General features: G+C 56.5%; 52 protein-coding genes (1 of these 52 cut by a window edge). 28 read left to right on the forward strand and 24 right to left on the reverse strand.

Translation table 11 applies throughout. The features are described 5' to 3' along the window. The coding region (locus ACLPGZ_RS16195) for an N-carbamoylsarcosine amidohydrolase (RefSeq protein WP_429641668.1) at positions 1–564 on the forward strand (564 nt) is incomplete at its 5' end. Between the two features lie 119 nt (positions 565–683). Here the strand turns inward: ACLPGZ_RS16195 and ACLPGZ_RS16200 are convergent. Beyond that, the gene (locus tag ACLPGZ_RS16200) at positions 684–3,986 is read right to left on the reverse strand and encodes an autotransporter outer membrane beta-barrel domain-containing protein (RefSeq protein ID WP_429641670.1); all 3,303 of its coding nucleotides are present in this window, start codon (positions 3,984–3,986) and stop codon (positions 684–686) included. A gap of 1,055 nt (positions 3,987–5,041) precedes the next feature. On the opposite strand from ACLPGZ_RS16200, the gene ACLPGZ_RS16205 reads away from it, so the two are divergent. After that, positions 5,042–5,644, forward strand: coding sequence for a nucleotidyltransferase family protein (locus ACLPGZ_RS16205; RefSeq protein WP_429641672.1), 603 nt, complete (start codon positions 5,042–5,044; stop codon positions 5,642–5,644). 8 nt (positions 5,645–5,652) lie between these two features. Here the strand turns inward: ACLPGZ_RS16205 and ACLPGZ_RS16210 are convergent, their stop codons facing one another. After that, positions 5,653–6,393, reverse strand: a complete 741-nt coding sequence (locus tag ACLPGZ_RS16210; protein ID WP_115634361.1) for a flagellar brake protein — start codon at positions 6,391–6,393, stop codon at positions 5,653–5,655. A gap of 112 nt (positions 6,394–6,505) precedes the next feature. Continuing rightward, positions 6,506–7,426 carry a delta(1)-pyrroline-2-carboxylate reductase family protein gene (locus ACLPGZ_RS16215; RefSeq protein WP_115634360.1) on the reverse strand — a complete coding sequence of 307 codons (921 nt, stop codon included), beginning with the start codon at positions 7,424–7,426 and terminating at the stop codon, positions 6,506–6,508. A 215-nt stretch (positions 7,427–7,641) separates the two neighbouring features. Here ACLPGZ_RS16215 and ACLPGZ_RS16220 point away from each other — a divergent pair, with 215 nt between their 5' ends. Next, positions 7,642–8,058: a YidB family protein gene (locus ACLPGZ_RS16220; RefSeq protein ID WP_022983226.1), complete on the forward strand. Its 417-nt coding sequence runs from the start codon at positions 7,642–7,644 to the stop codon at positions 8,056–8,058. Between the two features lie 148 nt (positions 8,059–8,206). Here the strand turns inward: ACLPGZ_RS16220 and ACLPGZ_RS16225 are convergent, their stop codons facing one another. Then, a complete protein-coding gene (locus tag ACLPGZ_RS16225) occupies positions 8,207–9,487 on the reverse strand; it encodes a bifunctional O-acetylhomoserine aminocarboxypropyltransferase/cysteine synthase (protein ID WP_035273377.1) in 1,281 nt (426 codons plus the stop codon). 273 nt (positions 9,488–9,760) lie between these two features. Here ACLPGZ_RS16225 and ACLPGZ_RS16230 point away from each other — a divergent pair, with 273 nt between their 5' ends. Next, on the forward strand, positions 9,761–12,469 hold the full coding sequence (locus tag ACLPGZ_RS16230) for an AsmA family protein (RefSeq protein WP_429641674.1): 2,709 nt from the start codon (positions 9,761–9,763) through the stop codon (positions 12,467–12,469). Next, positions 12,466–12,858 (forward strand): MOSC N-terminal beta barrel domain-containing protein, encoded by a 393-nt coding sequence (locus ACLPGZ_RS16235; protein WP_115634358.1) that lies wholly within the window; start codon positions 12,466–12,468, stop codon positions 12,856–12,858. The genes ACLPGZ_RS16230 and ACLPGZ_RS16235 overlap by 4 nt, the downstream gene beginning before the upstream one ends. 63 nt (positions 12,859–12,921) lie before the next feature. Here the strand turns inward: ACLPGZ_RS16235 and ACLPGZ_RS16240 are convergent, their stop codons facing one another. The 3 genes from ACLPGZ_RS16240 to rsmD form a co-directional block, all read right to left on the reverse strand. Then, positions 12,922–13,179, reverse strand: coding sequence for a YfhL family 4Fe-4S dicluster ferredoxin (locus ACLPGZ_RS16240; protein WP_009454772.1), 258 nt, complete (start codon positions 13,177–13,179; stop codon positions 12,922–12,924). Positions 13,180–13,264: 85 nt separating this feature from the next. Beyond that, on the reverse strand, positions 13,265–13,771 hold the full coding sequence (gene coaD / locus ACLPGZ_RS16245) for a pantetheine-phosphate adenylyltransferase (RefSeq protein WP_009454773.1): 507 nt from the start codon (positions 13,769–13,771) through the stop codon (positions 13,265–13,267). A 20-nt stretch (positions 13,772–13,791) separates the two neighbouring features. Beyond that, the gene (rsmD, locus tag ACLPGZ_RS16250) at positions 13,792–14,421 is read right to left on the reverse strand and encodes a 16S rRNA (guanine(966)-N(2))-methyltransferase RsmD (protein WP_226349433.1); all 630 of its coding nucleotides are present in this window, start codon (positions 14,419–14,421) and stop codon (positions 13,792–13,794) included. A 463-nt stretch (positions 14,422–14,884) separates the two neighbouring features. On the opposite strand from rsmD, the gene ftsY reads away from it, so the two are divergent. After that, complete coding sequence (gene ftsY / locus ACLPGZ_RS16255; protein ID WP_371478820.1) at positions 14,885–15,967, forward strand: signal recognition particle-docking protein FtsY; 1,083 nt, start codon at positions 14,885–14,887, stop codon at positions 15,965–15,967. A 141-nt stretch (positions 15,968–16,108) separates the two neighbouring features. Here ftsY and ACLPGZ_RS16260 read toward each other — a convergent pair whose 3' ends face one another. After that, positions 16,109–17,638 carry a CYTH and CHAD domain-containing protein gene (locus ACLPGZ_RS16260; protein ID WP_022983223.1) on the reverse strand — a complete coding sequence of 510 codons (1,530 nt, stop codon included), beginning with the start codon at positions 17,636–17,638 and terminating at the stop codon, positions 16,109–16,111. Between the two features lie 119 nt (positions 17,639–17,757). Then, the gene (locus ACLPGZ_RS16265; protein ID WP_022983222.1) at positions 17,758–18,585 is read right to left on the reverse strand and encodes an IclR family transcriptional regulator; all 828 of its coding nucleotides are present in this window, start codon (positions 18,583–18,585) and stop codon (positions 17,758–17,760) included. A gap of 115 nt (positions 18,586–18,700) precedes the next feature. On the opposite strand from ACLPGZ_RS16265, the gene ribBA reads away from it, so the two are divergent. Genes ribBA through ACLPGZ_RS16295 form a run of 6 tightly spaced genes read left to right on the forward strand, consistent with a single transcriptional unit; the run spans position 18,701 to position 22,879 of the window. Continuing rightward, positions 18,701–19,867 carry a bifunctional 3,4-dihydroxy-2-butanone-4-phosphate synthase/GTP cyclohydrolase II gene (gene ribBA, locus ACLPGZ_RS16270; protein ID WP_239054601.1) on the forward strand — a complete coding sequence of 389 codons (1,167 nt, stop codon included), beginning with the start codon at positions 18,701–18,703 and terminating at the stop codon, positions 19,865–19,867. 14 nt (positions 19,868–19,881) lie between these two features. Continuing rightward, on the forward strand, positions 19,882–20,400 hold the full coding sequence (ribH, locus tag ACLPGZ_RS16275) for a 6,7-dimethyl-8-ribityllumazine synthase (protein ID WP_009454781.1): 519 nt from the start codon (positions 19,882–19,884) through the stop codon (positions 20,398–20,400). Continuing rightward, a complete protein-coding gene (gene nusB / locus ACLPGZ_RS16280; RefSeq protein WP_042488795.1) occupies positions 20,354–20,869 on the forward strand; it encodes a transcription antitermination factor NusB in 516 nt (171 codons plus the stop codon). The genes ribH and nusB overlap by 47 nt, the downstream gene beginning before the upstream one ends. 13 nt (positions 20,870–20,882) lie before the next feature. Further along, entirely contained in the window at positions 20,883–21,845 is a 963-nt protein-coding gene (thiL, locus tag ACLPGZ_RS16285) for a thiamine-phosphate kinase (protein WP_239054600.1), read from the forward strand. A gap of 9 nt (positions 21,846–21,854) precedes the next feature. After that, complete coding sequence (locus ACLPGZ_RS16290; protein WP_009454786.1) at positions 21,855–22,376, forward strand: phosphatidylglycerophosphatase A family protein; 522 nt, start codon at positions 21,855–21,857, stop codon at positions 22,374–22,376. Continuing rightward, positions 22,373–22,879 (forward strand): CinA family protein, encoded by a 507-nt coding sequence (locus ACLPGZ_RS16295; RefSeq protein ID WP_026485462.1) that lies wholly within the window; start codon positions 22,373–22,375, stop codon positions 22,877–22,879. The genes ACLPGZ_RS16290 and ACLPGZ_RS16295 overlap by 4 nt, the downstream gene beginning before the upstream one ends. Before the next feature lie 4 nt (positions 22,880–22,883). Here ACLPGZ_RS16295 and ACLPGZ_RS16300 read toward each other — a convergent pair whose 3' ends face one another. Next, positions 22,884–23,684 carry an IclR family transcriptional regulator domain-containing protein gene (locus tag ACLPGZ_RS16300; RefSeq protein ID WP_081055440.1) on the reverse strand — a complete coding sequence of 267 codons (801 nt, stop codon included), beginning with the start codon at positions 23,682–23,684 and terminating at the stop codon, positions 22,884–22,886. A 149-nt stretch (positions 23,685–23,833) separates the two neighbouring features. On the opposite strand from ACLPGZ_RS16300, the gene ACLPGZ_RS16305 reads away from it, so the two are divergent. Both ACLPGZ_RS16305 and ACLPGZ_RS16310 read left to right on the forward strand, forming a co-directional pair. Next, entirely contained in the window at positions 23,834–24,820 is a 987-nt protein-coding gene (locus tag ACLPGZ_RS16305) for a Bug family tripartite tricarboxylate transporter substrate binding protein (protein WP_009454792.1), read from the forward strand. Positions 24,821–24,830: 10 nt separating this feature from the next. After that, complete coding sequence (locus ACLPGZ_RS16310; protein ID WP_060186606.1) at positions 24,831–26,099, forward strand: CaiB/BaiF CoA transferase family protein; 1,269 nt, start codon at positions 24,831–24,833, stop codon at positions 26,097–26,099. Positions 26,100–26,517: 418 nt separating this feature from the next. On the opposite strand, the gene pyrF is transcribed toward ACLPGZ_RS16310, so the two are convergent. The 4 genes from pyrF to ACLPGZ_RS16330 form a co-directional block, all read right to left on the reverse strand. Continuing rightward, positions 26,518–27,345 carry an orotidine-5'-phosphate decarboxylase gene (gene pyrF / locus ACLPGZ_RS16315; protein WP_026485466.1) on the reverse strand — a complete coding sequence of 276 codons (828 nt, stop codon included), beginning with the start codon at positions 27,343–27,345 and terminating at the stop codon, positions 26,518–26,520. A gap of 5 nt (positions 27,346–27,350) precedes the next feature. After that, positions 27,351–27,734, reverse strand: coding sequence for a diacylglycerol kinase (locus ACLPGZ_RS16320; RefSeq protein WP_009454798.1), 384 nt, complete (start codon positions 27,732–27,734; stop codon positions 27,351–27,353). Positions 27,735–27,888: 154 nt separating this feature from the next. Next, positions 27,889–29,535 (reverse strand): chaperonin GroEL, encoded by a 1,647-nt coding sequence (groL, locus tag ACLPGZ_RS16325; protein WP_026485468.1) that lies wholly within the window; start codon positions 29,533–29,535, stop codon positions 27,889–27,891. 34 nt (positions 29,536–29,569) lie between these two features. Beyond that, entirely contained in the window at positions 29,570–29,857 is a 288-nt protein-coding gene (locus ACLPGZ_RS16330; protein ID WP_009454802.1) for a co-chaperone GroES, read from the reverse strand. Between the two features lie 320 nt (positions 29,858–30,177). Here ACLPGZ_RS16330 and ACLPGZ_RS16335 point away from each other — a divergent pair, with 320 nt between their 5' ends. Next, positions 30,178–31,011, forward strand: a complete 834-nt coding sequence (locus ACLPGZ_RS16335) for an aminoglycoside phosphotransferase family protein (RefSeq protein WP_035273360.1) — start codon at positions 30,178–30,180, stop codon at positions 31,009–31,011. Here the strand turns inward: ACLPGZ_RS16335 and ACLPGZ_RS16340 are convergent. The 5 genes from ACLPGZ_RS16340 to ACLPGZ_RS16360 form a co-directional block, all read right to left on the reverse strand. Then, a complete protein-coding gene (locus ACLPGZ_RS16340; protein ID WP_137431231.1) occupies positions 31,003–31,560 on the reverse strand; it encodes a DUF1697 domain-containing protein in 558 nt (185 codons plus the stop codon). The genes ACLPGZ_RS16335 and ACLPGZ_RS16340 overlap by 9 nt on opposite strands. 339 nt (positions 31,561–31,899) lie before the next feature. Continuing rightward, a complete protein-coding gene (gene iaaH, locus ACLPGZ_RS16345) occupies positions 31,900–33,318 on the reverse strand; it encodes an indoleacetamide hydrolase (protein ID WP_239054598.1) in 1,419 nt (472 codons plus the stop codon). Between the two features lie 122 nt (positions 33,319–33,440). Then, positions 33,441–34,586, reverse strand: coding sequence for a GGDEF domain-containing protein (locus ACLPGZ_RS16350; protein WP_137431229.1), 1,146 nt, complete (start codon positions 34,584–34,586; stop codon positions 33,441–33,443). 132 nt (positions 34,587–34,718) lie between these two features. Beyond that, the gene (locus ACLPGZ_RS16355) at positions 34,719–34,919 is read right to left on the reverse strand and encodes a hypothetical protein (protein WP_009454811.1); all 201 of its coding nucleotides are present in this window, start codon (positions 34,917–34,919) and stop codon (positions 34,719–34,721) included. Between the two features lie 516 nt (positions 34,920–35,435). After that, positions 35,436–36,137 (reverse strand): pirin family protein, encoded by a 702-nt coding sequence (locus ACLPGZ_RS16360; RefSeq protein WP_086061432.1) that lies wholly within the window; start codon positions 36,135–36,137, stop codon positions 35,436–35,438. Positions 36,138–36,234: 97 nt separating this feature from the next. Here ACLPGZ_RS16360 and ACLPGZ_RS16365 point away from each other — a divergent pair, with 97 nt between their 5' ends. The 4 genes from ACLPGZ_RS16365 to ACLPGZ_RS16380 all read left to right on the forward strand — a co-directional run bounded on the left by ACLPGZ_RS16365 (position 36,235) and on the right by ACLPGZ_RS16380 (position 40,116). Then, on the forward strand, positions 36,235–37,152 hold the full coding sequence (locus ACLPGZ_RS16365; RefSeq protein ID WP_115634352.1) for a LysR family transcriptional regulator: 918 nt from the start codon (positions 36,235–36,237) through the stop codon (positions 37,150–37,152). Between the two features lie 61 nt (positions 37,153–37,213). Then, positions 37,214–37,681 (forward strand): nuclear transport factor 2 family protein, encoded by a 468-nt coding sequence (locus tag ACLPGZ_RS16370; protein ID WP_060186612.1) that lies wholly within the window; start codon positions 37,214–37,216, stop codon positions 37,679–37,681. A gap of 261 nt (positions 37,682–37,942) precedes the next feature. Next, a complete protein-coding gene (locus ACLPGZ_RS16375) occupies positions 37,943–38,929 on the forward strand; it encodes a phosphate acetyltransferase (protein ID WP_239054596.1) in 987 nt (328 codons plus the stop codon). Further along, positions 38,929–40,116, forward strand: coding sequence for an acetate/propionate family kinase (locus tag ACLPGZ_RS16380; protein ID WP_239054595.1), 1,188 nt, complete (start codon positions 38,929–38,931; stop codon positions 40,114–40,116). The genes ACLPGZ_RS16375 and ACLPGZ_RS16380 overlap by 1 nt, the downstream gene beginning before the upstream one ends. 15 nt (positions 40,117–40,131) lie before the next feature. On the opposite strand, the gene ACLPGZ_RS16385 is transcribed toward ACLPGZ_RS16380, so the two are convergent. The 4 genes from ACLPGZ_RS16385 to ACLPGZ_RS16400 all read right to left on the reverse strand — a co-directional run bounded on the left by ACLPGZ_RS16385 (position 40,132) and on the right by ACLPGZ_RS16400 (position 44,169). Beyond that, entirely contained in the window at positions 40,132–41,433 is a 1,302-nt protein-coding gene (locus tag ACLPGZ_RS16385) for a sulfate adenylyltransferase subunit 1 (protein WP_239054594.1), read from the reverse strand. Then, positions 41,433–42,344: a sulfate adenylyltransferase subunit CysD gene (gene cysD / locus ACLPGZ_RS16390; protein ID WP_009454833.1), complete on the reverse strand. Its 912-nt coding sequence runs from the start codon at positions 42,342–42,344 to the stop codon at positions 41,433–41,435. The genes ACLPGZ_RS16385 and cysD overlap by 1 nt, the downstream gene beginning before the upstream one ends. 9 nt (positions 42,345–42,353) lie before the next feature. After that, the gene (locus tag ACLPGZ_RS16395; RefSeq protein ID WP_035273336.1) at positions 42,354–43,091 is read right to left on the reverse strand and encodes a phosphoadenylyl-sulfate reductase; all 738 of its coding nucleotides are present in this window, start codon (positions 43,089–43,091) and stop codon (positions 42,354–42,356) included. Positions 43,092–43,278: 187 nt separating this feature from the next. Next, positions 43,279–44,169, reverse strand: a complete 891-nt coding sequence (locus tag ACLPGZ_RS16400) for a DMT family transporter (RefSeq protein ID WP_026485485.1) — start codon at positions 44,167–44,169, stop codon at positions 43,279–43,281. Positions 44,170–44,321: 152 nt separating this feature from the next. On the opposite strand from ACLPGZ_RS16400, the gene ACLPGZ_RS16405 reads away from it, so the two are divergent. The 3 genes from ACLPGZ_RS16405 (at position 44,322) to ahpF (ending at position 48,222) form a co-directional block, all read left to right on the forward strand. Further along, positions 44,322–45,758 carry an aminotransferase-like domain-containing protein gene (locus ACLPGZ_RS16405; protein ID WP_083054464.1) on the forward strand — a complete coding sequence of 479 codons (1,437 nt, stop codon included), beginning with the start codon at positions 44,322–44,324 and terminating at the stop codon, positions 45,756–45,758. A gap of 191 nt (positions 45,759–45,949) precedes the next feature. Beyond that, positions 45,950–46,513 carry an alkyl hydroperoxide reductase subunit C gene (ahpC, locus tag ACLPGZ_RS16410; protein ID WP_009454841.1) on the forward strand — a complete coding sequence of 188 codons (564 nt, stop codon included), beginning with the start codon at positions 45,950–45,952 and terminating at the stop codon, positions 46,511–46,513. Positions 46,514–46,629: 116 nt separating this feature from the next. Beyond that, positions 46,630–48,222: an alkyl hydroperoxide reductase subunit F gene (gene ahpF, locus ACLPGZ_RS16415; protein ID WP_026485487.1), complete on the forward strand. Its 1,593-nt coding sequence runs from the start codon at positions 46,630–46,632 to the stop codon at positions 48,220–48,222. A gap of 1,258 nt (positions 48,223–49,480) precedes the next feature. On the opposite strand, the gene ACLPGZ_RS16420 is transcribed toward ahpF, so the two are convergent. After that, positions 49,481–50,389, reverse strand: coding sequence for a LysR family transcriptional regulator (locus ACLPGZ_RS16420; RefSeq protein ID WP_088452294.1), 909 nt, complete (start codon positions 50,387–50,389; stop codon positions 49,481–49,483). A gap of 263 nt (positions 50,390–50,652) precedes the next feature. Here ACLPGZ_RS16420 and ACLPGZ_RS16425 point away from each other — a divergent pair, with 263 nt between their 5' ends. From ACLPGZ_RS16425 to ACLPGZ_RS16450, 6 genes are all read left to right on the forward strand, one after another. Beyond that, positions 50,653–52,176, forward strand: coding sequence for an acetyl-CoA hydrolase/transferase family protein (locus ACLPGZ_RS16425; protein WP_026485489.1), 1,524 nt, complete (start codon positions 50,653–50,655; stop codon positions 52,174–52,176). 146 nt (positions 52,177–52,322) lie between these two features. After that, a complete protein-coding gene (leuE, locus tag ACLPGZ_RS16430) occupies positions 52,323–52,958 on the forward strand; it encodes a leucine efflux protein LeuE (RefSeq protein WP_026485490.1) in 636 nt (211 codons plus the stop codon). 63 nt (positions 52,959–53,021) lie between these two features. Then, positions 53,022–54,008: a diaminopimelate dehydrogenase gene (locus ACLPGZ_RS16435; RefSeq protein WP_009454851.1), complete on the forward strand. Its 987-nt coding sequence runs from the start codon at positions 53,022–53,024 to the stop codon at positions 54,006–54,008. Between the two features lie 134 nt (positions 54,009–54,142). After that, a complete protein-coding gene (locus tag ACLPGZ_RS16440; protein WP_009454854.1) occupies positions 54,143–54,334 on the forward strand; it encodes a YqaE/Pmp3 family membrane protein in 192 nt (63 codons plus the stop codon). An 86-nt stretch (positions 54,335–54,420) separates the two neighbouring features. Beyond that, complete coding sequence (locus ACLPGZ_RS16445) at positions 54,421–56,007, forward strand: ABC transporter ATP-binding protein (RefSeq protein ID WP_080748106.1); 1,587 nt, start codon at positions 54,421–54,423, stop codon at positions 56,005–56,007. Beyond that, positions 55,994–56,812, forward strand: the 5' portion of a protein-coding gene (locus tag ACLPGZ_RS16450; RefSeq protein WP_026485492.1) for an ABC transporter permease. It continues 243 nt past the right edge of the window; only the first 819 of its 1,062 coding nucleotides appear in the window; its start codon is at positions 55,994–55,996; its stop codon lies beyond the right edge, outside the window. The genes ACLPGZ_RS16445 and ACLPGZ_RS16450 overlap by 14 nt, the downstream gene beginning before the upstream one ends.

The raw sequence follows: 56,812 nt of genomic DNA on the forward strand, positions 1-56,812 counted from the left end.
AAAGCTCCTTACGGCTTGTTGATTATTGATCTGGTGAATGGCTTTGCGGATCCTGCCGTGTTTGGTGGCGGCAATATTCCTGAAGCCATCGAGAACACCCAGAAGTTGCTGGCAACGGCGCGTGAACAGGGTTGGCCGGTGGCGCATACGCGTATCGTGTATGCCGATGATGGCGCTGATAACAACATTTTTAGCATCAAAGTCCCCGGCATGCTGGGTCTGACCGAAGACGCCCACAACAGCCACATCGTGCCGGAACTGGCTCCTGCACCCGGTGAGTTTATCGTTCGCAAGAACGTGCCGTCGGCGTTTTTCGGTACGCCTTTGGCCGCTTGGTTGACCCAACGTGGTGTGCAAACACTGCTGGTTGCTGGCGCCGTGACCAGCGGTTGCGTGCGTTCCAGCGTGGTCGATGCGATGCAACTGGGTTTCCGTCCCTTGGTGGTATCGGATTGCGTGGGCGACCGTGCGATTGGCCCTCACGAGGCTAACCTGTTCGATATGCGTCAGAAGTACGCTACCGTGGCAACGCGTGAAGAAGCGATGAAGTTGATCGGACTTTGATCGAGTATCGGTAGTCTGCCGCTTGGGGGCAGGCTGTCGGACCTGTGCCCCTGGGAGTCGAACGACTCTCGGGGGCTTTTTTATAGTTGCTGTTCAGGTCCGTGTGAGGCCATCTGTTTTTAAAACGCCCAGCGCAGATTCATCTGTCCTTGCAGCGATGAATACCCGCCGCCGAACTGTGAACTGATGCTGGTGCCAATCGACAGACGCTCACTGTGTTGCCAGGTCAGGCCAGTTCGCAGGCTCATCGTGTCGCGGGGCAGTACGCTATTGCGGGTATTGAACGTCGTATCTGTGGATGCAATGGCGAAACGGGCAGCTTGAGTCAGGTCGCGATCCAGCCATTCGTGATTCCAGCCAATGTCAACGTTCACGGCCAAGTTGCTGCCATCAGCCAGGGCGCGCTTCCATTCCGCCGTCAGCCCCAGGCTGGAGCGCAAGGCGTCTACGCGCTTGCTGTCCAGATGAAGTCGAGTGGCCGCATTGCCAGATTCGTCGACCGATGGGCGGGACACCAGGGCATAGTTCATGCTGGCAAAGGGGCCGACAGACAAGGATGGGTTCAACTGCCACAGGTAGCCTGTGCCGGCGTCAATCGACAGATTGCGTCCTGTCCAGTCGGACGAGTGCGTGGCCTGGTAGTCTCCGATGGCAATTTGTCTGCGCATATCGGCTTGTTCCAGACCCAGGCGCAGCCCGCTGAATGCAAAAAGACCGTCCCGAGCACCGGGCCGGTATTGTAGATGGGCAGCCAGACCAAACGCGGTGGCTTTGCTCTTGCCGGGGTAAGGGGCATCTGGTTTGACCGACAGGTCTGAAATATCCAGCTGCGCTCCCACGGCGAAGTCGGGGGCTGACTCCAGGGCGCGTCCGGCTCCAACGATCAGGCCATAGCTGTGGGCATCGTAGCCAAGCATGGACCCGCGCGTGTTTTGATCGCCACTGGCACCGAATACCAAGGCGTAGCCCTGCCAGTCAGTACCGGGCCGCAGCATACTTTGGCTCAGGCCTTGGCGGGCGGTTTGCATGATCGAGCGCTCATGCATCAGGGAACCGGCCATTGCAGCGCTGTAGCCTGCCGGTGAGATCTGGTCCAGGGCGGCGGATATTTGTGAACCGTCGGTAGCGGAGAAGTCGAGCGTCTGGAACAGGCCTTGTGCGGATGCTGGCCCGGCGGCGGCTAGTTTGAACAAGGCTTGGCCGGCTTCTTGCTGGTTCTCGTCGCGGCCATACTGGCTATAGGCATTGTTGGCTCGCGTGGCCGACAAGTGATAGCGCTCATTACCCAAAGGAGCAACGTCAAATTGCAAGGTGGGCGATACGGAGGCGATTTGAGTGGTGCCGAAGCTGCCGCTGTAGCTGGTTGCTTCAACAAACGAGCCTGTGTCGACGGACCAGGCGTTTTGATACCAGTCGGCGGCGGGCGTCAGTTGCAGCGTGCCGGCCAGGTCAGCATGGCCACTGACGGCAAGGGTGTCGTGGCCGCCTTTGCCATCAAACTCGGCTAACAGGCGGCCCGTTGCTGTTTGTTGAAAGTCGCCATTTACATTGATACGCCCGATGGAGTTGCCAGGCGCCAGGGTGCCAGCATTAATCAGAGCATTGCCGCTGGCCAGATCAAAGCTGGCATTCCCGCCCAAGGTTGCCGCTTCCTTGATGGTGGCGCTGTGAACCTGCAAGGTGCCGTTCAGTTGCGTTGTGCCGCCGTCAAATGACAGGGTCAGATTGTCTTTGCCGGTGATGTTGCCGGCGTAGCTCAAGTGGAATGTGGCATCGGGCTGATCAATGCTGCGGCCCATCTTGTTGGCAGCCTGACCAAAGGACAGCGTAGTCAGACGCAGCTTGTTGTTGTCGTCGCGTTCTGCGTAATGCGACACTATATCGCCTTCAATTTGTGCGCCTTGCATCAGGTTGATGCGCCCAACGTAGGCATTGTCAGAGATCAGGATGGCCGCTTCTTGACCTGCAACTCGCCCGCTGATGTCGGCTTGTTGAACCAGGGGGCCGTTCAGTTCGGGGAGCAGGGCTTCATTGCTGCCCTCGCTGCTACGGATGTAGGATCCACGTCGCTCGGTCTCGTTGCCTAGCGAGTTGGTGCCAAAATCGAAACGCAGGCCTACACCCTGAGGGCCAGTAGCCTGGATATCGCCACGATGAACCAATGTGTGTCCGCGTCCGTAGGCAAATTGAATGCCTCGCCCGTTCAAACCATCTGCGTAGATTCTGACGCCTGGGTCGATGACAAGGGTGTTGTTCTCGCCATCGACCCGTATGCCTGCACCGCCTGATCCTGCTGCCAGCAGGTCAGCGGCTTGTCGGACCTGATTATTGCTGCCATAGATATGCAGGCCCAAGCCTAAAGTGGATTGGTTGTACTGACCTGGAAGGTAGTGGGTGCCCTGGGCATTGCGGGCAAAGAAGCCTTGTGTATTCACCAGTTTCAGGCCATCGCCGTAGATCGAGCGCCCGAAGAAGTTGCCCCGGTCAATAGTGTAGCCCAGGTCTTGCAGAACGGCCAGTTCAGCTTCCATGAAGCCCGAATAGTTACGGAAATTATGGTGGCTCATGACGCTGTTTCGAAGTTCGATGTGGCTCATGAAGTTGTCATCTACGTCGCCGTTTTCCCCCAGTATCTTGACGGGCACGCCCTGCAGGCCTCCAGCCAGGACTTGCTCGATATTGGCGCCGACCAGGAAACCCTTGTCCTGCCGCAGATCGAAGGCATCAGGGTCGTAAGAGGTGTTGCAGCCATTGCATAGAACTTTCTGTCCTGCCTGTGCTGGATTACCGTTGTCGTCCCTTAGCAGTTGCGTCCAGCTACTCAGCTGGCTTGCGAAATACGGTCGTATGTCCTGTTTATTGCCTCTGTTTTCTACGCTGCTCAAAATACCCAGCCCATGAGCAACCTCGTGAATGGTCGTCAGGAGTACGCTGTCTTTACCGGTCTGGGGTGTTTGTGTAAACGCCGGACTTGTTGCGTAGTCGTCTGTGCCCAGGCCAAACAAACCATGTCCACCTAACGGTAGCGAGCCGGCGGCAGGCGACAGGCCGAAGATATTTTGCTGCATTTGCGTGAACGGACTTTGGCCGTCATTGGCTTCGGGTGAGCCACCGTAGGCGTTGCCCGACACATTACTCGTACCGATATTGACGATGGTTGGGGGATTGTTACCTTGGGTCTGGAGTATTTCAGCCCAATAGCCCAAGCCGTCAACGATCTCGTTTTTGTAAGCTTCATGACCTTGCCAGCTCCAGGAGGACGTAGTGCCCTCGTCGTCGAATGGACCATCGTCAATTTCAAAAAAACGCGCGATAAAGACGGGGCGTCCCGAGGCGTTTTCTATGATTCTGTCTTCCAGGGCTTGAGCAGACAGTGGGGCAATGACAAGCGCCAGGGCGGCACACAGTTTTGTTGGTTTCATTGTTAAGCAGGTGTTGAAAGCGCGAGATATTGTTTGCACTGGCTGGCCCCTGAGGTAGAGGAAACAGTTTGATTAGAGTGGGGCGTTCATTGTTGCTGCATCGGGGCAGGGCTGATGAAGGGTGGTACCTTGGCCTGTGTCGGAAAAATATAGCAGATGTGTCAAATTGATATCGTTGGTTTTAAACCCTTGGTCTTGGTTTTTAAACGGCGTGTATCTGCTTTTTTGAGCTTTGAGTTTTGGGTTAAAGGGTTGCGGGTTGCCGGGGAGTCGTTTTTTTTGGGGTGGCTTTCTTCTGGACGTGCCGTTTGGGCTTTGCGTGAGGCCTGTGGATGGTTTTCTTGTGTGGCCCGGGTACGGCTTGTCTTGGCGGGTCCCTTGCCCACGCTGCGCGTGGGTGCCCTTGTCAGAGTGCTGGGGCGGGCGGGTCGTGAACTCGGAGCGCGGTTTGTCCCCCGGACAAACCGCAAGCGTGCTCCTCAAACAGCACGCCCCTTGCATCCCGCCCCAGCACTCTGCCGGCGGCAAGAGCCCTGACTCGCCCGCCAAGCCGTACCCGGGCCTCACAAGAAAACACGCGACACTGCTTAAAGCCCAAACGGCACTGGCAGAGGAGGGTGAAAGGAAAGAAGCCCTATTTTTCAAGGAATTAACAAGGACTTGGTAGAGAAAAAGCCTTTGTGAGTCGTTCAGTCGGCCTGCTGGGGTGTCAGGGCGGATCAGAGTACTTGCCGCGGGCAGGAGATAGCGTAGGGGTGCAAGCATCCTGCTGTTTGAGCGGGACGTTTGTGGTTCGTCCGGGGGACGAACCACCCCGCGAGTTCAGGATGCGCCCGTAGCTATCTCCTGACTAGGGTACCGGTGCGTAGCACCGGCAAGTGCTCAGCCCGGACACCCCAGCAGGCCGACTGAATGGCGTTTTCACAGAGACTTCTTTTATCCACTAATCAATGTTCTTTCACCCAGCTTGTTCCTCCACGCTTCTTTCTATTAGTCTAGTGAGCGAAGTAATAAGCATTTTCGACGAGGCACCACATCGTTCAAAAGGAGCCAGGATGGCAGGGCAGCAGCATGTATCTGGAGTGACGGGCATTATTCTGGCGGCGGGCCTGGGTAGGCGGTTCGATCCGTCGGGCCAGCAGTTGAAGCTATTGGCCAAGACTGAAGATGGCAGAACGATGGTGCGCCGCGTCTGTGAGACGGCTTTGTCCGTGCTTGATGAAGTGCTGCTTGTTTGTGATGTCCATGAGCAGATTTTGCGTCGGGAGCTGAGTGGCTTGCCGGTCAGATTTGTTCAGGCACCTGAGGCCATCCGCGGTATGGGTGTCAGCCTGAAAGCCGGGATCCACGCTTGCAGTCCCCGTTATGGTTATGTCGTTCTGCTGGCGGATATGCCTTGGTTGCGGCCAAGCACCGTAGCGGCGGTGGCTCAGGCGGTGCAGGATGGGGCCGGGATTGTGCGTCCCGTTTTGAATGGCCAGCCCGGCAATCCTGTGGGCTTTGGTCTGGAATGGCGTCAGCCGCTTTTGAGGCTTCCTGACGAGCAGGGCGCGCGTGGCTTGTTGCAGGCCAACAAGGATCAGACCTTGTTTGTGCCTTTGGTGGACGAGGGGATTTTGCGCGATGTGGACACCCCCAGCGATTTGAGGATGCCCTAAGCATCGAATTAGCCGTGACCGCGCTGTTTGGCGATCTGCTGGCGTTCCAGGCGGCTGATGTAATGCTGAATTGCCATCTGCGTGGAGGCAGACAGGTCAATGAAGGTACAGCCCAAACGTTGAATCTGTTTGCCATTAGGCAGTTGCTGCGTTTCCGTACGCGCTACTTGTAGCGCCACAACAAAAGAACCGGCTTGCGGCAGTTCCAGCAGGGATTCGGTTTTATGCGTGCCGATCACCTCTGCCAGGGTTTGCGATTCGTCCACCAAAGACAAGCCGCCACCACTGATGTCGTGCAGCAGAAAGCTTTTGGACTCGTTATTCAAGCGCAAGATCACCATGGCCGGTTCGCTGACGGGTACGTTGACGCGGAAGAACTCACGTCGCTGCAAGCGGCGAATGGATTCGGGGATCGGGATCGCCAAGGCTGGCTGACCTTCGTAGGACACGACCTCTGGGGTGGGGCCCTGAAACGTCACCTTGATCTTGTCCAGCGAGGTCTCGAAATGGGTGTGTTCGGACTGCAGCAGATTGCGGGTTTTTTCTTCTTTGTTGGCGGTATCAATCACCACCACGTTATTGTCCAGATCAATATCCAGAATGGTGGTGACAATCCGGTCATTGCCCTGATTGGCTTCCATGTGCAGTAACAGGCCCCCTTTTTCGATAGCCCGTAAAACACGCAGAATTTCAAACTTGGACTGGATCTGATACGGATCGTCTTCGGTGGGAGGGCTCGTAGAAGTCATGGGTAGGGCGGCAAAAAGAGATCGGTAAGTGACTGTAAGGGATTGTACGCGCCAGAGTAACACTCTGGGCGCGCTTTGGCGTGTGAAGTCAGCTAGTTAACAGCCTAAGTATTTAGGCTTGGTTTAAATGATGCAGGGCACAACGTGCTGCTGCCAAATCCCACGCAGCCGAGCCTACTGATTTGAAGAACAAGGGCTTGTCTTTGGGGGCTGGGGTACGCAGCGCCTGGTGAATGCTGTGGACTTGCTCCCAGTCCACGTCGGCCTGGATCAGGTCGCCTGCTTCCTGGCGGGCGCCGGCGACATCATCGGCATATAGACGGCTGGCCAGCAAGGTGTGGGCCTCGAACTCGGCCATATCTGGTTGAAAGGCTCCCAAGCCAATCAGCAAGCGATCAAGGCGTGCGGGTTCGTGATACACGGGTGTCAGACTGGAGGTCAGGGCGATCAGTACATCCGTTTTTTCCGGAACAGCCGTGGCGGCCTGGACCCGGTCCCCGAATCTGGCTTGCAAGGATGTGGCCACAGCCTGTGCACGGTCTGGGTTACGGCCTGTCAGGGTGACGCGTGCTTTGGGGTACAGCGTCATGATGGCATCGCAATGCGCGACAGCCTGTTGTCCGTACCCCAGCAAAGTGATGTGCTCCGGCCCTTGGGGCCACAGGGCTTGAATACCCAGCATGGATACTGCTGCAGTACGGCGTTCGGATAGGGTGGGTGCATCCAGAATCAGTAGTGGCAAACCGTTCTGGGCATCGTAGACGCTGACCAGGCCCTGGATACTGCCCAGTTCCTGCTGCTGGTTGTCCAGCATCACATTAGCCAGTTTATGAACACCTATATCGTGTGAGACCGCTGGCATGGACAGCATTTGCCCCGTTTTGGGATAGTCCAGAACCTGACGGGTTGGGGCGACGATAGTACCAGCAGCATACTGGGCCATGGCCTTGCCTAGCTGGGCGACCAGTTCAGGATAGGGCAGAGCACGAGCAGTCTCTTCAGAGGACAGGACGGTATAGGAAGCTTGCGTCATTCCAGGGTCTCCATGGAGTCGGTCTGTGGGGGATGCCGGACTATTGAGAAACCAGTGTAGCGTAGGCCCAGCCCAGGGCAATAGGGCCTTTCCGCCAGTGATCTATTGACCCACCTTGACAATTAATCCGCCCCGCCTGGTGGCCTGTCGCGGCATAATGAGGCCTGATATCAACACCTGCCCACGCGCGGGGCCGTGCATTGGGGAGAAAAATAATGAGTTTGCTTAATTCTGTTGTGTCGGCCTTGTCGGCTACGGATTCCAAATCCAAAGAGCAGGGCGCTTTGTTGCCCGCCCTGATTCAAGTCATCAGCAGCTATCCAGGCGGTTTGAGCGGCCTGATCGAGCGTTTTCGCTCGGGCGGGTTTGGTGATGTGGTGTCGTCCTGGATTTCGCAGGGCAGCAATCAGGAAATCGGCCAGCAGGATTTGCTGGGCGTGATGGGGCAACCGGCCATCAAGCAATTGGTGGATCTGTCGGGTTTGAATCAGCAAAGCGTGCTGGATAATCTGAAGATCATGCTGCCGTCCCTGATCAATCAAGCCAGCCCCAATGGTCAGTTTGACCCATCTCACATTACCGACGCCAGCAGCCTGCTGGGTGGTTTGACGCAGTTGTTTCGCAAGTCCTGATTCTCTTGCGTCCGTGACACGGTCTGTCTGACGGCCGTATTGCCAAGAATGAAAAAAGCCTGGAGTCGGTGCAATACCGATTCCAGGCTTTTTTGCTTGATGCAGAAAAACCTGTACAGCAATTCCGGCCTGTACAGGTTTTTGGGTCTTAGCCGCGTGCCGCTGCTTCCAGAGCTTGTTCCAGATCGGCCAGAATGTCGTCGATATGTTCCAGGCCAACGGACAGACGCACCATGTCTTCGCTCACGCCTACGGCGGCCAGTTCTTCGGCATTGAGCTGACGGTGAGTTGTGCTGGCAGGGTGGCAAGCCAGGGATTTGGCATCACCAATATTGACCAGACGCAGCACCAGGTTCAGCGCGTCGATAAAGCGAGTACCGGCTTCAATGCCGCCTTTGATACCAAAGGACAAAATCGCCGCAGGCTTGCCACCCATATAGCGCTTGGCCAGTTCATGATCCGGATGGTCAGGCAAACCGGCGTACTTCACCCAGGAAACTTGTGGGTGCTTGTTCAGATACTGGGCTACTTTCAGGGCGTTTTCTGTATGACGCTCCATGCGCAGAGGCAGGGTTTCGATGCCTTGCAGGATCTGGAAAGCGCTCAAGGGGGCCAGGGCAGCGCCGGTATTGCGCAGCGGAGCCACGCGGCAGCGGCCGATGAAGGCGGCTGGGCCAAAGGCTTCGGTATAGACCACGCCGTGGTAGGACGGGTCAGGCGTATTCAGGATGGCAAAGCGATCTTTGTGCTCGGCCCAGGGGAACTTACCGGAGTCCACGACCATGCCCGCAATGGTGGTGCCGTGACCGCCCATGTATTTGGTCAGCGAGTGCACGACAATGTCGGCACCGTGCTCGATAGGACGGCACAGGGCAGGCGAGGCCACGGTATTGTCTACAATCAGGGGTACGCCATGACGGTGAGCGGCATCGGCCAGTGCACGGATATCGATGATGTTGCCAGCCGGGTTGCCGATGGTTTCGCAGAATACGGCACGAGTGCGGTCGTCGATCAGGGCTTCCAGTGCTTCGATATCATTGGGTTGGGCAAATTTGACGGTAATGCCCTGGCGCGGGAAGGAGTGCGCGAACAGGTTGTAGGTGCCGCCGTACAGTTTACTGACGGACACAATGTTGTCGCCGGCCTCTGCAATCGTTTGGATAGCATACGTGATGGCTGCCATGCCAGAGGCTACTGCCAAGCCCGCAATCCCGCCTTCCAATGCTGCAACACGCTCTTCAAGCACGGCATTGGTGGGGTTCATGATGCGGGTGTAAATATTGCCGGGCACCTTCAGGTCAAACAGATCCGCGCCGTGTTGCGTGTTGTCGAAAGCGTAGGAAGTGGTCTGGTAAATCGGAACAGCAACGGCTTTTGTGGTCGGATCTGGCTGGTAGCCAGCATGAATGGCAAGAGTCTCTAGTTTCATGGTTAATTCTGGAATTGATGATCAAGTGGCTTATATAAGACAAAGCAAGCATAACCCTTGTATGTAGAGAAAAGCATCTAAGGGCGCAGACATTAATACTATGCCTTTATTTCTTTTGGTAATAATGACGAATTACTGACAACAGGCTCTGCTTTTTAAAGTGCGGGTGGATATTTCTTATTTTCGTTACTTCGCAATGGCCCGACATGGGTTAGCATTTCGTATCCGGGCAGATGGCGTGTTGCATCCTGCCCCGAGGTCCTAGAGGCTTACATGAAAGTATGGTTTAAGCGGGGCTTATTCAGCCTCGTCGTTTTAGCTATTGTCACGGTGGTAGGCGGGGCGATTTTCCTGCTGACATTCAATCCCAATTCGTACAAGCAGAAGCTGGCTGACATCGTCCAGCAAAAGTATCAGCGTACGCTCAAGATTGACGGTGATATCGAACTTTCTTTATTTCCCCGCATTGGCCTGTCCGTGCAGGGGCTGTCCCTGTCTGACCGTAATTCGGAAGATCCTTTCGCTTCTTTGGAAAGCGCCCGGTTTGCGGTGGCCTTGTGGCCTTTGATCAATAACCGCCTGGTAGTGGACCACGTTGCTGTTACCGGCTTCAAAGCCTGGATTGTGCGCGATGAAGAGGGCAAGCTGAATTTTGACGACTTGCTGCAAGCCCCGCCGGCTGGCCCTCACCTTCCCCTTGCCCGCTCGGGCGTATCCTTGTTGCCCGCAGCACAAGCTGCCGAGGCGCCTCAGACAGCCGAGCCTGCACCCGAATCCTTGCCTGTTCCTGAATTGATTGCCAAGCGCTCGGGCAGCGAAACGGATTTCCAGATTGATATTGCAGGTCTGAGCCTGAAGGGTGGTGAGATTCATTACTTCAGCAAACGCAGCAATGTAATTGGCCGTTTGTTGCAGCTGGAAGTGAACACGGGCCGCATGACCTTTGGTCAGCCTTTTGATGTAGCTTTCAAGAGCCGCTTGTCGGGGGACTATCCCGTGGCGGATGGTGTGCTGGAAGGGCAAGGGCAACTGAGTCTGGACCCTGCTTCCAAATCCTACGGTGCGCAAAAGCTGAACTTGAGTTTTATCGGTGATCTGGACCAGCTGCAGGCACAAAGCCTGACACTTAAGGGCAATGTGGCCTACAAGTCGGCCCAACGCCAGTTCAGCGCCACCAATCTGGATACCCAATTGCAAGGTCAGTGGTTGGGCGCTTACCCGGTCAGCGATCTGAATGCCACGCTAAATACGCCCAAGATGGAAATCGACAGCGTCAGCGACCTGGTGTCTTTCGAGAAGCTGGCTCTGCGTGTTCGTGGCAAAAATGAAGATCAGAATCTGGATCTGGCCCTGGATGTGCCTCGTATCCAGGTATCGCCTGCCCAGGCTGAAGGCTCGCCTGTCGTTGCCAGCCTGAAAGTCAGCGGCCCCAAGGTCCTGGGTTTGGGTTTGACGTTGCAAGGCTTGTCCGGTAACAGCCAGGAATTGATATTTGAGCAGGCCAAGCTGGACGGCGCCATCAAACAAGGCAGCCGTGTGGCGCAATTGAAGGCCAGTTCCCCCATGCAGTGGCAACCATCGAATGAGTGGCTGCGTCTGCCCGAGATTCAAGCCAATATCCGCGTGGAAGACGAGGCCGACGCAGGTAGCCGCTTCGAGATGCCGCTGACGGGCCAGGCAGACCTGAACAAAGGCAAACAAGAATACAGTGCGCAGCTAAGCAGTAGCACCGAGCAGGCTCAAGGCAGTCTGGATGTGAGCTTGCAAGATAAGGGTAAAGGGCCGTTGCTGAACGCGGTACTCAAAGCGGACAAGCTGGACCTGGACGAACTGCGTTCGATTTTCTGGGTGACAGCCCCCGAAGTGGTGACCCCACCGGAGCCGGAGCCAGAGGCTGAAGTGCCGGAAGCCGCTGCCGAGCAGGAGCCGGGCGCAGAGGAAGCTGAACAAGTCGAGCAGCCCAAGGCAGAGCAGGCAGAGGCGGCTCCCGCAGCCGAAGAAGTGGTTGAAGAAGCTTCCTCTTACGCTTGGCTGGATACGCTCAGCTTTGATCTGCGTTTTGAAATCGAAAAGCTGCGCAGCCTGGGTGTGGTGATGGATCAGGTGAAAGCTCAGGTCAAGAACCAGGGCCAGTTGATCAATTTGTCGCAGTTCAATGCGCAGGCGTATGAAGGTCAGCTTCAGGCCAAGGCCAAGGTTGAGCCCGGCAAGCGCTTCGAATTGGGCCTGAAGCTGCAGCAAATGCAGGTCGGTTCGCTCTTGCTGGATGCGTTCGGCAATGACTACCTGGCCGGCAAGGGCAATGTGGATCTGAACCTGAAGGCTCAAGGTGCCACAAGCCAGGAGCGTCTGAATGCTCTGGAAGGCGGCCTGACGGTCGATTTGCATGACGGTAGCTGGCGCAGCGTTGATCTGGACCAGAGCGTGCGCGATATCAACGAAGCCGTGCGCAATGCCTTTGGCGGTCAGATTCCTTTGCTGCTGCCCCAGTCCGATCCTTTGCGCCGCACGGTGTTGAACCGTTTGCAGGGCAGTCTGGATATCAAGAAAGGGCAAGCGACTTTCCGTAATTTACGGGCCACCACCCCGATTCTGACGGTGACAGCGGCTAAAGGCGCCACGCTGGACCTGGTAAATCAGCAAGCAGATGTGACTTTGCAGGCTCGCCTGAACCACAACAATCTGGCCGTGGAAGAGCGCAAGTCCTTCCAGGACCTGCGCAATGTGCTGATTCCTATCCATATCTCCGGCCCCTGGACAGGGCTGTCCTACCAGATTCAGTGGAAAGACATTGCCAGCAACTCCATCAAGAAGGCACTGCAAGACGGTTTGCTGGATTTGTTGAGCCAGCAAGCTTCAGAAGCTAAAGCAGAGTCCACCCCCGATGTGAAGTCCGAGGTGAAGCAGATCATCAAGGAAGAGTTGGGGGCCAAGGTTCCACAAACCGTGGGCGAAACCATGAAGCAGTGGTTCAAGCCATGAGCACCAGTTCAGCGTTAAGTTCGCCTGACCAGACGGTTTGCCTGTTGCAAGGCGGCCCGTCCCTTAGTGACGGCAAGGCACTGGCCTGCAAGGGGCGATGGGTGCTGGGGAACGATCAGGGGCAGGTTCTGGCCGCCGATGCGCTGCCTGCTTTGGCCGAGCTCAGTATGGAACTGCGTTTTGGCCAGCTGGTGTTGCGCGCTCCCGGTATGTTGCGCCTGGATATTGAAGTGGATGTTATTGAAGACGATCCGGATTCCTTTTCCCTGTGGCAGGAAAATGGGCAATCCGTGCAATTGGTAGACGAAGGGGATTTGCCTGCCCAGTGGTTCAGCCGCTATACAGGCCAGTCGCTGCGTCTGTTAAAGCGTTTGCCCCAGGCTGAGTAAGCTGTCTGCGCGGTGATCCCTATAGAACAAGCCCTGCTCATGGCAGGGCTTTTTTTATTCTATTTATGTCGTAGGTTCGGACTGTAGCCGGTGATAGCGGGCAAGCAGCGTTTCCTGGCTTTCCTGGTGCTGGGGGTGAACCTCGATACATTCGACCGGGCACACTACCACACACTGCGGCTCATCAAAGTGGCCGACGCATTCTGTACACAGGTTGGGATTGATCTCGTAGATCTCCTCGCCCATGTAAATAGCCAGGTTAGGGCACTGCGGCTCACAAACGTCGCAGTTAATGCATTCTTCAGTAATGTGCAGTGCCATAGCGCAGTGTCCTGATAAGCGTGGTCCTTGGATTTGACCAGTCGGTCACCCTACAGTGTAGTACGGACTGCTGCGCAGGGCGAGTTCAGGTGGCTGAAACCGTTTGCTGATTGCGTTCCTTGGCTTTGGTTTGTAGCCAACGCTCCACGGACGGGAACACAAATTTGCCTACATCACCGCCCAAAATGGCAATTTCGCGCACGATGGTGCCGGAGATGAACTGGTACTGATCCGAAGGAGTCATGAACATGGTCTCGACTTCGGGCAGCAGGTGACGGTTCATGCCCGCCATTTGAAATTCGTACTCAAAATCGGACACGGCGCGCAGGCCACGTACGATAACGCGACCATTTTGTTCGCGTACAAAGTCCTTGAGCAGGCCGGAAAAGCTTTTCACTTCCACGTTTGGATAGTGGCTGAGCACTTCGGAGGCGATCTCAACACGCTCTTCAACGGTGAAGAAAGGGCGCTTGTTCTGGCTGGAGGCCACACCGACCACAACGTGATCGAAAAGGTTGGCGGCTCGCCGGACCAAGTCTTCATGGCCTCGTGTCAGGGGGTCGAAGGTGCCGGGGTAAACAGCTGTGATCATGGTGCATCCGCGTAAGTGGTTCAAGTTGGCAGGTCGGAGTCCGGGGGGAGCGGTGCAGGCGTCCCGGAAAATTCGGCATTATTGACTGTTTTTTGCATCGCAGCAAATCGCAACAAATGATAATGTACCTGCCCTGCCTTATCCTGTCGTAGTATCCCGTATTGATCTGGGGCTTGTATAGGGGTTTCGGACTCAATGTAAACCAGTGCGTCCGGTGCCAGCACATTGGGCAGCAAGGGCCAGATACGTTCCATCCAGTCCTGCGCAAAGGGCGGGTCTATGAAGACCAGATCGTAGCGCATCTGGCTGCGCTCCAGAATATGGAGGGCGTCGCCCGCATGGATACGGACGTGGTCTGCCTTGAGTTTGGTACGCAGGCTGCGCAAATTGCTGACAGCGGGTCCGTGGCGTTCCACCATTTGTACAAAGGCGACACCGCGCGAGGCCGCTTCAAAGCCCAGGGCTCCGCTACCGGCAAACAGATCCAGCACGTTCTTGTTGCTGAATTGACCGCCCCAGAAGTGGTTAAGCCAGTTAAACAGCGTTTCGCGCACACGATCCGGGGTGGGCCGCAGACCGGGTGCATCGACGACTGAAATCGGTGTGCGGCGGTAATCACCACCTACAATACGGACAGCATGTTTTCTCATTAGCGCTTTGATCGGATAATGTGGTCATTCAACAGAATTTTCTAGTGTAAATCGTATGTTCAGTTTTTTTAAAAGAAAGAAGGCCAAGCCAGAGCCACAAGTCACTCAAACGGAGCTGACCGAGCCGCTTTCTCCTGCCCCGTCTCAGCCCCAGGCTGACGCGGCAGATGCATCCCCCGCTGTATCGCAGGAGCAAAGCACGCCGGTTCAAACGCCGGTGGCCTCGCCTGCTGTGGCTTTGGATAGCCAGGCAGCCAGCCAGGCTGAACATCGCGCTGCTTCCGAGTCTACGCCCACGCAGCCAGAGGTGCCACAACCCGCCCCGGCCAGTGTCCCGACCCCAGAGCCTGCCCGCGTCCACGAGCCGCAAGTGCAGCCTGTACCTGAACCCGTTCGTATTCCCGAGCCGGAGGTGCAGCCTGTGCCGGAGCCAAGCCGTGCTCCGGAGCCCGAGGTCGAGCCAGTGCCTGAACCCGAGGTGCAGCCGATTCCCGAGCCGGTACCGCAACCGGAACCCGAGATACAGCCGACTCCTGAACCGGAGCCAGAGATTGTTCCAGTTCCTGCGCCACAGCCTGACCCAGCACCTGCCCCGACGCCAGAGCCAGAAGCCGCCGCACCTGTGGTGAAAACTTCCTGGATGGCACGCTTGAAACAGGGCTTGTCGCGTACCGGTCAGAGCTTGAGCAGCCTGTTCGTCGGTGCCAAGGTTGATGAAACGCTGTTCGAGGAACTGGAAGACGCCTTGCTGATGGCAGACGCGGGTGTTGAGGCTACCGAGAAACTGATTACCGCCTTGCGTGCTCGTGTTCGCAAGGAAAAAATCAGCGATGCAGCCCAAGTCAAACAAGCCCTGTGCGACATCCTGACCGATCATTTGAAGCCCCTGGAGAAATCCTTTCCTCTGGAATCGAGCAAACCACTGGTAGTCATGATTGCCGGGGTGAATGGTGCAGGTAAAACCACGTCTATCGGTAAGTTGGCCCACACCTTCCAGGAGCAGGGCGCAAAAGTCTTGTTGGCCGCCGGTGATACCTTCCGTGCCGCCGCTCGTGAACAACTGATTGAGTGGGGCACCCGCAATAACGTCAGTGTTATTGCTCAAGACGGTGGTGACCCCGCTGCGGTGGCGTTTGATGCCGTGCATGCAGGGCGTGCCCGCGATATGGGCGTGGTCATGGTGGATACCGCCGGCCGCTTGCCAACCCAGCTTCACCTGATGGAAGAGCTCAAGAAGATCAAGCGCGTCATCGGCAAGGCCGATGGTCAGGCTCCTCATGAAATTCTCTTGGTTGTGGACGGCAATACCGGCCAGAACGCCATTTCGCAGATCCGTGCCTTTGATGCAGCCTTGGGTCTGACTGGCCTGGTGGTTACCAAGCTGGACGGTACGGCCAAAGGCGGTACGCTGGCTGCCGTTGCTGCCTGTGCGCAAGGCGTACGTCCTATTCCGGTTTACTGGATTGGCGTGGGCGAGGGCATGCAGGATCTGCAGGCCTTTGTGGCCCGTGAGTTTGCGTCGGCCTTGTTGGGCATGAACGCTTAAATCCAAGTTTGGCTGTCAAAAAAGCGGCGATGCCTGTAAAGACATCGCCGCTTTTTTATCCCTGGGCCGACCAGGAGAAGAGCGCTACGTAGTGGCAAGCAAAGGCTCAGTGCACAGTGGGCTTTTCAGTGCTTTTGGCGTTCAGCGTCGCAGAAGCTCTGTTTGCGGCTGATGCTGATCCAAGGCATTGAGCGCATGCTGTGCATGGGCGGCACGACCTTGACGGGCATGCGTCAGCCAGTCCCGCGCAAACTGCGCTTGTTCGGGGTTGGCCGCATGTTGGGCATACCAATCCAGCGCCACGTCCACGTCGGTGACTGCACCAATCAAGGCCTGACATTCGCGCAGCACTTTGTGCAGCCCTTGCTTGTCGGCTGCGCTGGGCAAAAACTCCAGGCAGTAGCGCAGGCTCTTGATACGGTTGCGCAAACGATGCTGCTTGTCCTGGCTGATCTGCGCAAAGCGTTGGCTGCGTAGTTGAATTGTCTGGAACCAGCGGCTGATACGGGCTTCGATCAAATGTTCGGGCTGAGGCACACCATTCAGTTCCAGCGTAGGGCCGCAAATCAGGCTTTGCAGATTACTTAACAGCAGGGACTGAAACTCGGCTGCACTGGCCAATTGGACCGGGTCGTGCTCCAGATGGGCGGGAGTAGGTTCAGGTGCGGGGCCGGGCATTCCCGCCTGCAGCAGCAAGGGGGTGATTTCCAGGTGTACCAGGTCATGGTCGCGTGCCTGACCAAACAGACCAAAATAATGTGTCAGGCGCGTATTGGCATACCCTTCGCTAGCCGATAGCCACATTTTGAACAGCTTGCGGCAGGAGCGCAGACGGCGTAGACCCACGCGCATCAAGGCCAGATAGTCGGCCTGACGGGAGGAGTCCGGTCGTATGCCATCCACGCCCGCCAGCAAGGCGGCATTGCGAATGACCTGCTCCAGGCTCATGGTGGCACTCAGGCTATAAAACTGTTCCAGATCTTCGGTGTCAACAAAATGCGGTTTGGGCAGGTCGTAGGCTTTGCGGGTCAGGGCCGCAGCTACCTGTTCGGGCGTCAGATCCAGACTTTCCGATTTGGCCCGGCGGCGGTCCGCCAGACTGGCCAGGGCATCACCACGCTCGGACTTGCTGCGCATCTCCAGAATCAGGCCATGTTTGTACAGCCAGCGCTGGCCAACCTCAAACATGGTCAGGCTCTCGCCCTTGATCAGCTCAATTTCCAGCTCGTTGACCAGCAGCTTCAAACCATTGGATTCGATATGACCCACATCGTAGGCCAGCTCCAGTTCAGACTGGCCTTGCTTGATCAGGGCCAGCTCGCGCTGGATGCGGGTTTGATAACGCGCTTGAATCTGATCCGCGTAACGAGCCAGCGCAGCGTGGGCGGGTGTGTCCTGATACAGACTCAGGTCCAGTTCCGGGCCGGGACGGGGGTGATTGATTTCAATGCGGGACAGGGTATCAGGACCGGGCAGTTTGACGGTCTGAACCCATTGCTCGCCTTCCTTGCGCAGACGCAAGGCGATACTCGAGCGCGCCAAATCGCGTTCGGGCGTATCAAAGTAAATGGCATTTAAGGTAATGCTACCCGTGCGTACGGCGTCAAAGGCGGTCAATAAACCGGGACGGGCACTCTCGGGTACAAAAAATTTCAGTTCTTGTTCTAGCACAGCATCGCACTCGAGAAATCACCCACAACAGGTGGGCGGATAAAACGATTATTTTGCATGTAAACCAGCCAAACTTGAAGTGTCGACACCCGTATAAGTGTGTGTAGTCATGTCAAGTTTTATAAAGGGGGAGTACCTAGTGGCTCGCGCCAGCCCAACTGGTGTGAAATGCTGTTGGCGCACTGTCGCAACTGAGCCAGGATGGGGCTGTTGATACTGGCATCAAACAGCGTACTGGGGCCCAGACTTGTCAGGGCCAGCACAATCTGGCCGGAGTGATCAAATACGGGGACGGACAGGGCATCAATACCGGGCAAGGGGTTGCCCAGTGCCTGTGCCACACCTTGTTCACGGATTTTCTCCAGCATGGCAGCCAGTTCTTTGGGGCTGGGGCGCAGCGGACTGATACTGGTGACAACCGCGCTGTCACCTGCCTCGCGCTCAATGTAGTGGCGCGCCACTTCAGGGGGCAGCCAGGCGGCAAAGACGTGGCCGGTGGCCGTGTGCAGCATGGACATGACCGTGCCGCAGCGCATGTTCACATGGACCGGGTAGCTGGCCTCGCTGATATGAACCATGGTGGGTCCGTGTGAGCCCAGCACCGCCAAGCCCAGGGTGTGCCCGATGCGCGAGGCCCAGGCTTGAACCAGGGGCAGGGCAATCTTCACCGGGTTCTGGCTTTGCAAGCTGACCAAACCCATCTGCAAGGCAAACGGCCCCAGCTCGTACAGGCCGGTAGCCGGAGCCTGCTGCACCAGTCCTACGTTGGTAAAACTGACCAGATACGGGTGGGCTTTGGCCGAACTCATCCCAGCTTGCGTGGCCAGATCTCGCAACATCATGGGTTGTCCGCTATCTACCAGCACTTTCAACAGGCCAAAACCCGTTTCAATGGATTGGATACGGCGACGCTTTTCGTCCATAGCAGGCAAAATGGGTTCGGTCATAGGGGTTTGGAGCGGTTTGGCACGGTCTTCAAGTGTACCGACTAATGAAGCTGCCCGCCGGGCCTTGGGTGTCGTAAAATGGCCTTAATTATTATCTGTCTGAGCAAAGAGCACGATGAATCAAGAAATTCAGTCCGACGCTGGTCAACTGGGCGCCAGTCCAATCGCTCCCGTTCCAGAGATTGTTGAAGAGCTGCGCGCCGGTCGCATGGTTATTCTGGTTGACGAAGAGGACCGCGAAAACGAAGGCGATCTGGTCATGGCCGCCGAATTCGTAAATGCCGAAGCGATCAACTTCATGGTGACGCATGGCCGCGGTCTGGTTTGCCTGACGCTGACCGAAGAGCGCTGCCGCCAGCTGGACCTGCCTTTGATGGCCACCCGCAACGGTACCCGCTTTGGCACCAACTTCACGGTGTCGATTGAAGCGGCTGAAGGCGTGGAGACCGGCATTTCCGCTGCTGACCGCGCCCGTACTGTGCAAGCGGCCGTGGCCCGTGATGCACGTCCGATTGATCTGGTGCAGCCTGGTCACATTTTTCCCTTGAAGGCGGCCAAAGGTGGTGTGCTGGTGCGTGCCGGTCACACCGAAGCGGGCTGCGATTTGACGGCGATGGCAGGCTTGACCCCGGCTGCTGTCATTTGTGAAGTGCTCAATCCTGACGGCACCATGGCGCGTTTGCCCGATTTGTTGGTGTTCGCCCGCGAACACGGCATCAAGGTTGGCACCATTGCGGACCTGATCCAGTACCGCAGCGAACACGAGTCCATGATCGAGCGTTTGCACAAGAAGTCCGTCAAGACTCCTTATGGCGAATTTGAATGCCACGCTTACCGCGATCTGTCTTCCGGTGGCTTGCATCTGGCACTGGTGCACGGTGAAATCAGCCCGGAAGTGGAAACCCTGGTGCGTGTACATGAACCGACTACCGTGCTGGATGTTCTGATCGAGGGGGATGTGGGCCACAGTTGGACCCTGCCCACTGCGTTGCGTACCGTGGCCAAATCCGACAGCGGTGTTGTCTTGCTGATGAACTGCCAGAGCTCCGAAGAAGAGAGTTTCGAGCAGATTCAGGCTTGGGCTGCAGACAGCCCGGCCCAGGCGCCACGCGGTCGCCCTAGCCGCAACGATCTGCGCACCTACGGAATTGGTGCACAAATTTTGCGTGACCTCAATGTTGGTAAAGCCCTTTTGATGTCGCGACCACGTAAAATGCCAAGCATGGCCGGGTTTGCATTGACCGTGACGGGTTACCATAGCGAACCAGACTCTCAATCCTAAGCGGAGCTTCCAACATGAATCCTTACATTGTTACCCCTGACCTGAATGGGGAAGGTCTGCACATTGGTATTGTGCGTGCGCGTTTTAATGAATCCATCGGTCTGACCGAGTTGGAAGCCTGCTTGAAAGAGCTGGAAGCTTTGGGTGTAGACGAGCGCGACGTGACCGTTCTGTCCGTCCCCGGTGCGCTGGAACTGGGCATTACCCTGGGCCAGATGGCTGAAACCGGCGAATTTGATGCCCTGATCGCTCTGGGTGCTGTTATCCGCGGTGACACCTACCACTTTGAAGTGGTCAGCAATGAAAGCGCTTCGGCCATTACTCAAGTCTCCCTGGCAACCGGTATTCCTGTTGCCAACGGTGTACTGACCACCAACACAGATGAACAAGCCGAGATTCGTGCTGCTGAAAAAGGTCGCGATTGCGCCCGTACAGCGGTCGAGCTGGGCAATCTTATCGCCGTCCTCGAACCCGAGCTGGACGACGATGAGGACGAAGATTACGAGGACGAAGATCTTGACGACGACAAATAAAGTCCCGGCCAGCAAGGCCAACGGACGATCCGCGCGCCGCCGCTCGCGCGAATTTGCCCTGCAGGGCATCTACTCCTGGCTGTTGCGAGGTGCTGATGGCCTGCAGGAAGCCACCTCCATCGACGCTCATATCCGGGGCGACGAGGAGTTTGGCGAAGCCGACGCAGCCTGGTTCAAAACCTTGCTGTTCGGCGTCATGCGCGAAGCCCCTGTGCTGCGCGAACGCTTTTTGCCGTATGTGGATCGTCCTTTGGAAGAGCTCTCTCCCATCGAACACGGCATCTTGCTGATTGGCAGCTACGAACTGGTGCATCACGTTGAAGTGCCTTACCGCGTAGCCATTAACGAAGCCGTTGAACTGGCCAAGTCCTTTGGCGGTACCGACGGTTTCAAATTCGTGAACGGCGTGCTGGACAAACTGGCCGCCGACGTACGCGCACCTGAAGTTGCCAAGCAGGCCCGCCGCTAAAACGGGGCGTGCCGTGCTGAACGAGTTCGGTCTTATCCAGCAGTATTTCAATCGTCCCGCTCCCGAAGGCTATTTGGGAGTGGGCGACGACTGCGCCCTTTTTACTCCAACACCCGGCTGGCAACTGGCCAGCAGCGTGGATCTATTGATCGAAGGGCAACATTTCTTTCCCGATGTGGACCCCTTTCTCTTGGGGCACAAGGCGCTGGCCGTGAACCTGTCGGACCTGGGCGCCATGGGGGCCAAGCCACGAGCCTGCCTTCTGGCTTTGTCCATGCCCGAAGTCCGGCCCGAGTGGCTGGCCGCATTCTCCAAAGGTTTGTTTGAACTGGCCGATCAGGCGCAATGCCCCTTGATCGGTGGCGATACCACGCGCAGCAAGCAAGGGGTGGTCATCAGCATTACGGTGCTGGGTGAAGTCCCGGTGGGGCAGGCCTTGCAACGCAGTGCGGCTCAAGCTGGTGACGACATCTGGTTGACGGGGACGTTGGGGGCGGCTGACATTGCCTTGCGCCTCTTGCAAGGTCGACTGGCTGCGGACCCGGAACGTCTGGCTGCCAGCCGCCCAGCCTTGGAACAACCCTGGCCGCCTTACCGCCTGGGCCATGCCCTGGCAGGTTTGGCTCATGCTGCCATTGATGTGTCTGATGGCCTGGTTCAAGACCTGGGCCATATCGCCAAAGCCAGCCAATGTGCCGCCCATCTGGATTGGGACGCCTTGCCGCTGGATCCTTCCTTAAATGGGTTGCCTGCCGAGCTGCAACGCGAAGCGGTTCTGGTTGGTGGTGACGTTTTTCAATTGTGTTTTACGGGGGCTCCCCAACAACGGGAGTCCATCATGGCGCTGGCCCAGCGCGAAGGCGTGCAGCTTAGCCGTATTGGCTCCATGCACGCTGGTAGCGGGGTGTACGTGCGTGATCAACAGGGTCTGCATCCTGCCCCTGCCCAGGGCGGTTTCGATCATTTTGGTGGCTGAGTCTGTGTCATGAGCACATTTCCTGATCCTTCCTTGAATCCCATTCAACGTCCTACCCTGGATTGGGTGGTGAAAAAGCCTTGGCGCCTGATTGCCTTTGGCGGCGGTACCGGCGTATTGCGTCCGGGGCCGGGTACCTGGGGCACGGTGCTGGCCTGGGTCTTGTGGGTCTTGGGTCTGCATGTGCTGACCGACACGCAAATGGCCATTTTCTTGCCGCTCACCTTTTTCATTGGCTGCTGGGCTTGCCACCGCACGGGCTACGACCTGGGCGTGTCCGATCACAGCGGCATGAATTGGGATGAGATGGTCGCCTTCTGGCTGGTGCTGTGGCTGATTCCGCAGACCTGGCTGGCACAGGGCATCGCATTCGTTTTATTTCGTTTCTTTGATATTCTCAAACCACCGCCAATCCGCTATTTTGATCGTCGTCTGCATAATGGTTTTGGCGTTATGTGGGACGATCTCCTGGCGGCAGGCTATACCTTGTTGCTGATGGCTGTCTTGGTACGTTTTGGAGTTTTCTCATGAGCGATTACGAGCACGGCAATGCCGCCCTGGCCCTGGGGCGAGCCCTTAAAGATCGCGGCTGGATGGTGGCCTGCGCCGAGTCATGTACGGGTGGCCTGCTGGCTGCTGCCCTGACGGACCTGCCCGGCTCCAGCGCCTGGTTCGAGCGCGGTCTGGTCACTTACAGCAATAAGGCCAAGGTTCAGGAACTGGGCGTGAACCAGGACACCCTGGATCGTTTTGGCGCGGTCAGCGAGGAAACCGCCATGGAAATGGCGGCGGGTGCGCTGGAAGCCACTGCAGATGCGGAACTGGCTATTTCCACGACCGGCATTGCCGGTCCGGATGGAGCCACGGCGGGCAAGCCGGTTGGCCTGGTGTGCTTCGGTTTTGCACAGCGCCGGGGTGATGGCATTGTGACCCGCGCCTCTGCTCGTATCTTTGATGGAGACCGGGCCCAAATCCGTCAGCAGGCCGTGGAATACGCCTTGGCCAGTGCGCTGACCATGCTCAATCCCGCCTGATTGCTCAGGCCGGCAACATCAAACCCAGCTGCCTGGCGCTCGAACGTAGTTCGGGCAGGCAGCGCTGGATCAGTTTCTCTTCCGTATCCTGCCAGTCCTTGATGCTGATGCTCATCCCGGCCACAACGCGTCCGCTGGCACTGCGCACGGGTACGCCAATTGCCGTTAGACCCAGCTCCAGTTCTTCCTTGATCAAGGAATAATCCTTTTCCTGTACCTGCTTCAATTCGCGCAGCAAGGCCTCGCGAGTATGGGCGGTGTATTGCGTCATGATCTTGAAGGGAGCCAGCTCCAGGTAGGCATCCAGCCTGCTTTGCGGCAACTGCGACAGCATCATTCGCCCGATAGAGGTGCAGTGAGCAGGCAGGCGGCTACCCAAGCCTAAAGACACAGTCAGTACACGCTGTCGTTGGGCGCGTGCCAGATACAGAATTTCGTCTCCATCCAGCAAGGCCAGTGCACAGGTTTCACCGACGCGGTCACTCAGGTCGTCCAGTATGGGCTGGGCCAGACTGACGATGGAGGTCGAAGAAAAGTAGGCATGGCCCAGCTGCAAAATCGCCGGACGCAGTTTCCAGAACGGACCTTCCTGCTCTGCATAGCCCAGGGCTTGCAACGTGTAGAGGCAGCGCTGCACCACCGCCCGTGCCAGACCCGTTTTCAGGGCAATTTCTGCGGCCCGCAATGGCCGCCTTCTGTCTGAAAAAGCCGTAATCACCTGCAAACCACGGGCTAGCGATTGCATGTAGTCCGGATCGCCTTTGTAGCTGCTGGCGGTAGGGCTTGTCTCTTTATTCGTCGTCATTGCTCAGTAAGTGGCAAGGTCTAGTTTTGTTCGATTAGCGAACTCGATGGGATTAACAAGAATTATCGATGATAAATTGTAAAAAAAACAAGACTTAGCAATTTAATAATCAAGTTCGATTATCGGACAAAATAAGTTTGGAGTGATTCATGAAAAAAATTCTAGCCCGTAAAGTGGCTCCTCTGCTGGCCGGAATGGGTTTGTTGTTTTGTTCCTTGGGCGCGCAAGCCGCGTATCCGGACAAGCCTATCCGTCTGGTTGTGCCCTTTACGCCGGGCGGTGTGACTGACGTGATTGCCCGAGGTGTCGCGCAGCAACTGTCCAAGGATCTGGGCCAGATCATCATTGTGGAAAACAAGCCCGGCGCCAGCGGCATTATCGCTACGGACTTCGTCGCGAAATCTGCCCCCGATGGCTATACCGTCTTGCTGGCCGCGGTTGGTCAGGCCGTGGTGAACAACCACCTTTACAAGAAACTGCCTTACGATCCGGCGCAGGATCTGGCTGCTGTTTCTCTGGTGGCGGAAGGGCAGAACGTGCTGGTGGTGAACGCCAAGCAAAGCCCGTTCAATACGGGCGAAGAGTTGATCAGCCATGCTCGCGCCAAGCCCGATGATCTGACTTACGCTTCCTTTGGTAATGGTTCGTCCTCGCACCTGTCGGCCGCCGCCTTTACCACGATGGCCAATATCGACGTCATCCACGCTCCTTACCGTGGCAGCGCACCTGCCATGACTGATCTGCTGGGTGGCCACATCTCCTTCATGTTCGACAGCATGGGCACCGCAATTACGCACATCAACGCCAATACTGTGCGTCCCCTGGCTGTGTCCGGTCCGGAGCGTTCCTCCTTGTTGCCAGAGGTTCCAACCTTTGCAGAGTTGGGCCTGAACCAGGGCTATAACGTGACAGCCTGGTTTGGTTTCCACGTCAGCAGCGGCACGCCTACTGAAATTATTGATCGCCTGAGCCAGGCCATGAAAACCGTCAGCGAGAACAGCGAGTTTGTTGAAACCTTCCGTCGTCAGGGCGTGGACATCATTTCCTCCACCCCTGCCGAGTACGCCGAGTTCCTGCGTCAGGAAGACGAGAAATTGGGCAGCCTGATCAAGCAAGCCAATATCACGCTGGACTAATTGTTTTTGAATGGAGCACTGTAACGTGAGCGATCAGCACGCCTCGCAGGCGACGCGTCCTGCCCCTTTGGATGGTATCCGGGTTCTGGATCTGACACGCATTCTGGCTGGCCCATGGTGCACACAGAACCTGGCCGACCTGGGGGCCAATGTCTACAAGATAGAGCGACCCGAAACCGGCGATGATACCCGCGCCTGGGGCCCGCCCTTTTTGCAGACACCTGAAAAGGAAGATACGGCGGAAGCGGCCTATTACTTGTCGGCCAACCGTAATAAGCAGTCGATCAGCCTGGATATTGCCAGCCAGGAAGGGGCGGATGTGGTGCGTGCCATGGCACGGGAATGCGACATTCTGGTGGAGAACTTCAAGGTGGGGGGGCTGGCTAAATACGGCCTGGACTACGCCAGCTTGAAAGAGATCAACCCTCGCCTGATTTATTGCTCGATTACCGGCTTTGGCCAGACAGGCCCTTATGCCGAGCGTCCGGGTTATGACTTCATGATCCAGGCCATGGGCGGCATGATGAGCTTGACGGGCGAGCGTGATGACAAGCCCGGCGGTGGTCCCCAGAAAGCGGGGGTTGCCGTCGCGGACTTGATGACGGGCATGTATGCCACCAGCAGCATTCTGGCCGCCTTGTTTGAACGCTCACGCAGTGGTTTGGGGCAGCATATCGACATTGCCTTGCTGGACTGTCAGGTAGCCATGCTGGCGAACCAGAACATGAATTATCTGGTCAGTGGGCAGGCACCGAAGCGAGCCGGTAATGCCCATCAGAATCTGGTGCCCTATCAGGTGTTCCCGACGGCCGATGGCCACATCATTGTGGCTATCGGCAATAACCGTCAGTTCGCGGCTTATTGCGAAGCAATTGGACACCCGGAAATTGTTGAGGATTCGCGTTTCAACATTAACAGTCAGCGGGTCAAGCACAGGGATGAGCTGGAGCAGATCCTGAGTGCCGCGATGCAACAGCATCCTAGCGCTTACTGGCTGGAAGCACTGGATAAGATCGGTGTGCCAGCTGGACCTATCAATGATCTGCACGGCGTGTTCTCGCACCCGCAGGTTCAGGCCCGGAATATGCGTATCGAGCTGGACCACAGCCAGGCCGGCAAGGTCAGCATGACGGCCAGCCCCATGCGCTTCTCTGACAGTCCGGTGTCCTACCGTATGGCTCCGCCACAATTGGGCGAGCATACCGAGCAGGCGCTGGAGAGTTTGCTGGGAGCGGATAACCCGGAGCTGAAGCAGTGGCGCAACCGGAACCAGGCTTGACTAGGGTTAAAAGCCAAAGCCAAACCAGAATTTGAACCAGTGTCAGAGTCGAGGCGCAGGCCTAGTTTAGCGTTTGGACTTGTGGCAGAAGTAGTGTCTGATTGACACCGCCCCTGCTACCTGAAATACAGGTCAGACCCTGGCCTAGGCCTCGTGACTCAGTAGGGGGGAAGCTGCTCCCACGCTTAAGGCTCAACTGAGCCTGAGCGGGTCCTATCGGTCATAGCTTAATAAATAAGAAGCCCCACTCACTTTGGTTTGAATCCAAGTGAGTGGGGCTTTCTTGTATCTACACTAATTGCTGTCGCTGTCGCTGTCGCTGTCGCTGTCGCTGTCGCTGTCGCTGTCGCTGCCGCTGTCGCTACAAGCTTGGACTCTGTATCCCCGGTCTGTTTTCAAACCGGGGAAGGGCAGTCAATTAGCGCTGCTTGTTTCGCGCATCATTAATCGCATTGCGTGTAGCAATCGCTGCAGCTTGTGCCGCATCACGCCAGTCATCGCCTCGGCTGGCGTACAGAATGGCACGCGAAGAGTTGATCATCATGCCGTTACCTTGCGAGTCCATACCAGCAGCAACGGTGGCGACCACATCGCCACCTTGTGCGCCAATGCCGGGCACCAGCAAAGGCATATCGCCAATACGGGCACGTACCTTGCCAATTTCCTCGGGGAAGGTTGCGCCCACCACCAAAGCACATTGGCCGTTTGTATTCCATTTCTCTGCCACCAGGCTGGCTACGTGCAGGTACAACGGGGTACCGTCGGCCATCTCCATGAATTGCAGGTCCGAGCCACCAGGGTTGGAGGTGCGGCACAGCACGATCACGCCCTTGTCCTTGTGCTCCAGGTACGGCTCTACCGAGTCAAAGCCCATGTAGGGGCTGACGGTGACGGCGTCTGCGCGGTAGCGCTCAAAGGCTTCGCGTGCGTACTGCTCGGCTGTCGAACCCACGTCGCCACGCTTGGCATCCAGAACGATGGGCAGGTGAGGGTAGCGGCTGCGAATGTAGTCGCACAGGTCTTGCAACTGATCCTCGGCACCCTGAGCGGCAAAGTAGGCAATCTGTGGTTTGATGCCGCAGGTGTAGTCGGCGGTGACGTCCACAATCGCTTTGCAGAACTCATAAATCGCGCCGGGTTTGCTGGCCAGCTCCAAAGGCAGGCGGGCAGGGTCTGGGTCCAGACCCACCATCAGCATGGATTGGTTATCCGTCCAAGCACGGTTCAGTTTTTCTATGAATGTCATGGGAATCAGGAAAGTAAACGGCTATACAAAAAGCTGAGCCAGACGGCACCAGCAAAAATAAGGGACAGCAGCACGGCAGCACTGGCCAGATCCTTGGCCCGCCCGATCAAGGGGTGGTGCTCCAGGGTAATCGTGTCGGCCAGGGCCTCCAGGGCCGAGTTCAGCAGCTCCACCACCAGCACAAAAACCAGTGTGCCCAGCAGGACCAGAATCTCTGCCGGGGTTTGCCCCAGCCAGAATGCCAGTGGCGTCAGGATGACAGCCAGCGCCAGTTCCTGGCGAAAGGCAGCTTCATGGCGCAGGGCAGCGGCCAGGCCCTGGCTGGAGTAGCGCAGGGCATTGAACAGGCGGCCAACACCGCCTTTGCTTTTGAATGGAGAGTCTGACATGAAGGACGCTGCAGATTGAAGTGCCCTGATTATAGGGGTTTGCTTGGGCGAAAAAAAACCGGATGGAAAAATCCATCCGGTTTTTGTACTAAAAGCGTGGCGATCAGGGCAGAAGTGATCAATTTCCGCCCGGATCGGGGTGCTGATAAGTGGCTTAGAAGCCGCCCATACCACCCATACCACCCATGCCACCCATGTCAGGCATGGCTGGAGCAGGTTTGTCTTCCACGATTTCGGTCACGGCCACTTCGGTGGTCAGCAACAGGCTGGCGATCGAAGCTGCGTTTTGCAGGGCAGTGCGAGTCACCTTGGTTGGGTCCAGAACGCCTTGCTCGACCAGGTCACCGTATTCGCCAGTAGCAGCGTTGTAACCGTAGGTGCCGGTGCCGCTGGCCACTTGGTTAACAACCACGCTGGCTTCTTCGCCGGCGTTGGAAACGATGGTGCGCAAAGGAGCTTCGATAGCACGCAGGATCAGCTTGATACCGGCGTCTTGGTCGGTGTTGTCGCCTTTCAGTTGGGCAACAGCTGCGCGGGCACGAATCAGTGCAACGCCACCGCCAGGAACGATACCTTCTTCGACGGCTGCGCGAGTAGCGTGCAGGGCGTCTTCAACGCGGGCTTTCTTCTCTTTCATTTCGACTTCGGTGGCAGCGCCAACGCGAATCACGGCAACACCGCCAGCCAGCTTGGCCACGCGCTCTTGCAGTTTTTCACGGTCGTAGTCGGAAGTGGACTCGTCGATCTGAACGCGGATTTGTTTCACGCGAGCTTCGATGTCGGTGCCGTTGCCAGCGCCGTCGATGATCGTGGTGTTTTCTTTGGCCACTTCAATGCGCTTGGCCTGACCCAGGTCGTCCAGAGTCGCTTTTTCCAGGGACATACCGGTTTCTTCGGAGATCACGGTACCGCCAGTCAGGATAGCGATGTCTTCCAGCATGGCTTTGCGACGATCGCCAAAGCCAGGAGCTTTAACGGCGGTAGTCTTCAGAATGCCACGGATGTTGTTCACAACCAGAGTAGCCAGGGCTTCGCCTTCCACGTCTTCAGCAACGATCAGCAAAGGACGGCTGGTCTTGGCAACTTGCTCCAGTACGGGCAGCAGGTCACGGATGTTGGAGATTTTCTTGTCGAAAATCAGAACAAACGGATCGTCCAGAACAGCAACTTGCTTGTCAGCGTTGTTGATGAAGTAAGGGGACAGGTAGCCGCGGTCAAACTGCATACCTTCGACCACGTCCAGTTCGTTTTCCAGGGATTTGCCGTCTTCAACGGTAATCACGCCTTCTTTGCCCACTTTGTCCATGGCATTGGCGATGATCTCACCAATGGAGTGGTCGCTGTTGGCGGAAATGGAACCGACCTGAGCAATTTCTTTGCTGGTGGTGCAAGGACGGGACAGTTGACGCAGTTCATCAACCACAACGCCAACGGCCTTGTCGATACCGCGCTTCAGGTCCATTGGGTTGATGCCAGCGGCAACAAACTTCAGGCCTTCTTCAACGATGGCTTGAGCCAGAACAGTAGCGGTAGTGGTACCGTCACCGGCGTTGTCGGAAGTTTTGGAAGCAACTTCTTTAACCAGTTGAGCACCGATGTTCTCGAACTTGTCTTTCAGTTCGATTTCTTTGGCAACGGACACACCGTCTTTAGTAACGGTAGGAGCGCCGAAAGAGCGGTCCAGAACAACGTTACGGCCTTTGGGGCCCATGGTGGTCTTAACAGCGTTGGCCAGAACGTTGACGCCGCGCACGATGCGGGTACGTGCGTCGTCGCCGAAGTAAACTTGTTTTGCGGTCATGGTTTGAATCCTATTGAATTTTCGTTGGCGGTACTTATTCGATCACGGCGAAGATTTCTTCTTCGCGGATCACCAGCAGCTCTTCGCCGTCGATCTTGACGGCCTGGCCGGAGTATTTGCCAAACAGAACTTTGTCGCCGACCTTCAGATCCAGCGCCAGAACCTTGCCGTCCTCGGTTTTCTTACCGGGGCCAACGGCCAGGATTTCGCCTTGATCGGGCTTTTCAGTCGCGCTCTCGGGGATAACGATACCGGAAGCGGTGGTGCGTTCGTTGTCCAGACGCTTGACGATCACACGATCGTTCAAAGGACGCAGTGCCATGGAGAAACTCCTGTTTAAAGATGACTTTAGTTGTTGGTCCGATTGTGGGGGCGAGGCGTTTTAGCACTCAACCCCTTCGAGTGCTAATTATAGGGACGACTTTTCTAATTTCAAGAGCACCAGGGTCAGGCTGTTACATATTTGTCCTGGGGCGTGAAGTAGGGGGGAGGGAAACGCCGGATTCTGGTGCGTGTCTGGACTTGGACTCACATTAATAAGGCAAGCTCAGTTAAGCTGGGCGCTTTCGATCATGAGCGGTCGGGCATGATCGAACGCCAGGCTTTCTTTTGCCTAAAGAGATTTCCACGAAAACCAGCGCAATGTCCAACTTCAACCTATTCAATGTCTTTCTCCAACGCTGGGGGGCGCAGGCCGCTGGCAAGCCTTTCAGCACGGCGACCAGCGATCTGATGCCCGTGCGGCTGACCGGGAAGTTGGAGGGGCAGCCGGCGATGATCAAAATCACACGAGATCTTGATGAGCGCATCGGTGGCCAAGTGCTGCAATGGTGGGCTGGTGATGGCGCGGCGCATGTATATGCGCTGGACCCAGACTCTGGAGCGTTGCTGATGGAGCGTGCAACGGGCTCCAGGGATCTATTGCGCATGGCTTTAGAAGGGGAAGATGATGCAGCGACGACCTGTATCTGCCGTGCCCTTGAGCAATTGCATTCAAACCGACCTTCGGCCCCACCTGACAATTTGCGCCCCCTGAGCGATTTTTTTGAATCGCTGGCACCGATGGCGCAGCAAGAGGGCGGTTTGATGGCCGAATGCGCACTAGTGGCCAATGAGCTGCTGCGAGATCAGCGTGATCAGGTCGTTCTGCACGGGGATGCGCACCATAGCAACATTCTTGATTTCGATCAGCGTGGATGGCTGGCAATAGATCCCAAGCGCGTCACTGGTGAGCGCTATTACGACTATGTAAATGTGCTGTGCAACCCTGATCTTAAAACGAGCACCGATCCAGCGCGCTTTGCACGGCAGTTGTCGGTAGTCATCGAGGTTGCAGGGCTGGAGCGTCAACGCTTGCTCAGATGGGTCATGGCGCATGCGGCCTTGTCAGCTGCCTGGTTTCTGGAGGATGGATTGCGCACCGAGGCCAATAAAGAGTTGGCCGTTGCGGCGCTGGCTCGACGGGCCTTAGCTTGAGGGGTTCATCACTATTTCATTACCCGTACTCAAGGCGATCAGCTTGCTCATGGTGTTGAAGTTGCGTGTCGTCGCAACGACCTTGAGCTTTCTCTCGATGAAATTATTGTTGGCTTTCAGGTCTCGATACCGGGTCGCGCACACAATATAGGCGATGTCATCAATGACGCGGACCTGATCCGGTGCGTGCTCCAGGGCGTGGAAGGCATGCAGCAAGACGCTATCTGCTGGGGAGCGCAGCAGGGTGAAATATAGCTGGCTGGGGCTTTCGTCCTTGAAAGGATTGTTCGCCATCACCCGCATGAAATAAGTCGGTGTTCGGGCGATAACCTGAATATCTCCGCCCAGCTTGTTCTTGATAGTGTGGTGAACCAGTTGCTCCAACTCCGGCTGTTCCAGCTCTGTGGACACAATCACATTGCCGCTTTGTATATAAGTCCGGACCTCTTTCAGACCCGCTGCTTCCAGGGCTGCGCGTAGTGGTGCCATCAAGACCTTGTTCTTGCCGGTGGGCATGAGGCCGCGCAATAAAAGAATCTGTGTATTCATGGTGTGTGCTGGCCGTGAAGTTGGGGTGTTGCCGTGCAGGCGGGAGTTTCAGTACGCCATTTTATGCTGTGTTAAAAAACAGTAGTGAGTTTAGTTTTCAAGGCTCGTCAGTCTGCACTGTGTGAGCATCACGGCTGGTTGGTGCAGATGTGGCGTCGGCGGTTTGGCGGTAATACGGACCCGGGCGCATGACGCCTTCGTGAGGAGCCTCATCAAAAAAACAGGCCGATTTCCCTAGGAATTCGGCCTGTTTCTTGTTGGGCTGATGGCATTTGGATGTGGCGAGTTATTCAGCCTGGTGCAGTAGCCTGCAGATTGCTTAATCCGTCTTTACGTCATTTAAGCCCGTTTGCCCAAATCCGGTGCCGGTGTCGTTGGCAGCAAAGGATCAATCGCACGGCACAGAGCCAGCAGCTGATCATCTGCACCGATACCCGCTTCAATCAGCATCCCCACTGGCAGACCACCTGACAGACCGATAGGCAGTGAGATGCCCGGTGCGCCCAGGTTCGAACCCAAGTCGGTACGAGAGATGTAAGTGTTGAAGGTAGGTACTGCCTTGCCGTTCATCATGGTGGTTTCATCATCGCCAATCGGGCAGGCGGTCAGCGGGCTGGTCGGGAAGATCAAGCCACTGACATTGGACTGGCGCAGCAGGTCTGCATAGGCCTGTTGCATCAGGGGGCGGTCTACATTCAGCGCTTCTTCGTAGGCTTCCTGGCTGATGGTGTAGTCGCCCGTAATGGCGTCGAAAATCTCTTTCACATCGGGGCTGTGAATGCCAGCAATCAACTCGTCCAAGCTAATGTCGTACTTGTTTTCGGCCAGGTACAAAGGCAGGTTCTGCAAGGTTTCATACAGCACAATCGGCATGCCGACGCGGGCATTGATCTTCAGAACCGGAGACAGGTCTACATCGACCAGCGTGACACCGGCTTTTTGCAAATCATCCAGAAACGCCAGGGTCACGTCGGCCACACCGGCATCCATATCCTTCCAGAAGCTGTCACGGGGTACGCCCAGACGCAGCTCCTTCAAGGAAGGAGTGGCAATCACAGTGGGGGCCTTCTGGCAGAGCAGGCTGTCCAGCAAGCTGATGTCAGCCAGACTGCGAGTCATGGGGCCTGCTGTATCGCGGGTAGGGGACAAGGGCACAATGCCCTGGCCTGAATAACGGCCCACTGTAGGACGGAAACCGTACAGGCCGCAAAGCGCGGCAGGTAAACGCACCGAAGCGCCCGTATCCGTGCCCAAGCCAGCTGGAAACTGACGAGCTGCCACAACCGTTGCAGTGCCACCGGAAGAGCCGCCGGGAATACGACTTGGATCATAAGGGTTGCGACTGGGGCCCGTAGTGGCGTTATTGGTCGTAATCCCAAAAGCCAGTTCGTGCATCACGGACTTGGCGGGCAGCACGGCACCGGCCTTGCGCAATTGTGCGACTACATCTGCATCTTTCAGCGGCACGCGACCTTGCAGGGCGCCGGTGCTGGACGTGGTGGGCATGTCCGTGGTGTTCAGGTTGTCTTTCATCACCAAAGGCACACCGTCCAGCGCCGAGGCTTCGCCACGGGCGCGGCGTGCGTCAGACTGATCGGCCTGCTGGTAAAACAGCTCTGAATCCAAATGTGCCAGACCGCCCAAATGGGCCATTTCTTGTGATTGTTTGAGCAGCTCGTCGGCAATCTCTCGGGCGCTGAACTGGTTTTTTTCCAGACCTGCCAGCAGTTCGCTGGCGCTAAGTTCGGTAAGTGACATGGAGTCTCCTGGGGAGGCGTGAACGCCCCCGGCTTTTGCTGTGATAGTCCTATCAATCAGCCTCTAACGGGGCTGTCTTGAAAAAAGAGACTGTAAGGGTATCAGCAAGCAGGAGGAATAACTCAGGACGCCTTCCAAACGACCTTGTTGCGGCCAGCATGCTTGGCTTCGTACAAAAGCCGGTCAGCTTGCTCAATGGCCTGGTTGATGTCGCCATTGCTGTTTAGCTGAACCACACCGAAACTGGCCGTCAGCGTATGCGCCGTGGCCGGGATATGCAGATTCATCACACTGCTGCGCAAACGCTCGGCAACCAGCACGGCGGTATGCAAGCTGGTGCTGCGTATCAGCAAGACAAACTCCTCGCCCCCAAAGCGGGCTGCCAAATCGTCCTGGCGAACCGTGCGAGCCAGTAAGGCCCCGAACTCCTTCAAGGCCCGATCGCCCGCCACATGGCCCCAGGTGTCATTGACCATCTTGAAGTGGTCCAGATCGCAGGTCATGACCGCCCAGCCGCTATGTCCATACAGCTCCAGCCGTTTTTTGACCTGCTCGAAAAAAGCACGACGGTTCAACAAACGGGTCAAAGGGTCCCGGCTGCGCTCATGATCCAGCGTCTGCACAATCGACATGGCTGTACTGGTCAAAATAGCCAGCGCGACCCAAATGCTGATGAACATATTGGTCGCCAGCATCAAGAGCCAAAAACCGGAGCGGGTCAGCTCTGGCTGCATCTCGCGAGGGATCAGTGTGGCCAGCGCAAATACACGAACAAAGGCATAAAGCAAGGCTGTCAGGTAAGAGGCCCGCAACAGCGTTGCTAAAGGAATCGTGCGTGACCTGCCGGACAAGATCGACTTGATGGGCAAAGCAACCAAAAAGGCCAGGCCCCAGTTCAGAATTTGTAAACGCAGCCAGAGATCATCATCAATCTGGGAAAAATAAAAAAGCAGCCCCAGCGTGACGAGGACGATTGCTCCAGCCAATCTGGGATGAGCACGTCCGCCAAAACGTAAAGCGACCCCATGAGACAAAGCCCAGACACCATATAAATACATAGCCGACAAGGGCAGAGTCCAGCGGGCGAGTTGCTCATTGGGCATCAGGCTATGGATCCCCATAGGAATAGCCGTGGAGATATACCCCGAGGCAATCCAGAGCAGGTAACGGTGATCGCGTAGACGGCTCCAGCAGTAAATCATCGCGATGCCCAGCAATGCCGCGCAGGCAGGGACGATCAGAACGAAATACTGGTTGGGAGAGGACACGGTGTGTTCGCGTGCATTAAGAAGAGTTGAAAACTGGCGTTACAACAATTGTAACGATATTGTTGCAGGGCAGACGCTTATCGATTGAGAACAAACAGTTTAATCAGAGAAAAGAAGAAGTTTTGATCTGCTTTATGAGCCGGTTTCCGTTAAGGGAAGGCTGCGCAGAATGAGAAGGACAGACAAGGGGAAGGATTGTTTACCTAAGCTAAACAAAAAATCAGGAATACTTTTCAAAACCACACCGAAAACAGACAGTTGAGACAGCCCACCTCCAACTGTATTTTTCATGGCAGGAAATTGAGCCACGAAAAATACCCCTGAATCCATCATCAATTAGCTCATAGGGCGGCATCACAGTTACGTTTCGCCCTTAAATTGCTCATGATGCCAGCCACTTGGAGCCCTGCCTGGGTGTCGGGGCGATTCAGAGTACTTGCCGCGGTCAGGAGATAGCGTAGGGATGCAAGCGCCCTGTTGTTTGACCGGGGCGCTTGTGGTTCGTCCGGGGGACGAACCACCCCGGGAGTTCAGGGTGCGCCCGTAGCTATCTCCTGACAAGGGCACCGGTGCGCAGCACCGGCAAGTGCTCAGCCCGGACACCCAGGCAGGGCTCCAAGTGGCGTCTTTCTGCCAAGGTGGAGTACTGAACAAACAACATTACGCCAGCAAACGGCAAGGCAACCCAAGCGTTCTATTGGGTTGTTTAATTTCCGAGCTGACATATGACCTTAAAAAGACATATATCTTCTCTTACCTGCGTTTATTTTCAGAGCACCAGAACAGCAAAAAGAAGCGGGGGGAGCGCTCAAACGGCCCCCCCCCATCTTCAAAACAGCCCTTCCGCAATTACTGCGCCGTCTCAACCAGCACCAGCTCCGCATCCTCCAGCGCCTGAATTTCCAGCGTCGTTTCATTGCGAATCGCCGCCCCATCACGGGCATTCAACTCCAGACCATTTACCGAAACCCGCCCTGTGGCAGGCACCAGATAAGCCAGATGCTCGGCAGGCAAAGACAGAGTCGTGCTTTGACCTTTCTTCAAGGTCGCTCCCAGCACACGGGCCTGGGCACGAATCGGCAAAGCCTCTGCGTCACCTTCAAAACCACTGGCCAGGGCCACAAATTGCCCCGAACGCTCATCCTTGGGGAAAGGCTTGGCACCCCAGGCAGGTGGCAAACCACGACGCTCTGGCTGAATCCAGATCTGGAAGATCCGTGTCGTCCCGCTTTCCAGGTTGTACTCCGCATGGCGAATACCCGTGCCGGCACTCATCACCTGCACATCACCGGCTTCAGTACGACCCTTATTGCCCAAACTGTCCTGGTGGCTGATCGCCCCTTCACGCACATACGTAATGATCTCCATATCGGCATGATCGTGAGGTGGAAATCCGGTGTTGGACGCAATCGTGTCGTCATTCCAGACACGCAGGGCACCCCAGCTCATGCGAGCGGGATCGTAGTAATTAGCAAAAGAAAAATGGTGCTTGGCGTCCAGCCAGCCGTGGTTGGCGCCGCCCAGTTCATTAAAAGGCCGATGTTCAATCATGATGCGCTCCTTAATATTGGATACTAAAAAGAATTCTAGGCGTCTTGCTGATTGAATAAAATAGAATCAATAGCATAGAATTCATTCCAAAAACGACATGAAAACATTACCGGATCTACAGGCCTGGGCCATCTTTGCCACTGTGGCGGAAACCGGCTCCTTTGCCCAGGCAGCCGAAGTTCTGGGCCTGTCACAACCTACTGTCTCCAAGGCAATCACCCGGCTGGAAAAACAGCTGCATGTGTCCCTGTTCCACCGTACCTCCCGACGCCTGTCCCTGACAGAAACCGGGCAGGCCAGCCTGGAACAGGCCCAAGCCGTTCTAGCTGCCGGACAAAACGCGGAAGCCCTGGCACGCGACCAGAAAGAAAGCCTGCAGGGACGTATCAAGATTGCTGCCCCCATGTCCTTCGGGCTGGAGCATCTGGCCCCTTTGCTGCCCGCCTTCATGGAAAAGCACCCGGCCGTGCTGCTGGATCTGCACTTTAACGACGCTCAGGTCAACATCGTGGAACAAGGTTTCGACATGGCCTTGCGTATCTCGACCATGGATGATTCCAGCCTTCTGGTGCGCCGTCTGTGCAATTTGCGCCTGCGGCTGGTTGCCGCCCCCAGTTACCTGGCCAAGTACGGCAGACCCTCACACCCCAGCGACCTGGCTCAGCACATGAGCCTGCGCTACGCCTACGAGCGACGCGGCAGTGTCTGGCGCTTTCAGCAAGGGCAGGAGTATTACTCCCAAACCGTGCCCTGCGCTTTGCAAGTCAACAATGCCCAGGCCTTGATCCCACCCTTGCTTCAGGGCCTGGGGCTTAGCGTGCTGCCTCAATTCCTGCTGGGCGATATGGTCGAGCAAGGCCAGTTGGAAATCGTGTTACCGCAATGGGATTTGCCCAGCCTGACCTTGCATCTGCTGACGCCTCCGGGCCGCTCGCGCTCGGCTCGTGTGCAAGCTTTTATCGATTTTCTGGTCGCGGGATTTGAACAGGCCGCCTGGGCCGATACCGGCCAGTAAGAGACTGCTTACGTTTTGCCGCTAGACTGTCTGGTCCACTCTTGTTTTCTAGGAGATCACTATGGATACACGTCCTCCCTTGCCACCTTTCGATCTGGAGAGTGCCCGCCAGAAAGTGCGTGCCGCCGAGGATGCCTGGAATAGTCGTGACCCGGTCAAGGTTTCGCAGGCATATACCGTGGATACGCGCTGGCGCAATCGCAGCGAGTTTCCGCAGGGGCGAGATCAGGTTCAATCTTTTTTAGAACGCAAATGGCAAAAAGAGCGTGAATACCGCTTGATTAAAGAAATCTGGGCCTGGCATGAAAATAGAATTGCCGTGCGCTTTGCTTATGAATGGCAAGATGAATACGGTCAGTGGTGGCGCAGTTACGGAAATGAAAATTGGGAATTTGACGAGCATGGCTATATGGCGGTGCGCCATGCCAGCATTAATGATGTGGCAATTACAGAATCCGAACGCAAGTTCCGTTGGCCTTTGGGGCGGCGCCCCGATGAGCATCCGGGTTTGAGTGATCTTGGCCTTTAATTAGACCTAGGTGGCCGATCCTGGATACGCTCAGATTGCGGTGGTTCGGGACGAATACGCCACCACGGAAATAAAAATCCGGTTTGCACTTGGCTAAACCGGATTTTTTTTAATATTTAATCTTTATGCTTCATTCTTCATGGTCTGGAAAGAATAAAGGGCGAAATATTGAAGTTTCCCTGTTCGCAATCAAAGACACACGCTTGGATAAATGGTTTAGTGTTGGGTTAGCCTTCGTTCATCTCCAAGGAGTCTTCTATCATGAATCACCCTGCTGGCCCGGATACGGCCGCCGTGGATCGCACTGGGCCTTCCAGTCATTATTCCCGATTGATCGAGCAAGCTCGCAAAGAGCACAGTCGAATTTGTGTGGTGGCTCATCCCTGCGATGATGTGTCCCTTGGAGCCGCCTTGCAGGCACGGGCCCAAGGCCTGTTCGAGATCGTGCTGGTTGGCCCGCAGGCCCGTTTGCATTCCGTAGCGGCAGAGCATGGTTTAAGCCTGGAAGGGGTCACCTTGATTGATACCCTCCACAGCCATGCCTCGGCAGAGCGAGCCGTAGAGGAAGTGCTGGCCGGCCGTGCCCAGTTGCTGATGAAAGGCAGCCTGCATACGGATGAACTGATTCAGGCCGTGCTGTGCACCCAGGGCAAGGGCTTGCGGACTGGTCGCCGTTTGAGCCATGTTTTCATCATGGATGTGCCCAGCTATCCGGAGCCCTTGTTTGTGACGGACGGTGCCATCAATATTTTCCCCGATCTGAGCACCAAGGCGGATATTGTGCAAAACGCCATTGATCTGCACCACGGCCTGGGCTTGGGCAAACCGTTGGTCGCCATCCTGTCTGCGGTCGAGCAAGTGACCGAAAAAATCCCGACCACGCTGGAAGCGGCGGCCTTGTGCAAGATGGCTGATCGCGGCCAGATTACGGGCGGTGTGCTGGACGGCCCCTTGGCGCTGGATAACGCTATCAGCCCCGAGGCGGCGCGCATCAAAGGAATTGTGTCGCCCGTTGCGGGCAAGGCGCAGATTCTGGTGGCCCCCGATCTGGAGGCCGGCAATATGCTGGCCAAAAACCTGACCTTCCTGTCCGGCGCCCAGGCTGCCGGTATCGTGATGGGGGCTCGTGTGCCTATCATTCTGACCAGCCGAGCCGATAGCGCCCAGACCCGCATGGCCTCTTGCGCCGTTGCCAGCCTTTACGCGGGCTATCTGGAACGTAAAGTTGCTGTGGAGGCTGCGCACTAATGAGCGAGCAGATTCTGGTCATTAACGCAGGCAGTTCCAGCCTGAAGTTTCATATGTACAAGGTCCAGCCGGGCGACCATCTGGATTTTGAGTTTGGCGGTCAGGTTTCGGGCATTGGCAGTAGCCAGCCAGCCTTCAAAGTTAAAGATGCCCAGGGCCAATCCATGGTCAAGCAGGATCTGGATGGCGAGCAGGCCAAGGACCTGCATACAGCGCAGGCTTTGGTGGCGCGCTGGCTGCTGGTGCATGTGGATGGTCGGCCTATTGCCGTTGGCCACCGTATTGTGCACGGGGGCGCCCGCTACGACAGCAGCGTACCCTTGACCCCGCAGGTGCTGGAGTATCTGGACAGCCTGTCACCCTTGGCACCACTGCATCAGCAGAACAATCTGGCTCCTGTTCGCGTGATCTTCGAGCACTACCCGGAAATCTTCCAGGTAGCGTGTCTGGATACGGCCTTCCATCAAGGACATGCCCCGCATTTGCAGCATTTTGCATTGCCTGGTCGGTTCTTTGAACAGGGCGTGCGCCGCTACGGTTTCCACGGCCTGTCCTATCACTATATTTCCCAGCACCTGCGTCGCGAAATTCCCGAACTGGCTGACGGGCGCGTCGTCGTTGCCCATCTGGGTTCAGGTGCATCGGCTTGCGCCTTGAAAGAAGGCCGCAGCGTTCATACCACCATGGGCTTTACGGCGCTGGACGGCTTGCCTATGGGGACTCGTCCGGGGCGTCTGGATGCCGGTGTCGTGCTGTGGATGCTGGAGCAGGGCATGGAGCACGATGAGATCCAGTCCGTGCTCTACACCCAATCCGGCCTGAAAGGCTTGTCCGGCGATCAAGCGGATATGCGAGCGCTGGAAGCTTCCGATGATCCTCGTGCCAAGCTGGCGGTGCAGTACTTCTGCTATCACACGGCAGAGAATCTGGCGGGTTTGTGCGTTGCCTTGAAGGGGCTGGACACCTTGGTCTTCACGGCGGGGATTGGCGAGCACAGCCCGTCTATTCGGGCAGGCATCGCCAGGCACCTGGAGTGGATGGGAGTGGAGATTGATCCGGCTCGTAATCAGGCAGGGGAAACCGTGATTTCTACCGACAGCAGTGCCGTGCGTGTATTGGTGATTCCAACCAACGAGGAACTGATCATTGCTGAACAGTCCCTCGCCTTGGTGCGTGCCAAACAGTAGGCCCGCTACACGTTTTTAGGCGGTTTTTTGAACCAGACCGGCAGCCACGGTCTGGTTCGTACTGGGGTCGATCAAGATAAAGGAGCCCGTGCTGGAGTGATCCTGATAATCGTCCAGCACCAGCGGGTCACGGCTGACCAGACTGACACGACCAATATCATTCAGGGATAAGCTGCCAGTGGCTTGCTGCTCTTGCAAACTATGCACATCGCGCAAGGCATGAACGGTTTGCACCTTGGCTTGGGTCAGGCGTGTGCCTTGTTTTAACCAGTAAGAGCGGGTGGTGTTCAAGGCCTGCTCGTCCAGCCAGCACAGCTGCGCATCAAAGTGTTTGCTGGTGCTTACTTCTTCATGGGCCAGTGTCAGCAAATCGCCCCGTGAAATGTCCAGTTCACGATCCAGCACTACAGTCACGGCGTCCCCGTCGCTGACAGAAGTTTGTTCTGTGCCCGCGCGAAACAGCTGTGTGATCACCGCCGTTTTTCCGCTAGGCCATACCTGAACGCTATCGCCCACCTGGATGCGGCCGCCACTGAGCTGACCGGCGTAGCCACGGAAGCCATCAGCACGGCTGCCGCCATGCCGCGCCACCCATTGCACAAATAGACGGGCAGGGCGCTGAATGTTCTCGCGCAGATCCAGCGATTCCAGTAAAGGCAACAGCGGCAAGCCTTGATACCAAGGCGTGTGTGGCGAAGCCTGGGTGATGTTCTCGCCCTTCAGTGCCGAGAGTGGAATGATATGAAAGTGTTCAATCCCCAGCTGGGTAGCCAGTTGGCGATAGGCTTCATGGATGCGGTCGAACACGGCTTGGTCCCAATCGACCAGGTCCATCTTGTTCACTGCCACCACGATATGGCGTAGGCCCAGCAGCTTGGCAACGGTGCTGTGGCGCTTGGTCTGGGTCAGCAGTTCACCGTCCTTGGCGCGGTGCGCATCAATCAGAATGATGGCGGCCTGGGCGGTGGAGGCGCCCGTAATCATGTTGCGGGTGTACTGCTCGTGACCGGGGGTATCGGCCACGATGAATTTGCGTTTGGGGGTCGCGAAGTAGCGATAGGCCACGTCAATCGTGATGCCTTGTTCGCGCTCGGCTTCCAGGCCGTCGGTCAGCAGGGCCAGATCGGGTTCGGCGTCCTCGCCACGCTTGTATTTGGAGCGCTGGATGGCCGCAATCTGGTCGGCAAACACGCCCTGGCTGTCTACCAGCAAGCGGCCAATCAAGGTGGATTTTCCGTCGTCCACGGAGCCAGCGGTAATCAGGCGTAGCACGCCTTGATCGGCAGCCTGCAGCCAGGCGTCATTGACTGTGTTCATTAGAAATATCCTTGTTTCTTGCGGTGTTCCATGGAGGCTTCGGACGTCTGGTCATCCATGCGGGTCGCACCACGCTCGGTAATGGTGGCCAAGGCGGTCTCAGCAATAATGTCTTGCACCGACGCGGCAGTAGAGAGCACCGGGCAGGTGCAGGAAATATCGCCTACGGTGCGGAAACGCACATCGCGCCATTCAGAGGTTTCCCCATCCAGCAGGGGAGTCAATGGCGTGATGGGTACGATCAGTCCCTGACGCTCCACCACTTCGCGCGAGTGGGTGTAGTAGATGGATGGCAGATCAATGGCCTCACGCTGGATGTATTGCCACACGTCCAGCTCGGTCCAGTTGGAAATCGGGAAGACGCGCAGGTTCTCGCCCTTGTGAATACGGGTATTGAACAAGTGCCACAGCTCGGGGCGTTGCGCTTTGGGGTCCCATTGGCCGAATTCGTCGCGAAAAGACACGATACGTTCTTTGGCGCGGGCTTTTTCTTCATCACGGCGGGCGCCACCGAAACAGGCATCAAAGCCAAACTCGGCAATCGCTTCCAGCAAGGTGACGGCTTGGGCACCGTTGCGGCTGGCGGTTTCATTGCGCAGCACCACGGTGCCGCGCGCGATGGAATCCTCCACGCTGCGCACAATCAGTTCGGCGTTCAGCTCGGCGGCGCGGCGATCCCGAAATTCGATCACTTCCGGGTAGTTGTGGCCGGTGTCCACATGCATCAAGGGAAACGGCAGCGGGCCGGGCGCAAAGGCTTTCTGGGCCAATTGCAGCAGCACAGCGGAGTCCTTGCCGCCGGAGAACAGCAGCACGGGTTTTTCAGCTTCAGCCGCGATTTCACGCAGAATAAAAATGGCCTCGGCTTCCAGCCAGTCCAGATGAGTACGGGTAGAGAGTGGTTCGCCCATGGGGTTCCTTCAGGTGTTGACACTGCTATTCAGATTGCTGGCATGCAGGCCGCATTCCAGGCTGTCGCGCTGTTCCCACCACCAGCGCCCGGCGCGCACGTCCTCACCGGGGCGAATGGCGCGCGTACAGGGCTCGCAACCTATGGAGGGGTAGCCCTGGTCGTGCAGCGGGTTGTAGGGGATGCTCAAGCCACGGATCACGGCCCAGACATCGTCCTGAGTCCATTCGATCAAGGGATTGAATTTCTGCAGCCCAAAGACGCTGTCGTATTCCTTGCTGGACAGTTCGGTGCGGCTGGCTGTTTGTTCGCGGCGCTGACCGGTAATCCAGGCTGATCGGCCTTGCAAGGCACGACGCAGTGGCTCCACCTTACGGATCGCGCAGCATTCTTTGCGCAGCTCCACGCTTTCGTAAAAAGCATGTGTGCCATGCGCGCTGACGTGTTCCTGCACCCGGTCCGGATCCGGGTGAAAAAACAGGATGGGGCGTTCGTAGTGCTGCTGGATGTCCCGCCCCAGCTGCAAGGTCTCTTCGTGCAGACGACCAGTATCCAGGGTGACAGTTTGCAACTCGGGGGTGTAGATGGACATGGCGTGAAACAGCACCATGTCTTCCGCAGCCAGAGAACTGGCCAGAACGGCATCCGTGTGTTCGCGCGCGATGTATTGCAGATCGTCGCGCAGCTGTTTCCACAGCATCAGTGGCCGGGCGCTCAGGGCAAGCGCGGCAGGGGCTTGGGCGGGCATGATCAGATGTCCTTGCGGCAATACCAGTACCGGCCCTGCTCAAAACGGAGTCACGTGGGCCGCGCTATCGCCTTTACATGGTTCATGAAGTGATGAGCCAGTGTGCTTGCGCGAGCCCTCGCTGGGAACGAAGTATTAGTTAGGTGAATATGCCCTTGCTGTATTTAGCCGCCTTGTCATTGTGTTTTCAGGCCCGTCGGCTGGCGGCAATAATGGCGATGATGACGATGCAGGACAGCCAGGTCAGCAAGTCCACTTGCTCGCTTAACCATACTGCCGAAATCAGCACGGTCAGGAAGGGTTGGGCCAGTTGTACCTGACCAATACGGGCCACACCACCCATGGCCATGGCCTTGTACCAGGGGAAGAAACCCAGCAAGGAAGAGAACAGGGCCAGGTAGAGCAGAGCCATGACAGATTGGGAAGAGGGCATTTCTGTCATGGGAAAAGTCAGCCACAGGGTGGCAGGAATGGTCAGCGGCAAGCTGGCTGCCAGGCACCAGCAGATGGTGCGCCAGCCACCCAGGGTACGGGCAACACGCCCCCCTTCGGCATAGCCTACGCCAGACATGAATACCGCCAGAGCCAACCAGATATCGCCGGTTTGCAGGGCGCCTTCACCGATATAGAAAGCGTAGAGCAGCACCAGTACGGCACCCAGCAGGCTCAGCATCCAGAAGCGGCGGCTCAAGGGTTCACCGCTGCGGGCGGAGGCAACAATGGCGGTGGCCAAAGGAATCAGCCCGCTCAATACGGCCCCGTGCGAGGAAGGCACGGTCTGCATGGCAATCGAGGAAAACACGGGCCAGCCTACGATCACACCTGTACAGGACAGTGCAATCCCGCGCCATTCCGACGCAGTGGGGCGACGGCTGCGGGTTGCCAGCAAGATGATGGCCGCAAACACCCCCGCGATACTGGCTCGTGCCATTCCGACCAGCCAAGGGTCAAAGCTTTGCACCGCCAGCCGTGTCATGGGCAAGGTGAAGGCAAAGACGGTAACCCCGATAAAAGCGTAGAGATAGATCAGCAATGCTGGGGCGGTACTGGGCATGGGAAGACTGGTGCTGCGGCTCATGAAAATCACCACGGATGAGAAATAGGTTTATCACAGCTTTGAGCTTAAAATAAATAAACAATACAGTTGCGATACAGTTCATCAATCAGTCGGTCAAGCTGTACTGGTCAAACTTCCGCTACAGTTGGTTTTCTCGCTTGGAGCTCAGCATCATGGAATGGTTGGATTGGCAGCCCGTGCGCGGTTCGGACGTGACACTTAGCGATCAACTGGTCGCCTGGGTGCAGCAGGCCCTGCATTTGCGGTATCGGGGCGGCAGTCGCTTACCCTCTGTGCGCCGGTTGGCGCAGTCTGCCGGGGTCAGTACGCATACTGTTGTGGCCGCGTACGACAAGTTGATGGCCTTGGGCTTGGTGGAGTCCCGGCCCGGTTCCGGTTTCTTTGTGCGGGTGCGCAGCCCTCGACGCCTGCGTTCCGAATCCCTGCATGTAGAAAAGAATGAGCCGCGCAAAATAGATGTGAACTGGATGTTGAACAGTTTCATGGGGCATAGCGACAGCGCGGGCATTCCCAGTCAGTGGCTGGATAACGAGATGATTCTGGCGGCCTTGCGGCAGGTCAGCCGTAGCGCCGGCTCCAACTTGCTGGGCTATGGGCATTCGCATGGCTACCGGCCCTTGCGTCAGCACATTGCGGGACAGCTGGAAGATAGCGGCATACAGGCAGATCCTGATACGCAGCTTTTATTGTGCAGTGGTGTTACGCAGGCGTTGGATTTGCTTCTGCGCCATTGGTTACGGCCTGGTGATGCGGTTGTTGTGGAAGATCCGGCCTGGTATCTCTTGTTTGCTCGCCTGGCGGTGGTGGATGTGCGAGTGCTGAGTGTGCCACGCCGCGCAGATGGCCCGGACCTGGCGGTACTGGAGCAGCTGGCGCGCGAGCATCGTCCACGTCTGGTTATTTTGAATACCGTGGTGCATAACCCCACCGGCTTTAGTTTGAGTCCGGCGGTGGCGCACAGCATTTTGACTTTAGCCCAGACCTGGGACTTTCACATTATTGAAGACGATACCTATAGCGAGCTGCACGCCAATCCTGCCTGCCGTCTAGCGCAATTGGATCAACTGAACCGGGTGACATTGGTGGGGGGCTATTCCAAAGTCATGGCAGCTGGTTTGCGGGTGGCGTATATGGCAGCAGCTCCCGAACTCCTGCAGTCTTTGGTGAATCTGAAAATGCTGGCAGGGCTGACGTCACCGGAGCTAGGTGAGCGGGTCATTCACCGGGTGCTGGTAGATGGACCCTATCGCAAACACCTGGAGCGGTTGCGCCGTCACGCCAACGCCGACAGGCATAAAACCCTGGAGCAATTGGCGCATGTAGGCCTGGCGCCGGACGCACCACCCCAGGCGGGCATGTTTGTCTGGGTGGATACGGGTGTGGATACGGAAAGTCTGGTGCGTGCTTTGGGGCGACCAGGGCATTTATTGGTGCCGGGGGCCTTGTTTTCCCCGCAACAGCAACCATCTACATATATGCGTATTAATGTTTCTTTAGGCGACGATGCGCAGTTTTGGCAGGATTTTGCCCGTTGTTTGTTCAACGCCAAGCAGTCCTCCAGCCCCGTGCCCAGCGAAGTAGCCTTATAGCTTGAACGCTGATAGTTGCACTGTCATCTAGCTCTGTTAGCATAAGTCTGTGCGACGCATAGAAAGAAGTTTTTATGCGACGCGCGATAGCTAATAGCAATGAACGTTATTGCATTAATCAATTTTACTAATCGGCAGTGGCTTCCTATAATGGCTTTACTGTCAATGATTAATCACTCACCGGAGCAAATATGTCTTTGATCAACACCGTCATCAAACCTTTTAAAGCACAAGCTTTTCACAACGGCAAATTTATCGAAGTCAGCAACGAAACCGTTGCCGGTAAGTGGGCTGTTTTCGTTTTCTACCCAGCCGACTTCACGTTTGTTTGCCCAACCGAACTGGAAGACCTGGCTGACCACTACGCCGAATTCCAGAAAATGGGCGTAGAAATTTACTCGGTGTCCACCGACACTCACTTTGCTCACAAAGCATGGCACGACACTTCGGAAGCCATCAGCAAAGTTAACTACCCAATGATCGGTGACCCAACTCATCAGCTGTCGCGCAACTTTGATGTGCTGATCGAAGAGGAAGGTATCGCTCTGCGCGGTACGTTCGTGGTGAACCCAGAAGGCGAAATCAAGGTCCTGGAAATCCACGACAACGGTATCGGCCGTGTGGCTTCCGAACTGCTGCGCAAAGTTAAAGCTGCTCAGTACATCGCCGCTCACCCCGGTGAAGTTTGCCCAGCTAAATGGGAAGAAGGCGCCAAGACGCTGACTCCTTCCCTGGATCTGGTTGGCAAGATCTAAGACCTTTTAAACACGGGTCTTTAGCGGTGGTCGGCGCGCTGCGCCGCCACCCCGGTGCCTGACCGGTTCAGGCACCTCAAGTTGTTTCGTTCAGTACAGGATAAAGGGCGTTTCACATGTTAGATGCAAACATCAAAACTCAATTGAAGGCATACCTCGAGAAGATCACGCAACCGATCGAGATCGTTGCGACGCTGGATACTGGCGCCAAGTCCGTCGAGCTGCGCGAACTGTTGCAAGAAATTGATGGTCTGTCCGACAAGACCAGCTATCGCGAAGATGCGGATGCGCAAGAGCGCAAGCCTTCCTTCCAAATTAACCGTCCCGGTACCGACATTAGCGTGAGCTTTGCGGGTATCCCGATGGGACACGAATTTACCTCTTTGATCCTGGCCCTGCTGCAAGTGGGTGGCCACGAGATCAAACTGGATGCCGCTGTGATTGAGCAGATCCGTAATCTGCCCGGCGACTTTGTTTTTGAAACGTATTTCTCGCTGTCGTGCCAGAACTGTCCTGACGTGGTGCAGGCCTTGAACGCCATGTCCGTGATCAACCCACGTATCAAGCACGTGGCGATTGACGGTGCCCTGTTCCAGGACGAGGTTCAGCAGCGCAACATCATGTCGGTTCCGGCCGTGTTCTTGAATGGCGAAATGTTCCATCAAGGCCGTGCCAGTGCTGAAGAGTTGCTGGCCAAACTGGATACGGGCGATAACTCGGCTCGTGCCGAAGCCTTGAACGCCAAGGACGAGTTTGATGTGCTGATTGTGGGTGGTGGTCCTGCAGGTGCTGCCGCTGCTGTGTACGCCGCTCGCAAGGGTATTCGTACGGGTGTATTGGCCGAGCGTTTTGGTGGTCAGGTTCTGGACACCATGTCGATCGAGAACTACATCTCGGTGGTCGAGACCAATGGTCCTGCGTTTGCAACGGCGCTGGAGCAGCACGTCAAAGCCTACGATGTGGACATCATGAATCTGCATCGTGCCCAAGGCATCCGCCGTGAAGGCAAGCAGGTCATTGTGGATGTGGATGGCGGTGCTCAGCTCAAGGCCAAGTCCGTGATTCTGGCTACTGGTGCCCGCTGGCGCGAACTGAATGTGCCTGGTGAGCAGGATTACCGTAACCGTGGTGTGGCGTACTGCCCGCACTGTGATGGTCCTTTGTTCAAGGGCAAGGATGTGGCGGTGGTTGGCGGTGGTAACTCCGGCGTTGAGGCGGCAATTGACCTGGCTGGTTTGGTCAAGCATGTTACCTTGATCGAGTTCGGTGATGCCTTGCGTGCTGACCAGGTCTTGCAGACCAAGCTGCGCAGCTTGCCTAACGTGACGATCATCATGCAGGCTCAGACCACTGAAGTTCTGGGTGATGGCACCAAGGTGGTGGGTCTGAATTACCTGGACCGTGCTACTCAGGAAGCCAAGAGCCTGAAGCTGGATGGTGTATTTGTTCAGATCGGTCTGGTGCCCAACACGGAATGGTTGAAGGGCAGCGATGTGGGGCTGTCGCGTCATGGCGAGATCGAGGTTGATGCTCGCGGTGCGACTTCGCTGGCTGGTGTGTTTGCAGCGGGTGACGTAACGACCGTTCCTTTCAAGCAGATCGTGATTGCTGCTGGTGAAGGTGCCAAGGCTGCGTTGAGCGCTTTTGATTACCTGATCCGTAGTTCGGCTGAAGTTGAAGAGCCGGTTGCAGAGAAAGTGACTGCTTAATTATTTCTGATTGTTGGACCTGGCTGTTCAAGAGGGCCACCCTGTTTGGGGTGGCTCTTTTTTTGTCTGTGGGTGGGGTGACAAATAGTTGTTGTGTATCAGGAGTGCTTCAGCATAGATCCTGTCCTTTGAGAAAAGTCGTCTCAGGAAAGACGCCGCTCAAGCCGTCTGCCCCTGCCTCGGGGCTTGACTACTTGCCGGTGCTGCGCACCGGTACCCTTGTCTGTTCTGGAAGCCGGGCGCCCTGTGAACTCCCGGGGTACTTGGTCCCCCGGACCAAGTACAAGCGTCCCGCTCGAACAACACAGGGCTTGCATCCCGGATTCCAGAACAGCCCGCGGCAAGCAGTCTGAATCGCCCCGAGGCAGGGGCAGACGGCTTGAGCGGCTCAGTGCATGAGATGGCGCGATTTTTCAGTCGTTCCATGTACGAGAAATTGGCAGGAATGTGGAACAAAAGAGGTGTTTGATTTCCTACGTTCCATGTGGAGACAACTGGCGGTTTGTGATGTGTTCTGAGCAGATGGTCATGAGCCTGCCAACTAGCTGTTGATGGACGCTAAATTGGCGGGGTTTCTTGTTTTCTGTTGGTCTACCTACCTACCTACCTACCTGTCTGCTTGTCTATTTGGCTGTCTGTCCATTTATTTCTTCGTGTTTACTTGTCAGTCGATCTGCTTGTCTGGCAACTAAGCACCTACCCGCCCACATGTTTTTTGATGCAGTGGCAAATCATGATCATCTTGCTCTAATTTGAATGTGCTGATGCTGATTTGTGATTCAGCTCTACATGTAAATACTTCCTCACTGCATACACCGTCTCAGGCTTAGAAGTTGGCTTGATGCTTGCTGACGCTATAAACCACTGCTGCGGCCTGCGGGGGCGCGGGGCGATTCAGACTACTTGCCGCGGGCAGAAAGACAGGACGGGATGCAAGCATTCTGCTGTTTGAGCGCGACGCTTATAGCTCGTCCGGGGGACGAGCTATCGCGCGAGTTCAGAATGCGCCCGTCCTGTCTTTCTGACAAGGGTACCGACGCGCAGCGTCGGCAAGTGGTCAAGCCCGGCGCCCCCGCAGGCCGCAGCAGTGGTGCTTTACAGAGATTGCCTATGCATTAATCCAGGCTCTTCCAAACCGAAGCGACGTCACATAAGAAAGACATGCTCCTGCATGTACATAGCAATTCAATGCGATTGGGCCGGCCTTGGCCTAGTGTCGAGTACACGATGAGTATTCAAGGGCTAATAAATAGTCCTGCTATAAATCCCCTTCAAGCTCAGGCCAGTTCCCGCCCAATACATCCGCACAGACCTGCAGCCATGCTCTGGCCGCCTGCGACAGATACCGCCCATTCCACAGTAGCGCCACTTCCCAGTTCAATGCCGGTTCCACCACTTCTTTGGCAATCCAATCCCCCGGTTCCAGCCGAGAAAGAAACGGCTGGGGCAACAAAGCGACTCCCATTCCCGCCTGTGCCATGGAAGCCACCCAATCCCATTGATTGCTCTGGGCAGCAATATTCGCCCGCAAGCCCGCGTGGGCGAAAGCACGTCGCAACATACGGGTCAGGGCATAGTCTTCGCCCAGGAATATCAAAGGATGTTTCTCCAACTCCCGTAGCTTGATCTTCTTTTGTGCACCGGCCAGCGTATCTTTATGGCCAATCGCCCAAACCGCATGCTTGGCCACGGGGGTAGCCGATACATTCAGCTCCGGCCCCAAAGGCAGAATACTCAGCCCCATTTCAACCGTGCCCGCCGCAACCATGCGCTCAATCCCCATGCCGGTTTCTTCATGCAGAATCAACTCGATCTGCGGATGCCGGTTTTTGAAGGTCTTGAGCACTTCCGTAAACAGCACATTAATCATGGGCGGAATACCCAGATCCAGGCGGCCGCGTTGCAAGGCCTGAACTTCGTGAACCTCTCGCAGCAAGCCCTGCATGCTCTGCAGAACTTCCTGCCCCCGCTCCAGCACCACCTTGCCACAATCAGTCAGCTGTAATTGACGGTGATCACGAATCAGCAGGGGCTCGCCCAGCTCATCTTCCAGCTGCTTCACCATCTTGCTGATGGTCGATTGCGTCACGTTCAGGCTCTGCGCAGCTTGCGTAAAGCTTTGATGTTTAACGGTTTCAATGAAGTATCGCAAGGATCGGATGTCCATGATTGGCAGGCCTTTTGTTTATGACTTTTACGACTTCTTGGTAGTTGTTTTATTCATTATGGCGATGCTATGCTGGCTTTGTTCAAAAAACATAAACACCTGTTGTCAGGGCGATTTCGGCTTTTTATCTCCGGCTTGTACAGCCCCTATTTTTAAAGCGCGATGTCGTTCTGTTGCGTGAAGATTTCGCCTGGCGCTTTCGGCCCTGGCTCCTTCCGAAAGCAACAACAGGTAGATCAATGACACAGAGACAGGAGCACACGATGTTCAAGGATCGCATTCGTTCCCCCGAATTGGAAGGCAAAGTCATGACCGCTCAGGAGGCAGTCGCCTTCTTCAAAGACGGGATGAATGTCGGCATGAGCGGTTTCACCCGCGCTGGGGACTGTAAGGTCATGCCTCGTGCCTTGGCCGAGCGCGCCCAGACCGAGCAATTAAAACTGAATGTGGTTACCGGCGCTTCGCTGGGTAATGATAGCGACGGCATGATGGCCGAGGCCGGTGTTCTGGCTCGCCGCTCGCCGTTTCAAGTGGACTCGGTGCTACGCCGTCATATCAATGAAGGCAAGGTCCTGTTTACCGATCAGCACTTGTCCCTGACGGTGGAGCACATGCGTTCGGGCAACCTGCCTGCCATCGACATCGCTGTCATTGAAGCGGTTGCCATTACAGAAACCGGTGCAATTGTGCCGACGACGTCGGTGGGCAACTCGGCCAGCTTTGCCCAGCAAGCCAAACAAATCATTGTTGAGCTGAACCTGAGCATGCCAGTGGAAATGGAAGGCTTGCACGATATCTATGTGCCCGAGGCTCGCCCCAACCGTCAGCCTATTGAACTGACGGATGTGGACCAGCGTATTGGCACCACCGCCATTCAGGTGGATCCTTCCCGCATCGTGGGTATTGTGGTGACCGACGCTTTGGACAGCCCCTCCAGCGTGCTGCCACCTGATGAAGAAACCCAGGCAATTGCCGGTCACATTATTGAATTCCTGAAAGGCGAAGTAGACGCTGGCCGTATGAGCCACTCCTTGCTGCCCTTGCAGGTGGGCATCGGCACGATTGCCAATGCCGTGACTTACGGCCTGCTGGATTCTCCCTTCACCGACCTGAAGATGTACTCGGAAGTCTTGCAGGACAGCGCGATTGCCATGCTGGACTCCGGCCAGCTGAGCTTTGCCTCGGCTTCGTCCTTGACTCTGTCTGCTCCCAAGATGGCGCAGTTCCTGGAAGGCCTGGAAAACTACCGCGACAAGCTGGTGCTGCGTCCACAGGAAATCAGTAATCACCCAGAATTGGTGCGTCGCTTGGGCATTATTGCGATCAACACCGCCCTGGAATTTGATATCTACGGCAACGTGAACTCCACGCACGTCTGTGGCACCCATATGATGAATGGCATTGGCGGTTCCGGCGACTTCGCCCGTAATGCGCACCTGTCCATTTTTGTCAGCAAGTCCGTCGCCAAGGATGGCGCCATCTCCAGCGTGGTGCCTATGGCATCGCACGTCGACCATTGCGAGCACGATGTGGCCGTGCTGGTTTCCGAATGGGGCCTGGCTGATTTGCGCGGTTTGGCTCCTCGTGAACGTGCCCGCGTCATCATCGAAAAATGTGCCCACCCCGACTACCGTCCTGCTTTGCTGGACTATCTTGAGCGCGCCAACCAACGTGGTGGCCACACGCCCCACATCCTGGAAGAGGCCTTGTCCTGGCACGTTCGTTTCCAGCAAGAAGGCACCATGAAACAGGAGCAGTTCCAGACCCAGGAACTTGCGACTGCGTAGTCCATCAGGTCTGGTAATGCGTAGCCGAGTCAGTCCGGCAGCGTAGACCTTACAAATTGACCTGATCGCCCCTGGCATTCCACCCGTGCCAGGGGCATTTTTTTAGCGCTAAAATTGCGGATTCTGCTGCGTTTAGCGAGGCCGGCGTGTTCGAACAAATCGGTATTGTCAATTTCTGGGCCTTTGTGGTGGGTACGGTGTTTATCGTGCTTTTGCCCGGACCCAATTCTTTATACGTCCTGGCCAGTGGCGCCGGACATGGCGTGCGCGAAGGCTATAAAGCAGCCTTGGGCGTGGTCGTGGGCGACGGCATTTTGATGACGCTGACGGCCCTGGGCGCTGCCTCGCTGCTCAAGACGCTGCCCATGTTGTATATGGGCATACGCTGGCTGGGGGCTGCCTATTTGCTGTATCTGGGTGTGCGGCTGTTACAGTCGGCCTTCAGGCAAGGTGGCCCGGTTCAGTCTGTGGACACGCGTTTGCGTCACGAAACCCGCTTTCGCAAGGCCTTGCTCCTGAGTTTGTTGAACCCCAAGGCCATCTTGTTCTTCCTGTCCTTCTTCGTGCAATTTGTGGACCCGTCCAAAGGTCACACGGGCCTGGCCTTTATGTTGCTGGGCCTGGTGGTGGAGCTGATCAGCATTTGTTATTTGTCTTTGCTGATTTTTGGCGGAGATCGCCTGGCAGGAATTTTCCGACGCCATCAGCGTCTGTCCCGGATGGGCAATGGCTCGGTGGGGCTGCTGTTCATGGGCTTTGCCGCCCGTATGATCAGCGACTAAGCCAGTTGCTTCAGAGCGCAGCAGTTCTGACAGCACTTATTTATCAGTTTTAAGGAAAACACCATGAGTAGCAAAATCCGTGTCGGTATTGCAGGTTACGGCAATTTAGGGCGAGGCGTAGAGCTGGCCCTGGCACAAAACCCGGACATGGAGCTGGTCAGCGTTTTTACTCGTCGTGACCCTGCTTCCCTGCGTCTGCAAAGTGCAGGCGTGCCCGTGCGCGCCCTGGACCAGATCGAACAGTATCGCAATGATATTGACGTGCTGATTCTCTGTGGTGGCTCTAAAAATGACCTGCCCGAACAAGGCCCGGCCTTGGCCCGCTGGTTCACAACTGTAGACAGCTTTGATACCCACGCCCGTATCCCTGAGTACTACGAAGCCGTGGATGCCGCCGCCAAAGGCGCAGGCACGACCGCCTTGATCGCGGTGGGTTGGGATCCAGGCCTGTTCTCGCTGAATCGCTTGTATGGCGAGTGTGTCTTGCCTGTTGGCCAGACGTACACCTTCTGGGGCAAGGGCTTGAGTCAAGGTCACTCCGATGCCATCCGCCGTGTGGCCGGTGTAGCCGGTGGTGTGCAATACACCTTGCCTATCGAAGCAGCGGTACAGCGTGTGCGCAACGGGGAGCAGCCCGAGCTGAGCACACGTGAAAAACACAAGCGTCAGTGCTTTGTGGTCCTGGAAGAGGGCGCCAGCGCCGACGCCGTACGTGAAGCCATTGTGACCATGCCCGATTACTTCGCGGACTACGACACGGAAGTCAACTTCATTGACGCTGAAACCCTGGCACGCGATCACGCGGCCATGCCACACGGTGGTTTTGTGATTCGTAGCGGTCAGTCCGGCGCGGGTTCGCAACAAGTGGTTGAATACGCCTTGAACCTGGGCAGCAACCCGGAATTTACCTCCAGTGTGCTGGTTGCCTATGCGCGTGCGGCTTACCGCATGAACCAGCAAGGTCAAATCGGTGCCCAGTCCGTGTTGGACGTGGCTCCTGGCCTGTTGTCGCCTAAATCGCCTGCGCAACTGCGTAAAGAACTGCTGTAAATCCTGGTTTCAGGCTGCGGCCCGGCTCAGCTTGCCTGAGTCGGGCCGCAGGTCTTGCTGGTTTGCGCACAAATGATTCAGTCGGTCAATAAAGGGTAAAATAGCGCCCATTCCTCACTAAATTGAGTGTTCTCATGCGCTTATTGATCGCACTGCTCCTGCCCTGGTTGGTCTTTTTCACGATCGGTCGGCCTGTAGCGGGTATTATTTGCCTGATTTTGCAGTTGACCGTCATTGGATGGATACCGGCCGCTATTTGGGCGGTATATTCTCTTAGCCAATACAAAACTGACAAGAAAATCGAGCAAGCCCTGGGCAAGCGTTAAGCCCTAGGTTTTCCTTCCTTTTTGCACGTCTGAGCAGGCCATGATGCGCTTGCTCGGGCGTTTTATACTTTTTTGCTGATACAGCCATGACCCTATCGTCTCCCGTGGGCCATTCTTCTGAGTCCGGTGAGCAAACGGTATCCGTAGACCCCAAGGCTGTGCCACGCCTGGAACTTCGCAATATCACCAAGGCCTATCCGGCGGTGGTAGCCAACGACAATATTTCCCTCTCTATTCTGCCGGGGCAGATTCATGCCGTGCTGGGGGAGAATGGCGCGGGTAAATCCACCTTGATGAAGATCATCTACGGTGTGGTCAAACCCGATCAGGGCCAGATTCTGTGGGACGGCCAGCCCGTCCAGATCAGCAGTCCGGCGGCGGCCCGACAGTTGGGCATCGGTATGGTGTTCCAGCATTTTTCTTTGTTTGACACCCTGACTGTCACGGAAAACATTGCATTGGGTCTGCCTGCTTCGACCAATATGCAGGAGCTGGCTGGTCGAATTAGTGAAACGGCCAGTCAATATGGTCTGGATCTGGACCCGCAACGTCACATTCATACCTTGTCCGTAGGCGAATGCCAGCGGGTTGAAATTGTGCGTGCCTTGCTGGGCAAGCCCAAGCTGCTGATTCTGGATGAGCCAACCTCGGTATTGACCCCACAGGCAGTACGCCGCTTGTTTGGCACTTTGCGTCAACTGGCTGCTGAGGGTTGCAGCATTGTCTATATCAGCCACAAGCTCGATGAAATCCGCGAGCTGTGCAATGCCTGTACGGTCATGCGTATGGGCAAGGTCACCGGCTATTGCGACCCTCGTGAAGAAACCACGGCCAGCCTGTCGCGCCTGATGATTGGTGCCGAGCCTCAGTCTCTGGGTGAGCGCAGCATGCAACAAGGCGGGACGCTCTTGCAGGTGCGTAATCTGCAGTTAAGCAAATCCCATCCTTTTGCCTGTGAATTGCAGGATGTCAGTTTTGATCTGCACCAGGGCGAAATTCTGGGAGTAGCCGGTATTTCCGGTAATGGTCAGCAGGAGTTACTGGCGGCCTTGTCAGGTGAAGATACCCGCGCACGGGCAGACATGATTTTGCTGGATGGTCAGGCCATTGCCCAACGCGATGCGGCTTGGCGACGAGATCAGGGCATGGGCTTCGTACCTGAAGAACGCTTGGGACGCGGTGCTGTGCCGGAATTGTCTCTGGCTCAGAACCTGCTGCTGTCTCATCAGAACCCGGAAACGGTGAAGCGCGGTTTTCTGCGTTTTCCCAGCATTCGCCGTCTGGCAGGCGGGATTATCAAGCGTTTCCGCGTCAAGACTTCCAACGAGCAGGCCGCAGCCAACAGCCTGTCAGGCGGGAATCTGCAAAAGTACATTATTGGCCGCGAGGTCACCCGTCAGCCTCGTATTCTGGTGATTGCCCAGCCCACCTGGGGGGTGGACGTAGGGGCTGCCGCCCAGATCCACGCCGAGCTGCTGGCCCTGCGCGATGCGGGCTGTGCCTTGCTGGTCATTTCTGAAGAGCTGGATGAATTGTTTGCGATTGCCGATCGCCTGATTGTTATCTCCAAAGGTCGTATGTCTCCCTCTATTCCCGTGGCGCAAGCCAGTGTTGATCAGATTGGGCAATGGATGAGCGGTTTGTGGGAGGAGGGTGAACATGCTCAGGCTTGAGACTCGTGCCACGCCCTCTACCTTGATGGCCTGGTGCTCCCCTTTGCTGGCTGTCTTGCTGACCATGGTGGTCGCCGGAACCTTGTTCTGGTCGCTGGGCAAGAATCCTCTGGCGGGTTTGAACGTATTTTTTCTGGAGCCTTTGCGTGACCTGAATGGTTGGGCCGAGGTGGGCGTCAAACTGGTGCCTTTGCTGCTGATCTCGGTCGGTCTGGCCATCTGTTTCAGAGCCAATATTTTCAACATCGGGGCGGAAGGGCAGTTGGTGATGGGCGCCTTGGCAGCCGGGGCCTTTATTCTGCAAGTGGACGATGGCGATAACGGTGGTTTTTTCCTGATTACCGTGGCTTTGGCCTGCGGCATGCTGGGCGGCATGGCCTGGGCTGCTATCGTGGCTTTCCTGAAAGATCGCTTCAATGCCAACGAGATTCTGGTGTCTTTGATGCTGGTCTATGTGGCCCAGCACTTGCTCAGCTATCTGGTACACGGTGCCTTGCGCGATCCCGATGGCTTTGGTTTTCCGCAGTCCAGCCTGTTCTCGGACGGCTTTTTGTTGCCCGCGGTCTTGCCCGGCACGCGCTTGCATAGCGGTATTGTGCTGGCAGTGATTGCGTCGGTGGCGGCCTGGCTTTTCCTGACACGCAGCATGGCCGGTTTTCGCTTGCGCGTGGGGGGTATGGCCCCATTGGCTGCTCGTTACGCCGGTTTTTCCTCCCGTAAAGCCTTGTGGAGTTCCTTGCTGATTTCGGGGGCATTGGCCGGTCTGGCTGGTGCAGCGGAAGTCATGGGCCCGGTTGGGCAACTG

Source organism: Alcaligenes sp. Me129, from assembly GCF_050487245.1.
Classification (GTDB): Bacteria; Pseudomonadota; Gammaproteobacteria; order Burkholderiales; family Burkholderiaceae_B; genus Alcaligenes; species Alcaligenes phenolicus.

Coding starts and splice junctions, on each gene's coding strand:
- ACLPGZ_RS16235 (WP_115634358.1), top strand. CDS start 12,466: ATGAGCACCAGTTCAGCGTTAAGTTCGCCTGACCAGACGGTTTGCCTG.
- ACLPGZ_RS16445 (WP_080748106.1), top strand. CDS start 54,421: ATGACCCTATCGTCTCCCGTGGGCCATTCTTCTGAGTCCGGTGAGCAA.
- ACLPGZ_RS16375 (WP_239054596.1), top strand. CDS start 37,943: ATGAATCACCCTGCTGGCCCGGATACGGCCGCCGTGGATCGCACTGGG.
- ribBA (WP_239054601.1), top strand. CDS start 18,701: ATGAATCAAGAAATTCAGTCCGACGCTGGTCAACTGGGCGCCAGTCCA.
- ahpF (WP_026485487.1), top strand. CDS start 46,630: ATGTTAGATGCAAACATCAAAACTCAATTGAAGGCATACCTCGAGAAG.
- ACLPGZ_RS16215 (WP_115634360.1), bottom strand. CDS start 7,426: ATGACGCAAGCTTCCTATACCGTCCTGTCCTCTGAAGAGACTGCTCGT.
- ACLPGZ_RS16210 (WP_115634361.1), bottom strand. CDS start 6,393: ATGACTTCTACGAGCCCTCCCACCGAAGACGATCCGTATCAGATCCAG.
- ACLPGZ_RS16395 (WP_035273336.1), bottom strand. CDS start 43,091: ATGCCCGCCCAAGCCCCTGCCGCGCTTGCCCTGAGCGCCCGGCCACTG.
- ACLPGZ_RS16295 (WP_026485462.1), top strand. CDS start 22,373: ATGAGCGATTACGAGCACGGCAATGCCGCCCTGGCCCTGGGGCGAGCC.
- groL (WP_026485468.1), bottom strand. CDS start 29,535: ATGACCGCAAAACAAGTTTACTTCGGCGACGACGCACGTACCCGCATC.
- ACLPGZ_RS16385 (WP_239054594.1), bottom strand. CDS start 41,433: ATGAACACAGTCAATGACGCCTGGCTGCAGGCTGCCGATCAAGGCGTG.
- ACLPGZ_RS16305 (WP_009454792.1), top strand. CDS start 23,834: ATGAAAAAAATTCTAGCCCGTAAAGTGGCTCCTCTGCTGGCCGGAATG.
- cysD (WP_009454833.1), bottom strand. CDS start 42,344: ATGGGCGAACCACTCTCTACCCGTACTCATCTGGACTGGCTGGAAGCC.
- ACLPGZ_RS16405 (WP_083054464.1), top strand. CDS start 44,322: ATGGAATGGTTGGATTGGCAGCCCGTGCGCGGTTCGGACGTGACACTT.
- ACLPGZ_RS16340 (WP_137431231.1), bottom strand. CDS start 31,560: ATGAATACACAGATTCTTTTATTGCGCGGCCTCATGCCCACCGGCAAG.
- ACLPGZ_RS16310 (WP_060186606.1), top strand. CDS start 24,831: ATGGAGCACTGTAACGTGAGCGATCAGCACGCCTCGCAGGCGACGCGT.
- ACLPGZ_RS16200 (WP_429641670.1), bottom strand. CDS start 3,986: ATGAAACCAACAAAACTGTGTGCCGCCCTGGCGCTTGTCATTGCCCCA.
- ACLPGZ_RS16230 (WP_429641674.1), top strand. CDS start 9,761: ATGAAAGTATGGTTTAAGCGGGGCTTATTCAGCCTCGTCGTTTTAGCT.
- pyrF (WP_026485466.1), bottom strand. CDS start 27,345: ATGACATTCATAGAAAAACTGAACCGTGCTTGGACGGATAACCAATCC.
- coaD (WP_009454773.1), bottom strand. CDS start 13,771: ATGATCACAGCTGTTTACCCCGGCACCTTCGACCCCCTGACACGAGGC.
- ACLPGZ_RS16435 (WP_009454851.1), top strand. CDS start 53,022: ATGAGTAGCAAAATCCGTGTCGGTATTGCAGGTTACGGCAATTTAGGG.
- ACLPGZ_RS16400 (WP_026485485.1), bottom strand. CDS start 44,169: ATGAGCCGCAGCACCAGTCTTCCCATGCCCAGTACCGCCCCAGCATTG.
- rsmD (WP_226349433.1), bottom strand. CDS start 14,421: ATGAGAAAACATGCTGTCCGTATTGTAGGTGGTGATTACCGCCGCACA.
- ACLPGZ_RS16225 (WP_035273377.1), bottom strand. CDS start 9,487: ATGAAACTAGAGACTCTTGCCATTCATGCTGGCTACCAGCCAGATCCG.
- ACLPGZ_RS16440 (WP_009454854.1), top strand. CDS start 54,143: ATGCGCTTATTGATCGCACTGCTCCTGCCCTGGTTGGTCTTTTTCACG.
- ACLPGZ_RS16240 (WP_009454772.1), bottom strand. CDS start 13,179: ATGGCACTGCACATTACTGAAGAATGCATTAACTGCGACGTTTGTGAG.
- ACLPGZ_RS16370 (WP_060186612.1), top strand. CDS start 37,214: ATGGATACACGTCCTCCCTTGCCACCTTTCGATCTGGAGAGTGCCCGC.
- ACLPGZ_RS16425 (WP_026485489.1), top strand. CDS start 50,653: ATGTTCAAGGATCGCATTCGTTCCCCCGAATTGGAAGGCAAAGTCATG.
- ACLPGZ_RS16265 (WP_022983222.1), bottom strand. CDS start 18,585: ATGACCGAACCCATTTTGCCTGCTATGGACGAAAAGCGTCGCCGTATC.
- ACLPGZ_RS16380 (WP_239054595.1), top strand. CDS start 38,929: ATGAGCGAGCAGATTCTGGTCATTAACGCAGGCAGTTCCAGCCTGAAG.
- ACLPGZ_RS16420 (WP_088452294.1), bottom strand. CDS start 50,389: ATGGACATCCGATCCTTGCGATACTTCATTGAAACCGTTAAACATCAA.
- ACLPGZ_RS16360 (WP_086061432.1), bottom strand. CDS start 36,137: ATGATTGAACATCGGCCTTTTAATGAACTGGGCGGCGCCAACCACGGC.
- ACLPGZ_RS16205 (WP_429641672.1), top strand. CDS start 5,042: ATGGCAGGGCAGCAGCATGTATCTGGAGTGACGGGCATTATTCTGGCG.
- iaaH (WP_239054598.1), bottom strand. CDS start 33,318: ATGTCACTTACCGAACTTAGCGCCAGCGAACTGCTGGCAGGTCTGGAA.
- ahpC (WP_009454841.1), top strand. CDS start 45,950: ATGTCTTTGATCAACACCGTCATCAAACCTTTTAAAGCACAAGCTTTT.
- ACLPGZ_RS16355 (WP_009454811.1), bottom strand. CDS start 34,919: ATGATGGATTCAGGGGTATTTTTCGTGGCTCAATTTCCTGCCATGAAA.
- ACLPGZ_RS16300 (WP_081055440.1), bottom strand. CDS start 23,684: ATGACGACGAATAAAGAGACAAGCCCTACCGCCAGCAGCTACAAAGGC.
- ACLPGZ_RS16365 (WP_115634352.1), top strand. CDS start 36,235: ATGAAAACATTACCGGATCTACAGGCCTGGGCCATCTTTGCCACTGTG.
- nusB (WP_042488795.1), top strand. CDS start 20,354: ATGAGGACGAAGATTACGAGGACGAAGATCTTGACGACGACAAATAAA.
- ACLPGZ_RS16220 (WP_022983226.1), top strand. CDS start 7,642: ATGAGTTTGCTTAATTCTGTTGTGTCGGCCTTGTCGGCTACGGATTCC.
- ACLPGZ_RS16335 (WP_035273360.1), top strand. CDS start 30,178: ATGTCCAACTTCAACCTATTCAATGTCTTTCTCCAACGCTGGGGGGCG.
- ACLPGZ_RS16290 (WP_009454786.1), top strand. CDS start 21,855: ATGAGCACATTTCCTGATCCTTCCTTGAATCCCATTCAACGTCCTACC.
- ACLPGZ_RS16330 (WP_009454802.1), bottom strand. CDS start 29,857: ATGGCACTGCGTCCTTTGAACGATCGTGTGATCGTCAAGCGTCTGGAC.
- ribH (WP_009454781.1), top strand. CDS start 19,882: ATGAATCCTTACATTGTTACCCCTGACCTGAATGGGGAAGGTCTGCAC.
- ACLPGZ_RS16320 (WP_009454798.1), bottom strand. CDS start 27,734: ATGTCAGACTCTCCATTCAAAAGCAAAGGCGGTGTTGGCCGCCTGTTC.